The following is a 46,857-nucleotide window of genomic DNA, read 5'->3' on the forward strand; positions in this document are numbered from 1 at the left end:
GAGCTCTGCGAGCGTCCGCTGATCGAGTGTCGGGAATACGGGCCACCGTTCCGTCGGCGGGCCCATCAGTTTCCGGTAGCTCCGCAACGGAGAGATTACAGGATCGGGGAGAGAAGCAGCATCCCACTGCTGCTTTTTGCGATAGACGTCCATACTTCCGTCCTCGAGGTCGATGTCCTCCCATCGCACGCCACGACGGCGCGGGTCGTCGGGATCACGAAGGAGCTCCCCGACACGAACGGCGGTGTACGCGAGGACGACCACGAGCGCCCGGTCGCGGGCCGCTTTCAGCGCCGCGTACCGGGCTCGTTGCTTGTCGAGAGGGTCCACGTCATCGGGAAGGGTGGTGTATGCTTCGATGGCCTCACGCGCCTGTGCGTCAACGTGCCGGGTGAGCGCGTGGCGCTGCTCGGGGGTCCAGGCCTGCTGGTCGCCCGGCTTTCGGCCGTCGTCGTCGGGGAGCGGCGCGGTCGCGCTCGCTCGCTGAGCGTAGTGTGCTTCGAGATATCCCTCGTTGACACACCAGCCACACCACGCCGAGATGTAGGCGTAGTAGGTCTGGACGGTGTTCTGTTTGAGGCCACGGTCGCCAGCGAGATGTCGGGCGTATTCGCGGAAGACTCGCTCGTCGAGGTCCTCGAAGGTCGGATCGTGGTCGGCCTCCTCGGGAGTGATGCCGGTCCAATCGTCGTTGCCGCGCTCGCCGGCGGCCCACTCCACGAACCGCTCGAGCTCCCGGGCGGCGTTCCGGCGGTAGTTCCCGCCCTCGCCGCCGCGACCCTTACCCTTGTCTTGGAGATAGCGGTCAAAGGAACTCCGCAACGGCCGTGCTGCGGGTTCCTGTCCGGTGGTGTCGTCGATCATGCGGAATCAGGAACCTCCGAATAGTCCAAGTAGGAGATCGTGGCCGTCGTAACCTGGTCAGTGAACTCCCCGGTAACCGAGCCCTGTCGGCCGACGACGTGGAGGTCGTCTTTCAGTGTGGCCAGCGTCCAGGGGAGGACGTAGCTCTGCTGACCCGGTTCGCCGCGGACCCACGCCTCGCTCGGCACGGCGAAGCTGCCGGCGTGGTGGGATTGCGTCGTGAACGCGACGGCAATCGACTCCTCGTCGGGATAGGGCATCCGTTCGCCGGAAACGACCAGCCACGGCCGAGGATTCCCACCATCCGTTTTGAACGGGTCGGGAGCCCAAACAACAGTTCCGCGGTCAGCCATATGGAATCACGACTCCTCGCCGTCTTGCTCGGTTGTTGAATCGATAGGGTCGACAGCGGTCTCCATCCAGGCCTCAACGTCGTCGTCAGAGAACCCGCCGTCGATGTCGTCGGCCGTGGCAGCGCCGTGAAGCCCTGCCGACGCGACCGCGTGCTCGACGTCGGCGATCGTCCAGAAGCGGTCGCGGTGTTCGACGAGGCCGTGTTCCTCGAGACGCTTCAGCGTAGGGCCGACGCTCCCCTCGGGCACGTCGACGGCGTCGACGATCTCCCGCTGGCGAAACGCCTGGTCAGCGTGCTCGAGGAGGAACCGGTACACCGCGCCCTGGGTGGTGTCCGGCGCGAGGTCGGGGAGCGAGCGCCCGTCCTCGTCGATCGAGCGGAACTGGTCTTTTGAGATGGGCATCTTGAGTATTGGTTTGTATTAGAAGCCATTAGATCTTATTGGCAGGGTTCCTGATGTGAACAGAGAACTACCGCTGTTCGCGGACTTTTTCTAGCCGTTCAATATCCGGTGTCACGGCCATACACGGTGGTTGAGTTGAGTAAATTTATTCATAACTAACAAATATTTTACAAAAATAATATTATAATATCTGATTAATTTACAGCTGTTTTCTTTCTATGCGAACGTTGTACCTATACTAGCAATATACTGGAAGTTAATAATACATTACTTAAAACACACTAACACCAAAAAATCAATATTCCTATGTTAGAACCTCCGGGCGTCAGATCGAGGTGACGCGGGTGAAGTCGTCGTCGAGCGCCTGGGCGTCCTCGGGCAGCAGCGCGACCACGAGGAAGTCCGCGTAGTCCGCGAAGTACTCCACGAGCGCGGCGATGCGGTCCGAATCGATCGCCTCCAGGGAGTCCAACAGCATGAACGGCACCGTCTCGTGGAGGTCGTGGACGAGATAGCCCGCGAGCGCGAAGATCAGGCCCGTGACCTCGCGTTCGCTCTCCGAGAGGTGGTCGATCGTGTCCTCGTAGGCCGCCCCGTTGTCCGTCGTGCGGACAATGTGGAGCTCGAAGCGGGTCTGGGCCTCCCCCGAACTGCCCTCTTCGATCCGCTCGATCCAGATCCGCTCGATGTTCTCGTAGGCCAGGATGTCCAGGATCGACTCCATATGCTCGTTGAACGACTCGACGGCCTCGGCCTCGATCTGGTCGATCTTCGTCCGCTGATCGGTGAGCTGGTCGACCAGTTCCGCGCGCTTCTCGCGGAGCTCGTCCGCGCGCTCGACGTCGGCCTCGATCTCTTCGATCTCGTCGGTGACCTCCTCGAGGTCTGATTCGAGGCTGTCGATCTCGAACTCCAGCTGATTGGCTTCCTTGTGGAGCGAGAGGATCTCCTCGAAGTCCGCGGACTCGAGGTTCTCGACCTCGGATTCGAGGGCCTCAACCTCGTCAGTCAGTGATTCGCGCTGGTCTTTCAGCGAATCGATCTGCTCGTTCCGCCGGTCGAGCTCGTCCTCGATGTCGTCGATCTTGCGCTCGATTTCGGTGCGGCGGCGCTGCTTCTGGTTCGCCTCGCGCTGTTCTTCCTTCCGGGACTCGAGGTCGCTCTTGACGGTGTTGAGCTGTTCGACCTTCTCGCTCCGGAGGTCCTTGAGCCGCTCGATGGTGGACTCGATCTGCTCGCGGTCGACCGAGGAGCCGCAGGTCCAGCAGACGACGGTCTCGGCGTCCTCGCCGACGAGCTGGTCGGTGACGGATCCCCCGCCGTTCTCGGCGGCGGCGCCGCCGTCCTGCAGGAGTTCGTAATCTTCGGCTTCGAGGCGATCCTCGTTGTACTGGATGAGGCTGCGGAGCTCGTTGATCTCGCTGTTGAGGTCCTGGCGCTGCGAGCGGAGCCGCTCGATCTCGGATTCGAGGTCGCGGTGGTCGTCCATCGGGGTTTCGGGGAGTTCCTCGAGGTCGTCTTCGAGTTCGCTCCGTTCGCGCTTCAGCGAGGAGATGCTGTCCTCCTGGCGCTCGATCTTGCGGCGGACGGACTCCAGGTCCGAGCGGGTCTCGCGGAGCTCCTGGAGTCTCTCTTCGAGCTCGGCCTGTTCCTTGCGCCCCTGTTCGACGTCGCGACTGCTGTCTTCGATCTCGTCTTCGAGGTCGGCGAGCTCCTCGCGCTTGTCTTCGATCTTCTCCCGAAGGTCGTTGCGCTCGCGTTCGAGGTCGGGGAGTTCCCGTTTCTCGGATTCGATGCGGGCGAGTTCGTCGTTGATCTCGCCCTTCTCGTCTTCGAGGCGGCGGATCTCCGCGCGGATGGCCTCGACGTCGACGGGGCGCATGATGACGTCCCGCAGTTGGGCGTCGCGGGCGGCCGCTTGACGGGCGTCGTTGGTCTCGAGCAGGAAGGCGAAGAGGTCGGCGACCTCGGGGTCGTCGAGGTAGGCGTCGCCCTCGAACTGGACGCCGTCGCCGACGCGTTTGACGGTTCGCTCGTAGGTGGTGTCGCCGAGGGTGAGTTCGACGCGACCCTGGTCGGCGTCGCCTTTGAGCGCGACGCGGTCGCTGCCCATCACGCACATAATCGAGCGGAGAAACGACGTACGATTGGTGGCGTTCTTGCCGGTCAGCACGGTCACGCCGGGCGGAATATCGACTTCAGTCCGATCGATCCCACCGATGTTCTCGACCGAGAAGTGGGCGGCGTCGGTTATTTGCTTGAATGTCGCCATTGGTGCCAGTTTGTGCTGTTAAACTAAATGATTGGTGGTGATTCAGCAAATGCTAAATATTGAAATACCAAGTGATATAATGGAGAGGTGTTGCCACAGCGGGATTCTCATGGAGTCACCCTCACAGCGTGATTCGGTTAGATATACGACTGTAGGTGGCTGACTGTTCACAGAGCGAAATCCGAATCTTCTGAAGAAATCGATTGTGTCAAACATATGGTTGAATGCTGGTATGCTGTCGAAACGGACTCGAAGTCGTTTTCAGTTATTTCGTGGTCGAGTTCAAGCAAACGGCTCCGAATTCGATTGAGACGTGGGTTTTCTCCAGAAAGCGACATTGATTTTTTTTCGATCGCGTTAGCGACGGCCACCTCAGCATCGGCCAGGTTCGCTTCTAATCGTGATAGCTTCCCCTCATCGGGATATCCACACATCCGTGCGTATGAGAGATATTTCCGGGCATTTGATGATATTTTGATTGCTTGTTTGCCGTGATGTCGAATCTGTGAACTACTGTTGTAATCCCACTGGATCTCAACCGCTTCCTCGTCAAGCATCTGAATGAGGAACTGGGCCTTCGCGACCGACGCCTCGGAAGCAGACATAGAGGGATCAATATCGGAGCGTGCGTCGATACCGACGAGGACCGTTCTTTCAGCGGGGTTGTATGCACTCGATGGATACGCACCGGCACCGATCACGCCGATCCCCAACAGCAATAGTACGACAGTAGCCACTACCAACAACACTCTCGGGCCCTTCCGAATTGATGGGGTGGAAAACGGGTCCACGGCCGAGGGTTCGAGAGTGATCGAGCAGATGTCTTCGAGTCTCGCCGCCAGTTTTTGCGTTTGTTCGTTCGTACCGGTTACTACGAGCGTCCCGGATTCCGTTACCCGAATATATGATTTGTGAAATCCGGTATGAACGATTTCTACCCCGTCGGTTTCGGAAAACTGGGTCGATCGAACCGCATCGTACGTATCATCGTCCGGCAAACGCTCAATAATCTCGTCTAAAATATTTGCTTCTGAATCGACAGGCGAATTCGAGGTAAAGACACCTCCGTGGCTGGATGTGTTTGTATTCCACCAATATCTGAAACGGAAGTCACCAATAGCGACCCACCGCCGCGCTCGGATATAGAAGAATGGTAACAACGCGGCAGCGACTCCTACCAGGGCTGCCTCGGCAAATGGCCGTATACCTTGAGTGGCGCTATATTCGGTGAATGCCCAGAAGGATACTGTGACGAGACATCCTCCCGACAGCGTTGTAAATAGTCGGAAACGTGTCACCATTTTATCTTAACTCTGGCCAAACGCGCGCTTGATCTTCCCGAGAAGGCCCACGTCCCGGCTGTTTACTTCCCGTTCCAGAACGGGATCGAATATCCGATCGAGATCTTTCCGACTGTCGATCTGGTTCGCATCGACGTTTTCGAGCAACTCCGCGACCGTGATCGAATTCCCATCCTCGTCGATTTCCACATCCGCTAAGGCGTGTTCCCGTTCTAATCGCTGTACTTTGACGGGATACGACCACCCGGAGTCCTCAATGAGTTCGTGGATCGCGTCTGTTCCGTGTTCCATACCTATGTTACGGTGATATCTATTTAAATTAGTTTCCCACGGGGAAATCAGACCGTGTACGACCCGAGGCGTCTCACTCGTGTTCTTCTACGGGAGTAAACTGAGAGAGGTCGACGTCCGGATAAAAAATGGCATCAAGCGTCAACAGCTGCTCTGTGATGGCCCGAGCCGTCTCAATCGCTTGCGAGAAGACACGCCGGGGTTCGATGATGCCTTCCTCCCAAGGGTCGAGCGGAGCACCCGTGTCGAGATCGATTCCCGTTCCACGGCCGTCTTCGGCGGCTGTAAGCGTAGCGACCGTGTCGATGGGATCGAGCCCGGCGTTCCGGGCCAGGATTCGCAGGTAATCCTCGAGTGCATTCGTGTATTCCGTCACGGCGAGCTGCGTTCGATCCGGCACGGACCACCGATCTTGCCGCCAACTCCTGATGACCGAGCTAGCCGGGGCTCCTGCACCGGGAAGGACCTGTTTGTCCATCGCCGCAACGGCACCCACTTCGATCGCCTTCGAGACGATGCGTTCGTGTCGGCGCCCAGTCGAATCGAGACCGACGGGGATAACGAGCGTGAACGCTGTCCCTTCGCACTCCGCGAAGATCGTCCATTTTTCGTCCTCACGGACGATTTCGCGAACGCTACCGGCTGTTCCGAGAACCTCCAAGGAGAGATCGCTCAACGAGGACATGACTGCCCCTCCGGTCGCCTCGGCGAGACGGTGAATGTCCTCTTTCGGATATTTCACCCCGTCGATCGTAGTTACACCAGCATTCGCGAGTGCCTTCTGGATCGGTACGTCGATCCGGTCTTGAGACACGAGGATATCGACCCCCGACTCTGCGAGATTACGCGCTAGTTCCTCGCAGCGCTGTTGGTACACGTTCCGGTCCCGAGTAAGTTGTCCGGGTGACGTGGCTCGGTCCTCAGTTGTCGGCGTCGTCGTCTCTGCGACCGTGATTTCCTGATCTAGAAGTGCGACAGTTACATCGTTTCGAACGCCCTCGATGGACGGTGTCCAATCGAAGTCCGTATGTGACCTCTCGTCTTCCTCAATCGCTATTGGTCGACGTGATGCGATAACGCCCTGATAGAGTTCTTGATCGAGGTCGGTCACCGCCCGTACGTCAATCATCTCTGTATCGAGCCACGCTCCATCTGTCGCGGAAGCAAGCGCACCCACGGTCTCGGCGGCGTATCGTGCGTAATCCGACCTGACATCATCTGAAAGAGTGTCCGTCATCGCAGTTCGCGCGACGTGCTCAAGGATCTCCTGATCCGTTGGCGCACACTCGCGGGCGAGGTCATCAAGTATATCTCCCGTATGTGATGCGGCGATCGCATAGCCGGAAACCACGGTGTTTGGGTGGATTCCCGAATCGATGAGGTCGAGCCCCCGATCCACTAAGGCCTCAGCGAGTATAACTGAGGTAGCCGTACCGTCACCAAGAGATCGCTGCATCGCATCGACCGAATCGATAAACAACGCGGCGACTGGATCGTTGAACCCGTCTCCCCGGTGTATTGCATCGATAATCTGATCCGCGTCTGCAGTAATGACCGTTTCCGGGCGATCTTGATAATCTCGGGTGCGGATCATCTTCTCCAAGGACTCCGGCCCGAGAGACGACCGAACGATCGATCCGACCCCGTGTGTACTCTCTCGAACGTACTCTCGAACCTCCTTGTCCTGGATTATCCACTCTTGATCCTCTGGCGGGCCGAGATCGCGCTTGTCGGCTCGTGCATCCATATCTCGCTATATACGTCAGGGATACATAATAGTTGACAGCGACTCCCCGACCTCCCGTTCATCCGGTCTGCCTCAGTTACAGTTAATTATATATACTAAGAGAACGGTTCTCGAAAACACGTAGCTAATAATGTCAGACCTCGAGTTCGACGAAGTCACGAAAGTATTCGACGATTCGGAGGGAACGATCGTCGCTGTAGAGGAACTTGATTTACACATCGACGACGGGGAGTTCGTCGCCTTCGTCGGTCCATCCGGCTGTGGCAAATCGACAACGCTCCGGATGGTCGCCGGTCTTGAAACCATCACCGACGGAGAAATACGACTCGGCGATAAGGTCATCAACGACGTCTCACCGAAGGACCGCGACATCGCGATGGTCTTCCAAGACTACGCACTGTACCCCCACAAAACCGTTCGAGAGAATATGGGATATGGCCTGCGTATCGGGACTGATCTCGGCGATGAAGAGATCAACCGTCGAATTGAGGAAGCTGCTGAGATGATGGGTATCGAATCCCTGTTGAATAAGAAACCCGGATCGCTCTCCGGGGGACAACAGCAGCGGGTTGCAACCGGCCGTGCGATCGTTCAGGAGCCATCGGTGTTTCTGTTCGACGAACCGCTGTCGAATCTCGATGCAAAGCTCCGGAAGCATATGCGCACCGAGCTCTCTCGGCTCCATTCCGAACTCGAAATCACGACGATCTACGTCACCCACGACCAGGAAGAGGCGATGACGATGGCGGACAAGATCGTGATCCTGGATCAGGGGAAACTTCAGCAGATGGGTCCTCCGAAGAAGGTCTACTACGAGCCGGCAAACAGGTTCGTCGCGGATTTCATCGGGTCACCGAGTATGAATTTCTTCGATACGAGATTCCGTCGTGACGGAGACGGATCGGGTATATTCGAGTGCGAGGGAGGGTTCGAATATCGAGTCTCCGAACAGATGGCAGACGATCTTGAGACGGCGGATTCGACGGAATTCGAGATCGGTATCCGACCGGAGAATATGCGGATCGATTCGAACGCACCTTCGGAAAAATCGGTCGAGACAACAGTTGATGTTGTCGAAGTGGTTGGATCGAATAACTTTATTTACCTAGATCTGGTTGACGAGGAGACCTGCGTTCGGACCCCGTCGGAGATCGAACCGGAGGAGGGCGAAACGGTTACCGTGACCTTCGATGAGGAGGATCTCCACGTGTTCGACCGACAATCGGGAAATACGATTCTTCACGGACACGAACAGGGGCTATCCACGACGGACGAATCGAGCCCGGTCCAAGGGCAAATTTAGGGTCCTAGCGGCGTACAGCAGTTTTTTCGTCACTTTAAATCGGAAAATTTCTGGAGTAAGGCCTTCTCGGTGTTGAGATAGCAGCTATTGTGGCCACGTGCTATTTTGTTGTCTAACCATCGACTAAATCATATTACGTACTCAATGAAATTAGTTCGCGTTTAGCTGGTCTGGGAGAACAGAGTCGGAATTATATATTTGGACTCTGAAATGGGGGGTATGGCAGTCTTGGCAGCAACCAATGGAGAGTCAGTACCGGATAAAGCTATTACAATCGCCGCAGATCTCGCGCACCAGTACGGAGAAGAGCTCATAGTGCTTCACGTGATGCCCACTGATGTCTTTGAGGCGCATCAGAAGTCTTCTGGAGATGAACCCTCGAATGTCGCACTTACTTTCGCTCCCGAAGTGTCTTATCAACAGGGGGATGGGCGGAACAGAGCGTCCAGTAGTAGTGGAAAACAATACACGATCGACTATGCGGAACGTGATGCTGCAAGCGTTTCAGAAGACGTGACAAAGCAGTCTGTCGAAAGCCCCGGCGAAACCTCCTATGAGGGACGGGTAGGAAATCCAATTGAGGAGATCCTCGACGTTGCGAGTCGCAAAGACCCGCGATATATCGTTCTGGGAGGACGAAAGCGGTCGCCCGCCGGGAAAGCGATCTTTGGCAGCGTAACTCAATCAGTGTTACTGGAAGCTGAAAGGCCGGTTGTCACCGTATTGAATGAGGAGTAATCAGGTACGATCGGTCAACATAGTCTCAGATGGATTCGATGACCACAGCGGTGTCTCACTAGAGAGGGAGATGCTGTCAACGATCGCGTCCTGACACCCGGTGTCCCGGGGTCGGGGAAGGGGACTCTGTGCGACCGCATCAGCTGAAGTCAATCAGCGAGAGATCATCCATACACCACAAATATTTTGTATAATTAGGAAAGACTCCTCATCGGACGTATGGCAAGTCGTAACGAAGAGCGGAGAATGGAGATACGCCAAAAATATGGCTTAGAAGAAACGACTGTTCTCGATAGGTTACGAGAACACAAAACAGACTACTTATTCATCGCAGTCCCCGTCATCGCATTCGCGATGTTCTTTTATTATCCAATATTCCGGGGGCTCTGGATGACGCTTCACCGTATTCAACTCGGAGGGGAGAATCTCTGGGTAGGACTCCAGAACTACCAGTGGCTTCTCACTAACGACCTGTTCATATTCGCACTGGGCTGGTCATGTGTGTTCGTTGCCTGTTCGACGTTTCTCCAGCTCTCTGTCGGGATGCTGCTCGCGCTGTTGTTGAACGAGCTTCGAGGCTGGCGAGAACGGTGGGCGACAGCATCGCTGATGGCTCCGTACTTTAGTGCTCCACTCGTCGGGGGTATCATTTGGGCTTGGTTCCTGGACCCCAGTTATGGGTTCGTGGCCCAAATATTCCAAATGTTCGGGCTGCAGCCGATTCGGTTCCTCTCGGGAACGTTCTGGCCGTACGTTTCCCTCATTGTCGCACAGACGTGGCACGACTACGCGTACGCCGGAATCATCTACGCTGCTGCTCTCAAGTCGATACCGGCGTCGCAGTATGAGGCGGCAGCGCTCAATGGGGCCGGACGGATCCGGCGGTTTTTCGGTGTGACGTTACCTCATCTCAAGATTCCCACGATTATTATTCTGGCAATCAGAACCGCGTGGAACTTTGCCGAGTTCGCGCAACCATTCGTCCTCACTGGCGGTGGGCCCGGCACTCGAACGATGCTATTGAGTATTCTTATTTATCGAGTAGCGTTCCTGCAAACGTTCTTCGGACGGGCCTACGCGATTGGGATCGTTATGCTGCTTATTTCGATCACCTCCGCTGTCCTGTACATTACGCTGATTAGCGAAGAAGAAGATATGTACCTCTGAGAAACAATGATTGACGCAAACAAACGAAATCGATCTGTACTGTACGCTGGATTACTGGCATTTGCACTCGTGGGATTCCTTCCCTATCTATGGATCATCCGGACGTCGCTGCTAACGAATATCGCAGCGATCAATCCTGACCTGCCGATACTTATCCTCCCGTGGAAGGACTACTTCACTTTCAGTAGCTACGTTGACGTGTGGAACAGTTACAATATGCTCAGATATTTCGGAAACAGTATCTTTATCTCCATTTCGGCGACTATTATCGCCCTTCTCATCTCCATTCCCGGAGCGTACGCGTTCGCTCGTCGGGATTTCCCGGGGCGGAAAGTCATTTTCTACACGGCTGTGTTCACAGTGATGTTCCCCTCAATCGTGCTGTTCATCCCGGTCTATGAGCTGTTCTACTGGCTCGAACTCGTGAATACCTACTTTGGGCTGATTCTGGGAATGGGTGTCTTCGTGATGCCGCTGGCAATCTGGCTCCTTCAGGGGTTCTTCAGGCAGGGGATCCCACCGAATATTGAAGAGGCGGCGAAGCTTGATGGGCTTACCGACCTCACGGCATTCCTCAGGATCGTCTTACCCCTCAGTGCACCCGCAGTGGCTGTCACTGCTCTGTTCTCGTTCCTCAATGCGTGGAACAACTTCCTTTGGGTGTACCTGCTCACTAGCGATGCCGAAAAACGTACCGCGACAGTGGCATTATACTACCTTACTGCGGGGGATACGCTTCGACAGTGGAACCAGATTATGGCCGCCGTTGTGATGCTCGTCCTCCCGGCCGTCCTGTTCTATGGGTTGGTCCAAGGCCGCGTCGGGGAGGGTATGGGAGCAGCGTAGTTAACACTCCGCGGTATTCTCTGGCGCAGTTTTTTGATTCTGTCCCCCGAACCTCCCAATTCAAGCGTGACCATCCGTGTTCGGTTAACACTCCTAGTAATATCCTGTGTGGTTCGAGATTGTCCGAGTCGGGCGTACGCGGCGGAATCGACCGATGCTCACCCCCCGTAGAACCGTCGTTTCGAGCGTAACCGAACACCAATGAAGCGTGACAGTAGAGACGATTTCCTCGCCGGTGCTGACGACGGACAACCGTGGTGTTTCAGAGACGAGGTGTCGCTCGTCACTCAGAGCGTCCAATTCTATTGTTTCCACTATCTTCGGGTTGGTCTCTCCACAGCGGCTTTTCGACGATCACCGTACTGAACGGGAGCAAGATCCCAAACTCTTATTATAGATGATTTTACTCATTCACTTATGGCCGAGTCAGTACAAGCAAGCCGTGAGAAAGCAGCTTCGGACAGAATCCGAGTCGGATTCCGAACGCAGGAGTTCACAGATCAACGACTCCGTTTCATCAAGCAATTAGGAGTCAGTGATATTTTCCTTGACCATTCGGAGGTCGAGGAGGAACCGGACGAGTTCATTGACAACTCGAGCGCGGGGAGGACTGACCGACTCACGCTGGCGGGGAGCACAATCCCTTCAGTCGAAGATCTGATCCAGGCACGGACGAAGATCGAAGATGCGGGCCTCCGGTTGTCAGGCATTCATTCACTCCCCTATTCCGTGTATGGGGACATAATGTTCGGGCGGGAGGGACAGACAGAGCAGATCGAACTCGTGAAGGACCTAATCAGAAATATGGGCAAAGCGAAGATTCCCATCCTCGGGTATCAGTGGAACCCGAGGGGGCTTGTCCCAATGCGGACCTCGATGACCCGACGGATTCGCGGTGGTGCTCGGGCAACGGGCTTCGATATGGCTGATATAGATCACCCCGAGGAGCCTTTTGGTGAGGACAGCGAGGACTACTCCGAAGAGGAATTTTGGGATAATTACGAACATTTCCTTGAAGAGGTACTCCCCGTCGCGGAGGAACACGGGGTCAGGATGGCTGTCCATCCAGCTGATCCACCAGTTATAGAAAAAATGGGTGGAATACCACGTCTCCTCAGAGATTTCGAGAGTTTCAAACGAGCTATGGAACTCGTGCCAAGCGATAACCATGGACTGAAACTCTGTCTTGGATGCTTCTCCCAGATGGGCGAAGACGTCGAAGAGGTGATTCGGTACTTCGGGAAGCGCGATCAGATCGTCTTCGTTCACTTCCGTGACGTTTCCGGGACGATGCCGTCGTTCACCGAGACGTTCATCGACAAGGGGAACTACGACGAGTACGACGTCCTGCGCACGCTCGACGAGGTCGGCTTCACCGGAGCCCTCCTGCCCGATCACGTCCCGAGGATGGAAGGCGATTCTCAGTGGGGTCACCGAGCAAATTCGTTTACTGCAGGGTACATACGTGGGATGATTAAGGCGATGTACAGCGAAAAATAGCGAACGGACCCGGTTCCGAGACACCGCATCACTCGGATGTTTCGGTCGATGAACCGACTAGACCTCCCCAAATCGACCTATTGTTTGTCTATTAAGAGAAATATTTTTATGGTAGGACATTATCACGATAGTCGTATATGCCCCTCACTGACCAGAAAGTGAAGTCGAGACTCAAAAGTGTGTCTGCCGGCCTGCTGACGCCTTTTGACGCGGAAGGTAAGATTCGTCACGACGACCTCCGATCGAACATTCGTTCGCTGTACCAGCAGGGAATCAGGTCGTTTCTCGCTGTTGCGAACATCAGTGAGTATCACTCACTATCTCAGGAGGAACGGATTGCGTTAGCGGAAACGAGCGTTGAAGAGATCCCATCGGACGCCGCAGTCTTGGCGGGTGTTGGTGGAAGTACCGGGGACGCGACTGAACTCATCCGCGCGTACGACCGCATTGGCGTCGACGCGATGATGATTATGCCCCCGGATCACAGCTATATCCACGAACGAGGACTGCTTCAGTACTACTCCGAGCTCTCTAAAGCCACAGACAGGCCGCTCGTTCCCTACGTCAAGGGATTCGACCCTTCGGTCGAGTATCTCGCTGATCTGACGAGGGTGGACGGCGTGATCGGCATCAAATATGCCATCGCGAACCCATCGAAGCTCGGCTCCGCCGCTGAGAGAGGAGCCGACGATGTCGTGTGGGTCGACGGACTCGCCGAACCGTTCGCCGTTGCCGCCTGGGCGGAAGGCGCTGAAGGGTTTTCAGCGGGCGTCAGCAACTTCCGTCCGGAAGTCGGACTTGCTCTATACGATGCACTCAAAAACGGCAACTGGGAACGAGCACGACGACTGCGGAATATCTGTTTGCCCTTCCAGCGGTTGCGGGAGCGTACCGGGGCGAATAACACGATCTCTGCTGCGGCGAGTATTCCCACAGTCAAGAAGGGTCTCGAACTCTCCGGCCTGCACGGTGGCCACGTCCGGGAGCCTCTCGAATCGCTTTCTGAGACAGATGAACGTCGAGTTGAGGAAGTATACCAGCAGCTGGATGAGGATATCGAGCGTCTCGTTGAACAACCAACCACCCACTGACCACCATTCCCAATCGAGCGAGAACACCGTACGCTGGCTCAAAGCCGGCATCCATTCGATCGACCGACGGTCCGGTGACCTCTCTCGAACGAACGTGAATTCTCTTTTCTTGAGGTCATATCGTAACTCACGCGACGATACCCTGCGGCTTGTCGCTAGTGGGTGATTGCGAACCGCAGAGCGTCCCAACTGGTCAGTGATAGCCGAGTCCGGCGCGCTTTTCTGTTCCTCGAACTTCCGTACAAATCTCGTATAACGCAGAGGGAAAGGCGACCCTGGACTCTTCCGAGATACTCTTGCCGAGGGGATCGATAAACCCAAACACACGCGCAGGTCTGTCATTGTCCCCGTGCGTTCCCCTGTAAGGAACAACTCAACATATCCTTTACAGTGCGTCTGATTGGGGTTCTGTCCGCTTCACTATCACAGATAGAATATATTCTCCGGAGTTCGTTCGCAAAAGCCATCGAAAACGGAGTTTTGGATTACAAATATAGGTTTGTAACATTCCATTACAAACTTAGATTTGTAATGGTACGGCAAGAGAGAATACACGAAACAGGCAGCGGAGAACCCTTTGACAACCGAGCCTGCGGCGACACAGATCGTCTCGAAGTCTGGTGGAGAAGACAGCGGTTCCTCCGATACCAAACGTGGTCAACTCGGCTATGCAAACTTCGTGTTGAGTTCGATCACGTTCGCTGCTCGTTGGACCTGCTCGGACAGGTCGTTGTGGATCTTCTCGACAGTGAACCGGCGTGACGGCCCCGACAGGCTCACCGCGCCGAGAACGGTCTCCTCGTTCTTCACCGGGGCTGCTACACACCGAAGGCCCTCAATATTTTCCTCGTCATCGATCCCGTATCCCTGGTCGCGAATGGTTTCGAGATCCTCGTACAATTCGGCACGCGAGGTGATTGTCTTCGGCGTGATCTCCTCGAATTCAACATTAGCGACGATTTCGGAGGTTCGTTCCGAGGGGAGGTATGCCAGAATTGTTTTACCGAGCGCTGTCGAGTGGATCGGTTGCTGAGTACCGACTCGAGATGCGGTTTCGACGGCACGGTCTCCTCGCCGTTTGTGTAAGTACGAGACCTTTCCGTGTTCCTCTATCCCGAACTGCGCGATCTCACCAGTTTCCTCGGCAAGCGTATTGACCTCATCTCTGATCACGTCGTAATTCCCCACCTGTTCCCGTACGCACGTTGCGATCTCGAGGATGCGGAGACTCAGACGGTATCCGCTATCCCCTCTTACAACCATCTGGCGGTCCTCCAGTGTCCGTAAATGATTGTGAATCGTACTCTTCGAGTGGTTGAGTTCGTTCGCCAACTCCGTCAGGCTCGTCGGTCCGCTTTCCTGGAGTATGTCGATGATATTGAACGCTATTCCTACAGATCTGATCTTCCGCCCGGACTGTTCTTCGTCGGTTTTCCTCATATCGCGGTCTATTATCCAGAGATAGATAAGCGTTCGGCCTTGCCGAACTATACTGAGAAAATTAGAGCCATCTGACAGAACGATACCGCGATTAGCCTCAAAGCTTTGCTGATTCGATTTGATGTACTCGCTGTTCTTCGACAGATCAGAGCGTCTCTGAAGTTACGGATTGACGAATTCACAACACCGTCAGGTAGGCGGTGGGTCATCTGATGAACTCCTACTTCCTTCTTTATTGGTTGCTGTCACCAAGCTTGATTCACCACGATCAATAATTTCATAGAAATGTTTATATAGTATTATGATACACATACTGAACGTGGATAGCTATGTCAGGTTGTGACACAGACCCTGGTACGGATGAGAGGCGCGGAGACGAACAGGACAGTGGAGCAGACCATCGAGCCGAAAGCGAAGTCAGTAAACGAAATCTGCTTCAGACTGCCGGTGCCGTTGCTGCAACTGGCGCTCTCGGAGCACTAGCCGGTTGTTCCTCCAATAACAACGAAGGCGATAGTTCGAACGGTGGCGGAGGAGGTGACACAGACACCGATACTGGAGACTCCACCGACGGCGGTCAGCAGGAAAGTGTGACCGTTTCGTACTGGTCTGGCAAGGCCGCTGAGAACTCCAGTCTGCAACAGTATTTCAAAGAGGGGATGCAGACGTTCGAGGATCAACACAGCAATATCAACGTCGATCTGAATATTCTCGCGTGGGGCCAGCTGACTCAGAAGTACATCACGACGATGCAGTCCGGCACGAGTCCGCCAGCGCTCGCCTCGGCTGGTACCTACGGTTTGGAGATGTTCCGAAACGGGGCCGTCGAAGATCTCTCGACGTATATGGAGGGCGATCCCGATCTCCCGGAGAAGTGGACGCCGACGATGCAGGAGTCGACGGATTACCGGGGCCAACGATGGGCGGGCGGAATCGGTGCTATCAACACCACGCACCTCGGGCTGAACGTCAGTCTCTTCAAGGAGCACACCGACGTTCAGGCACCGGAGGAAGACCTCAACACCTGGACACAGCTGCGCCGAGCGCTCGATCAAATCCAGGAGGGCACGGGCGACGGCGTCTATCCATACGAGGTAACCGGTACCCAAGCCGACGTCGAGGCCTACTGGGGCGCCGCTCGGACCGCGTACACGGGCGGGACCGATCCTTGGATCGACGTCACTGATCAGGGATCACCCGAAAATCCGGTCGTCAAACCGGGGCAGACCGAACGGACGGACGGGATGATCAAGAACAATATCGACCTCGGAGAACAGTACTCTTCCGGAGGATACCCATCGCGGGGTGACGAGGGCGTCCTTCCGATGCTCGTAAACGACAAGGTTGCGGCCTACAACTACGGCGTGAGCGTCCAAGGTATTCGTGGGCTAACCCCCAACGCGACCTTCGGCTGGGATGGCGACTATATGGCGATTTCGACGCCGAAACTCGATCCGAACTACGGCGAAGAGTTCAATCTCCCCGAACTTGCCGGGAAGGAGGGACAACACGGAGGCCACACGTGGTCACTCGAGGGCCAGCTCTGTGTCTCAAAGTCTAAATCTTCTGCAGTGAAGGAAGCAACCTACCAACTCCTCAAATTCCGTAATACGAGTCCCGAATTCTGCCTCGAGCTCTATGCGTCCCCCGACCTTGCACAGGCGGTGCCGGCGTACACGCCGCTACTGGACGATATCCGCAGCGAAGAGTATGCGGATATGCGCACGCAGGTGCATAACCATATGATCGAAGAACTGGCTAATTACGGGGAGAACTTCAGGACGACAGGAGCTGCGTGGGATACGCCTGGGACGAACACGATCCGGTGGGACCAGATCGGCGGAACGATGGCCGAGGCATACGCGGGTCAGATCAGCCGGGAGAACGCTGCATCAACAATGGGCGACCGGATCCGGTCGACGCTGGCTGAACAATAAACGCTCTCTTCGCGTATTGGGGGTTTTCTTCGAGAACAACTCGTACCTCCTCACGTCGGCATACGGGTCGTCAACCACGTTTCCAGACCTCCTAAACACCTCAGATATTGCGGAACGCGGAGAGAATATCGGACGAAAAGAGTGTTTAATCAAACCCCACTCGCTGAATCTCTCTGCTAAACCTCCTCTTGTTGTTCTGACTGATCTGGTTCCAAATTTGTGGCAACGATCCGGTCGTCGATCCGGATGAGTTTCGTCGAGAGGTCGGTGGCAGCCGTCCACGCGGCCTGTTTCAGTTTGGGAGGATCCACGATCGGGCCTGTCTCCATAACGTTATCAACCACGCCACGTGTCGCATTAATACCAGCCGTGTCACGTCCTTCACTGTGACTGACATATAATCTGGCGAGAGACGAATGCCGATCGAGTCCACTGTTCATCGCCAGCGTCTGAGGGATCGCAGATAACGCGTCTCCGAACGCTTCCACAGCCAGCTGCGCTGGCCCGCTGATAGAGTGTGACCGCTCCTGAATGGACTGCACTGCACTCATTTCGATCGCACCCCCTCCCGGGACGACAGTCCCGGAATCCTTGGCCGATAGCCCTGCGCGAATGCTATGTTCGACGGACTGCTGGAACGTCTCTATTGATCGTGGATCCGGTGCACGGACGAACAGTGTGAACACGGGGTCGCCGCTCTCAGATTCGACGAACGTCATATCACGGCCGGCGTGTCTTTGAATCCGGATCGTCCCGGTTCCAAGCCGGGAGGTGTCGATTTCTTTCAAGCTCGGCACGACCGTTGTCCCGGTTGCGCGAGCGATCCGCGCGATGTCCGCCTCGTCGATCTGTGAAAGTCCGAGAATGCCGTTGTTTGCCAGGAGCTGTGTGACCCGGTCGTTGATCGCGCGCGTGGTAATCATAGCGGAACAACCCGCGTCAATAGCGTGGTTGAGTTGTTGCTTGAAGGAGTCCCGTTCGGCCTCTCCGAGCGCGATTCGATCCTCGACACTGTCGACAGCGATCGTTCGTTCGCCCTCTGTGGACGTCTCGGTGGACAGATGCGGTAGGTCGACTGTGGTCGAAAGGAGCACAATCTGCGCCTCGTCGAGTCGACGGGGCATACTTCGAGTCACGGGATTCGTATCGAGAACTACTCCGCGGACGAGTTCGGTCTCCGAGAGAGCCCCGCCGAGCCGTGGCACCACTTTCACCTGGCGATGGTTGCGAGTAGAACTAGAGCTGTCAGCGACGGTTTGAATGGCTGTCCCGACGCTGTCGGCAACAGTAGCTCGAACGTTTGGATCACGGGTCTCGGTAAGCGCTGTCTTCACGACGGCTTCGACACCGACGTCCTCAAGCGGTCGCTCTCGGAGCGAGATCTCGTTCGCCGCAATCTCCAGTGCCTCCCGATAGCCGTTCTCGATCACCGTGGGGTGGAGGCCCTTTTCGAGGAGTGACGCTGCCTCCGAGAGCAATGCACTAAGGAGAGTAGCGACCGTCGTGGATCCATCACCGTGACGTGATGCAAAATCCGATGTGGTTTGTTCGAGTAACCGAAAAGACGGATCGGTCAGTTCGAGTTCCTCAAGAATCTTGCTTCCAGAAGTAGAGGTCTTCACACCTCCGTCCTCTTTCAGAACCATCTTGTTTGTACCCAGTGGACCTAGACAGGTCCGAACCGTGTCACAGACTGTTGAAATGTTCTCTATGTGAGAGAGAGATTTGTCCGTCATAGACTTATGTTAGTATATATCGACTTATATGTACTGGAGCAGTGTAGGCTACTGGGAAAAGCGTGCAAACAGAGGAGAAAGAATAATATACTAAAAGAAAAAACAACCACTCGATGACGCAGATTAATCAAAATTATATCGGCGGAGATTGGGTCCCGTCCGTTTCGAACGACACCCTTCCCGTTCATAATCCGGCACAGCCGAGCGACGTTGTCGCCGAATATCAAAAATCTACCCGTGAGGACGCACGGGCGGCTATCGAGGGCGCAGTCAGTGCCCGTGACGAATGGGCGAACACGCCAGGTCCCGAACGCGGACGGATCCTCCGCGAAACTGGATCTATTTTGGCCGAGCGCAAAGACGAATTGACTGAGACCCTCATTGCCGAGGAGGGGAAAGCCCGTCCCGAAGCTGCGGGCGAAGTCCAGCGAGCCATCGACATTTTCTATTATTTCGCGACGAAGGCCGCTGATCTCGGGGGCACTTTGAAAGGTGCCAGCAGCCAGAACACGAACCTCTATACGCGCCAGGAGCCTGTCGGCGTCACCGCACTCATCACGCCTTGGAATTACCCGATCGCCATCCCTGCGTGGAAGCTCGCCCCTGCATTGGCTACGGGTAACACGGTCGTCCTCAAGCCTGCTTCCCTAGCGCCCGGTGTCGTCATCGCAATTGCCGAGGCGCTTGACGAGGCGGGTCTCCCCGATGGCGTCTGCAACGTCGTGACCGGTCCTGGGAGCACCGTCGCCCACGAGTTCATCACCCACGAGAGCACCGATGCCGTCTCCTTCACCGGTAGCAGCCAGGTCGGTGAGATGGTGTACGACCAGGCTACGGACGCCGGGAAGCGCGTCCAAACCGAGATGGGGGGCAAAAATCCCACCGTCGTGACAGCGTCTGCAGATCCCGCCGAAGCTGCCGAAATCGTCGCCACAGGTGGCTTCGGGACCACGGGACAGTCCTGTACAGCGTGTTCTCGGGCGATCGTCTACGAGGACGTATACGACGAGTTCGTCACTGAATTAATCGATCGGGCCGAATCTATCGATATCGGTCCCGGTACCGATTACGAGATGGGTCCGCAGGTTAGTGAGAGTGAACTCGATTCGACACTCGAATACATCGATATCGCACAAGACGAAGGTGCGACGCTCGCGACAGGCGGCGGGCAACCCGACGAGTTCGACGACGGGTACTTCGTCGAACCGACCGTCTTCACCGATGTTGAATCGGAGATGACGATTGCCCAAGAGGAGGTTTTCGGACCCGTCGTGGCCGTACTGAAAGTCAGTGATTTCGATGAGGCGCTTACGATCGCCAACGATACCGAGTACGGCCTGTCAGCAAGTATCGTGACGGAAAATCACACCGAGGCCAACCGATTCATTGAGGAATCGGAGTCCGGTGTGGTGAAAGTCAACGAGAAGACGACTGGGCTGGAACTGCACGTCCCCTTCGGAGGATTCAAGGGGTCCTCAAGCGAAACCTGGCGTGAACAGGGCGATGCGGGCTTAGACTTCTATACCCTCGAAAAGACCGTCTACGACAACTTCTGAGAGTACTCCCCGAACAGCACTGTCGAAAAAATAGCCTCGCTCCACGAGTTGTGTTCCTCCCTATTCGAGACCCGTGCGAGATCGCTGTTGGAGCATCGGCTGGGCCAATCGGACGTGTGGTTAAGCCGACGATCGGAACCTCTGTTTTCGGACTTTTTCCGATCAGCGACGCTACGATTACTGTCGTCGGCAGTGCCGCAATTCTCGTTCTAATTGCATTTTCGGCGTTCTTCTCCTCGTCGGAGATCGCGATGTTCTCCCTCGCGAAGCACCGCATCGATTCGCTCGTCGAAGATGGCGTCTCAAGAGCGGAAGTCATCTCCGATCTCAAGTCCGATCCCCATCGCCTTCTGGTTACGATCTTGGTCGGCAACAACATCGTCAACATCGCGATGTCGTCGATCGCGACCGCGATCGTCGGAATGTATTTCGACCCCGGGCCGGCTGTGCTGGTCTCGACGTTCGGGATCACGACGCTCGTGCTCTTGTTCGGCGAGAGCGCGCCAAAGTCATATGCCGTCGAGAACACCGAGTCGTGGGCGCTCCAAGTCGCTCGGCCCCTGAAATATTCCGAGTATGTCCTCCTGCCGCTTGTCGTCGTCTTCGACTACCTGACTCGTGCGATTAATAAAATAACTGGCGGCGGATCGGCGATTGAGACGTCCTACGTCACTCGCGACGAGATCAAAGACCTTATCCAGACGGGCGAGCGCGAGGGCGTCATCGAAGAGGAGGAACGGGAGATGCTCGACCGGATCTTCCGGTTCAATCATACCATCGCCAAGGAGATTATGACGCCGCGCCTCGATATGACTGCCGTCGCGAAGGACGCTACCATTGACGAGGCCATCGAGACGTGCGTCCAGTCCGACCACGAGCGGGTGCCGGTGTATGAGAGCGACTTAGACAACATTATCGGGATCGTCACGATCCGCGATCTCGTGCGCAAGAAGCACTACGGCGCGGGCACTGCGTCGCTGACCGATCTGGTTCAGCCGGCGCTGCACGTCCCCGAGTCGAAGAACGTCGACGAACTGCTCACCGAGATGCAGGACAATCGCCTGCGGATGGTGATCATCATCGACGAGTTCGGGACCACCGAGGGGCTCGTCACCCTCGAAGATATGGTCGAAGAGGTTGTCGGCGATATCCTCGAAGACGACGAGGAGGAGGCCTTCGAATCCGTCGACGACCGCGAGACGCTCGTTCGCGGCGAGGTGAACATCGACGAGGTCAACGAGGAACTAGGGCTCAATCTCCCCGAGGGCGAGGAGTTCGAGACTCTCGCCGGATTCGTCTTCAACCGCGCTGGCCGCCTCGTCGAGGAGGGCGAGGAGATCACCTACGATGGCATCAGCATCCGGATCGAGCAAGTCGAGAACACTCGAATTATGAAAGCCCGGGTTATTGGGCCAAAAATCAGTGATTTCGGAGAGAACGCACCTGTTGCTAACGAGGACTCGGGCACGTTAATTGAGCAATAACTGACTCTCAATCCAATATGACCGTTTCACAGGATCAGTTACAGTTCTCTTCGTTATATCTCACCCGTTTCTCAACCAGTTTCGGTTTTGTCACAGTACTTACGTTATTGCCGGAGTATATCGATGCACTCGGGGCGACTGGTGTGACAATTGGCCTATTTATTGCTATGCTCGAAATTGCTCGCACAATCGGTATAATCCCGCTGGGATGGGCCGGGGACCGATACAGTAAGCGGCGAGTACTTATTCTCGCTCTTATTGTGAGTACAGTGGCGTATGTAGCATTTCCTCGAGTCACAACCATCCCCGAATTTCTCGGCGTACGGTTCCTACAGGGAATCGGCCTGATCGGGACGGGATTATTAAGCTTGGGTCTCTTGGGTGAACTCGCTCCACATAATCGACGGGCTAACTATATCGGGAAGTACAATTCTTTCCGGATGGCTGCTGGCATCGCCGGAACAGTTGGTGCCGGATTCCTCTACACGCTAACCGGGTTTGATATCGTATTCGGTCTGTTGACTGCCCTTTTGATCGTCTCGACGGCGAGTGTCTGGCAGTTCATCGAAGAGGATGGTAGCCAGGTCACAGGCTTTGCGTTCACTGATCTGGCGGTAAACCGCCGGATTATGACTTTAGCCAGTTTTCGGGTACAATATGCGTTCACCATCTCACTCGTTCGGAAATGGGTGGCAATCTTTGTTGGTGTGTCGGCTACACAGGGTGGACTCGGATACAGGAGCGTAATCGTCGGAGCCGTACTCGCAACAGAAAAATTGACCAATATGCTTTTTCAACCAATCGCAGGTCGCCTCTCGGACCAGCACGGGAGAGCATTATTCATTTTCTTCGGTGGTGGGATCTATGGAGTCATTGCTCTCTTATTCCCGTTCGCTCCGCAGTTCGGGGACTTCACTACCGGCTCGATTCCCCTGATCGGTGAGATCACGGGTACCATAGTGATAATACTGGTCTTGAATGGACTTCTCGGCGTTGTTGATGCCTTTCGAGAACCTGCGAGTATGGCGTTGTTCGCAGATGAAGGGAAGGGTAAAGGAATTGCCAGTAGCTTCGGCGTTCGGTCGTTGTTGTGGCGGCCCGGGAGCGTCCTTGCGCCATTAGCTGGAGGATGGCTAATGGACCAGTACGGTATTGAATGGGTGTTTTTTGCTGGAGGTCTGATCGCACTTTCTGGTGTTACGACGTTTCTGGCGATACTCCTGTGGGACTATCACCTACGTGCACTACACCAGTGGTGATTGGGGGTCCCTCGGCACTATGATAAATGAGTGTTCGATCGCAGGTCAACAGTTACAAACTGTGCAGTCGGTGGGATACAATAGCGGAACCAGTGATAAAATGATAAAAAGCGTCTTTCGAGAGATTTTCGTCACAGATTGAGCAAATGGAGACGAAAGTGGACCAGCCACATATATTTCGGATAACTAATATCGAGCGTGTCATAGAACTCTTCATATGCTACAGTCAGTTTGAGTACTATTATAGCGGGTTAATTGCTTAGACGTGCGTGCACTAGGTGCACAACGTTTAGAACCAGTTAGAGAGTACCTTTTCGTTTCCGAATTATGATTTCTCGGACCCGTTCAACATAATTCGTCTCGGATTGAACGAATGCTGTGAGGATGGCTTCGACGATCTCGGAGCGGCTGACTCCGAGATCGTCACACTCAGCGACCAGTTCATCCACTTCTCGCACGATTCCCTCGTCAACAGCGACTCCGAACTTCTCTTTCGCCATACCTATGATCATCTAAGAACAGCGTGCACCAAGTGTACGGCGTTTTCAATTCGTTAGAGCTGATTCAGAAAACTATGTGAACTCTTCTATGACAGGCTCAATATCGCTTATGTGAAGCACGCATTGGTGTTCGGTTAAGCACTGGATCGCCTCCTGAAGGCCTCAGCTACTCGTTCGTTGAGTAAGAGCCGCGATTTCTCTGGTTGGCGGGCGTCACGGAACATCAGTTCCGACAGGTTCGGCGGTGGATGGCCGAACGACTGGGCCAGATCTTCGAGGATGAGCTGGGCGAGAGACCGGAAGGTCTTCGCCCAGCGTTCTCGCGGAAACACTGTCTCTGGGAACAGCTCCTGAAACACCCCGAGCAAGGCTCTGCTGACCGTCGCGTCAGCAGAGCCGCCACCACTAACAGCTCGACGATCGCTGGATCACTCGTCTGGAATTTCTCCAGCCCATACAGCGACTTCAGTTCCCGGAACAGCAACTCCACTTCCCACCGCAACCCGTACAGTGCCCCGACCTGCCTTGGAGTGAACTCATCGGGCAGATTCGTCACGTACAGGTGGTAGTCGTCGGTGTCCTCGTTGCGGACACCGACGACGCGAAACTCCATCGAATCCGTTGACTGCTTCCCAGCGTATGCCCGCCGTTTGAACTCGATCTCCACGGTTACGTCGATGATCTCCCGACTGAGATCTCCCAGAACGTCCCGAAGACGACGCTCTGGCAAGGAAATGGCGCGCAGGTTGCATCGGCAATCAGCACGTCTCGAAACAGCTCGAACTGTGGCGCGATCGTGTGAGGAACCGCGACCTCCTCGAGAGTGCTCGAGGAGGTCGCTCAACAGTGCTGCGAGGGCCGGCGTGAACTGATCGTAGAAGCTGGAGCAGGCAACGGTCTGGTTGGTTGCTGCGGAGTACGCCCGTTGAAATCCGGCGATAGTTCGGGCTTCGCCGTCGACGGCGAAGCCCATAATGAGCGTCCAGACGAGCATCGTGATGTCGATTTTCCGGTCACGCTGGACGACATCGCGCTCGCGCGCGGTGTCTTCGATTAACTCGGTGGGAAACAGGGAAGTCAGCCGCCGTCGTATGAGATCCGGGGAGAGCGTTTTGAACACATTCTCTCCCCACGCGGTCTACAACGATAGCTTCGTCACTAGAGCGCCGTCTGTTGGTTTCTCCGCTTAACCGAACACCAATGCGTGCACAACCTTCTCTCGTGGGGTCGGGACAACGATGACCGAGGCGTCAATGACCTCATAGACGAAATCGACCACCTCTTCGTTCACTCAACCGCCGACTAACGTGCAAAGGTGAGTTAATTAGTTATGGTTCAGTATCCCGTTCACATTCACACCCCCCTCGATCGAATAATTCCCCAATGGAATAACTAGTTCCACACCTCTCACATAGAATCTGAATATCGAGTAATACATTGAACTCCCCAAGCGTGATCTGTTGATTGTCCCGAAGTTGTTCGAGATTGTTTTCTATTACCGCAACAAACCGATTCCGAAGTTTCTGGATAGTACTCTGCGCTTTTTGGGCTCGATTAACTGATGACTTATCTTTGGAGACATTCTTGAATTTGGTCAAATACGTGTGAATAGCCTGATGTGACACGAATTCTTGTTCAAGGCGATTGGGATCGATTCCCTTGTCCTCGAGTGTTGCTTCTGCTTCGACGCGAGCTCCAGCGGTTACGTCATCTGATGATAGCAGTCGGTAAAGATTAGCTACCTCTCCATCCAGTGGTGTCATACCGTTCTGTTCTAATTTTGTCCGGAGCAATCGTTGATTGAACCAATCGGCGATGCTTCGTAGACTCTGACTCTCATATCCGTTGCCGAGCCATCGATCTTCCAACTCCTGGTCGATAACTTCCAAGTCATATTTTTCTATTAGGCGGCCCACCTTCGACCGAGTTGGATCAAGGGAATCGGACATAATGGGGATAGTACTCTGTTATTTAAATCAGTACCGCGCTACTTTTTAATATCACATAGCTGTTCTCGGAATCGCATCGCACAATACCGGGACGTGATGGCATTTACTACCATACAGACCTCGTAATAGTTCTAATTACACTTGTTTCGTGTTACGATCAATGTAACTGTGTCATAGATAGTTCTCATACCGGTTCTTCGTTCTCTGTTCACCACCTATAGAGAACGAACAGATCGGGTAGAGAATTCTCGGGGCACCGTTTTTTTACTTCCCGGACGGAGACTGTAAGTATGAGTAGCGATTCGGAGAAGACTAATATTGCCCTTGAGGAACCAGATTGGCTCGCAAAGGTACGTCCACGGATCGTCGGTTCGCGCTGTTGGAATCAGCTGCGTTTGGAAGCCGAAACCCACGGTATGTTCTTGAGTTCTCTCAGTTATCTGCCCGCAATACTCATCACAACTATTGGTATCGTGATTTCTCTTCTGCTGTATGCCATTGGATATGCTCTCACACGTCCTGAGGCTATGATGAGTGGAGATTAACGACACGACTGGGGGTGGGACATCCGTCTTTAGCTAATACTCACAGTAATGGCGGTGGTGCAGAAGCCTTCACAGGGTCTCTACTGCTAGATCTCTATTTGTGGCCTCCCCCAACTTGGCTTTCGAAACTCGAAAAGAATCTTGGCCAACCAGCGGTTCACTGATGAGACAGAGCCATACTGAAATCGGCCGATTTAGGCCTTGAGACCTATTCTGCACCACCGCCTCACAGTAATACCAAATCGGCGTGATTTACGACCAATTTCCGTCCGAACAGCACCTCAAGGAACCGAAATCCCTCATTTCCAGTGCTCCTCATCGCCTGATTTCATACAGTACGGCACCTCGATGGACTGAATCAGCTCACCGAATACTTTTGGTTATTTTTAGGAAACGAATTATTACCACCAATCTTAGCTAAAGACGAATGCCCACACCCACTAAGCGAATCTCATTCTTTTAATAATAAGACTAACCATCTTGTGAACTCTTATACAGTCCTGAAACGAAAATGATCGCGGTGAATTAGAGAATGAGGCGTTCAAGTTCTGAGTGTCTCTGGTAGAGTCCGAACGCCTCAGATTCGATCCGAAGATCCAAACGGTCATATCCCTGAATCAATCTCTAGTATACCGATGCACGCTACTATCATCGGTGGTGCCGGAGCTGTCGGTGTTACAGTCGCGTACACACTTGCGACGACGGTTCCAGACATCGAAATCCACCTCGTTGATATCACTGAAGAAGAAGTGGCTGGACATGCCACAGATATCGAACACGCGATGAACCACGAAGCCCACGCAGTTGGCCAAGCTATTGCTTCGGATGTCCAGAGTGGGTCACCGCCGGTGAGGACGTCGCCGCCCGCCCCCGATGTCGTTGAGGATACTGACTGCATCATCGTTGTCTACAACGTGGACCGCCCTGAGGAGGCGGTCGGACGGGGCGGTCGAGAGGCATATTATCAGCAGAACCGGCCGATTGCGGACGAACTCGGTGGGTGGATGCAAGAGAGAAGCCCCTGTCCGGTCGTCGTCGTCACAAACCCGATGGATCGCATCACGTACCGTCTCTGGGACGTCTCCGAGTGGCCACGTGAATCGTTCGTCGGTTATTCGCTTTCTGAGACAGCCCGAGCGGCGGCAGAGATCGGTAGGCTCCGTGATGTATCTCCAAAGCAGGTTTACTGTCCGATGATGGGTGAGCACGGTGAGAACGTTGTGCCGGTTTTCTCGAAAACAACCATCGATGGGCAGACGGTGGAGTTCAGCCAGAAGGAGCGACAGCAGGTACTCGATTATGTCCGTGAAGTCCCCTACGAAGTTATGCGACAGCGCGGAGCAGACAAATCCTCTCGCTGGGTGTCTGGACGCGGAACAGCTGCGCTAGCTCACGCGATCTTAGATGGTGGGACAGATGAACCAGTGTGCGCGTCCGTCCCATTGGATGGCGAGTACGGTTATGCGGATGTTTGTCTTAGCGTCCCGGTTACCCTGTCTTCGAGTGGGTGGGACGAAATAATCAGCTGGGACCTCACTGAGTGGGAGCGAGACCGCCTTAACTCGGCGTACCGTCACCTGCAGAAACAATAAGAACCTGCTGGACGTCATCAGGTGCGAGAATCTGCGACCGCAATTACCTCGTCAAAGTGCTGCAACCGATCATTGCTATTCACGACGGAGATCACAGAGTGCGTCGAGATTCGGGATCGAACACGAAGCCCACTACGACTGGGTTGCGTTCGTCCCGCAGCGCGACAGCGCCTGTCGCGCTGACGAAGTACTTCGGGAAGATCGCCGGCGACGACGACTTCAAGATCCAGTTCAGAGGCAATCGAAGTCCGGCTTGCTGCAATATCAGCAGTCAGGTCGGGGGGAAGAAGATTAGTTGCGGAAAACCCTTCAAGAGGTTCTCTTTTGAGACTCACTAAGCCCTGCTTTTGAGGTACTGAAAAATGCCTACATCCCTATTCGTTCGATATTCCTTCGACAAGACGAATGAACCGATCGAGCATCTTCTCAGAGAAACTCAGCGTAATCGTGTTTAGAGAAATTTACGGAACCACTGTCCGTGACAATGTGGTTTTCGTTTGATACGAGTGAAACATATAATCTCGAATACCGCCGTCTGCGGGAGGAGGGGGGATACGAGGCGCAGTTGAACTGATGGAGATGGAGCCGGTTCCCAGTCTCGTCGCGCCCAAACGAAGCACGCTTCCCGGCCGCGAGATTGGGAGGGGTTCGTCCGACGATGCAACGTTCCTTGCGACAGTCGTTAGGGAAAACATTCGATTCAGCGAGGGCGACCGCCGTATCTAATCGTCTCTCCCCGGACACCCTATAATCACGTCGTGCTCCCGCGTATGACGCTTCGAACGCGTATCGAGAGGTATCAAGGGCTGCTTCAAGCATCGCTCAACGCGAAACTCAGCTGTTACTACGGCACATCAGTTCCTCCCATCGAATCAGGGATACGATTACGGTCAACATCCAGACACCGCCGCAACTCGCTCGACACGACGGATACGAGACGGACTTCATCGATATGTCCAAAGTCGAGTTCGTAGTGTGAACAGTGAATTGCAAAATATGAATCAGTTCTCCATCGTTCTCCGACAGCGGTAACCAGCACAGATATCCCTCTTCAACCGCGACGGATACGCCAGTCACGCATCCTACCCGCCGGATTCAGCATATAGCGGTGAGACGATATTTCTCGGTTCACACCGTCTTATCTGTGCGATATCGGGCAGTACGGGCATATCTTGTGGTTTATATGGGTCTCCCGGCAGGATATAGGCGCACACCGAGCAGATAGATGACTGAATCACGCTACACAACAGCACTCGAATGAATCGGAAGATACTCGGCGCACTCGCCACCGCAGCGCTCCTGACGCTCCCGTGGGTAGGGAGCTACGTGTCCGGCACCACACACGGGCTCTCGACGTTCGTGACAGTCGCCGTGAGCGGTATCGCCGTCCTTGGCTCCTCCTTTCTCCTGACGTGGGGCGCCGAGACGGCCGAGAAAGATGTGCCCCGAGCGTTCGCTATCGCGGTGCTCGCCATCCTCGCCGTCGCGCCGGAGTACGCCGTCGACGCCCTCTACGCCTGGAACGCTGGGCAGTTCGCGGGGTCCCCCCGCGGCATCGAGGCCGGTAACCTCGCTGTCGCCAATATGACGGGCGCGAACCGCATTCTCATCGGTCTCGGATGGGCCGGCATCGCGCTGTTCACGATCTTCCGCCGTGGGTCAGCATCCGACCCGGCCGTCAAGAAGCGCACGGGCTTTCTCGCCGATGCCGTCACCCTCGAACGGGACATCGGACTCGAAATCGTCTTCCTGTTGGTTGCGACGCTGTGGGCGTTTCTCGTCCCCTTTGGGGGCGGTATCGGCGTCCTCGATACGGTCTTCCTCGTATCGCTGTACGTCGCCTACATTCTCATCGTGTTGCGGGACGAGGACGAGACCGAAGAGGAAGAACACGTCGGCGTACCGGCGTATCTCCAGTCGTTCGCGAAACCGTATCGAATCGCGAGTGTCCTGCTCCTGTTCGCCTTCTCGGGAGTAGTGATCTTCACGGCAGTCGAGCCCTTCGCCCACGGGCTCGAACAGCTCGGCAAGCAGATTGGGGTGCCGTCCTTCTTCATGATCCAGTGGATCGCACCGCTGGCGAGCGAGAGCCCCGAACTCATCGTCGTCGTCGTCCTCGTCAGCAAGGCGCGCTCGACGGCCGGCTTCAACGCACTCGTCTCCTCAAAGCTGAACCAGTGGACGCTCCTCATCGGGACGCTCGCCGTCGTCTACAGCATCGCGCTCGGACACGTCGGCACGCTCCCCTTCGACCAGAAGCAGATGGGCGAGATCTGGATCACCGCAGCGCAGTCCTTCTTCGCGCTCTCGCTCATCGTGAACTTCGAGCTATCCGGGCGTGAAGCCGTCGGGCTGTTCGTCCTGTTCATCTCGCAGGTCCTCGTCGAGTTCGCACTCATTCGAGGGGTCATCGAGATACCCCTCTCGAAGTACCAGCTGCTGTTGGCGTTCACCGGCGTGTATCTCGTTCTCGGGGGCGCGATCTTCGTTGCCCGTCGACGGGCGCTCGCCGACATCGTCGGCCGAACGACTGATGTGGTGGCTCGCACATTATCGAACGACGCAGAGCCGAGCGGAGCTGATTGACTATGTTCGAACACATCCTCATTCCGGTCGACGGAAGCAACCCCGCGAGGCGGGCCACGAAGTACGGCCTCGAACTCGCGGTGAAGTACGACGCTACCGTCGAGATCCTCCACGCGTGGAGTGAGGGACGCTCCAGCGGCGAGACGGACCCAGAAGTGCGAGGACGGGATCTCGTCTCCGAGGCGACTGCAGTCGAGGTCGACGGCGACCTGACCGTCGAAACCGCCGTCGTCCAGGGGAAACCCCACCGGGTAATCGGCGACCGGGTCGCCGAGCGCAACGCCGACCTCGTGGTGATGGGCCGGCGCGGACGCAGCGGTATCGGGGAACACCTCCTCGGGAGCGTTCCCGAGCGCGTCCTCCGCACAGTCGAGGTACCCGTCCTGACCGTGCCAGGAACGGAAGTCGCCCCGGAGACGGGGCGGTCGTACTCTGACCTCCTCCTCACGACGGACGGGAGCGAGGTGTCAAAGCGGGCCGCACCCATCGGCGCCGACCTTGCGCGCCGGCTCACTGCGACTCTCCACGTGTTCACGGCAGTCGACGTGCAGGCCGAAGCGGGCGTCTTCGACGCCGGCGGCATCACGGGAACCTACGTCGAACGCCTGAAAGACCAGAGGCGGGAGGCGCTCGATAGTCTGGTCGACGAACTCGACACGGCGGACCTCGATATCCAACGGGAGGTGGCTGACGGGAACGTCCACGAGGCACTCGACGACTACGCCACCGAACACGGGGTCGACCTCGTCGTCATAGCCTCCGAGGGCGAGACGAACATCTTGGGCCAACATCTCGGGAGTACAGCCCGTCGGGTCCTCCAAACCGTTCAGCGGCCCGTCTTGGTCGTTCCGGTCACGGAGTGATGTAGCCTTCTTCCCCCAACCTATATTTTTCCCACTGTCCGATAGGTGATGTATGCCGACGAATCCTTCCTTCGAAGTGTACCAGGACAACGCCGACGAGTGGCGATGGCGCCTCGTGGTATCGAACGGGAACATCATCGCCGATAGCGGCGAGGGCTACGCGTCGAAACAGGGAGTCAAGCGCGGCATCGAAAGTGTCAGGAACGCCGTTCCAAAGGCGACTGTGGAACTGCAGTCCTGACTGTAACCTAAGAGCGCGCTTGGGGACGAAAATTTTCCAAGGATAGTTCGGAATAAGCAGGGTAGAGCGTGTCATAGAACTCTTCATATGCTACAGTCAGTTTGAGCACTATTATAGCGGGTTAATTGCTTAGACGTGCGTACACTAGATGCACAACGTTTAGAACCAGTTAGAGAGTACCTTTTCGTTTCCGAATTATGATTTCTCGGACCCGTTCAACGTGATTCGTCTCGGATTGAACGAATGCTGTGAGGATGGCTTCGACGATCTCGGAGCGGCTGACTCCGAGATCGTCACACTCAGCGACCAGTTCATCCACTTCTCGCACGATTCCCTCGTCAACAGCGACTCCGAACTTCTCTCTCGCCATACCTATGATCATCTAAGAACAGCGTGCACCAAGTGTACGGCGTTTTCAATTTGTTAGAGCTGATTCAGAAAACTATGTGAACTCTTCTATGACAGGCTCATATAGCGGTAATAGGTTTGTACCGTGTTCTGCTTGAGTCCCCGATCTCCACCGAGATGCCGGGCATACTCCCGGAACACGCGTTCGTCGAGATAGTCGAAGTTCGGCTCCCGGTCGACGTCGTCAGGGACGATCCCGGTCCAGTCGTCGGCGCCACGGTCGCCGGCGGCCCACTCAGCGAACCGCTCGAGCTCGCGGGCAGCGTTACGTCGATAATTCCCGCCGTCGCCGCCGCGGCCTTTCCCCTTGTCCAGGAGGTAGCGCTCGAACGACTCGGAAAGTGAGGTCCTTGGGGCCCGTTCAGTCGGTGTATTCCGGTCCATACTCTCTTGAAATGTTGAAACGTAGTCTGTCACACAGACAGACGCCGCCTTCCCGGATCTGGCTCACTGCGAACTGATGGACAGCACTGGCGAGATCAGTCATTGCTTCCGCCTGTTCTTGGGTTGGACGCCCGCCGCCGTAATAACTCTCTGTCCGGTTCTCGCTGTAGAGGTCCTTCATCGCCTCTGCAGTCTCCTGCTCAAACAGCCCGATCTGGTGGGCACGCTCGTAGCTGAACTGGTGGTCCTGAAAGTCCTGGAGCGTATCGTTCGTCATCGCGAGCGCGTACGCCTCGATCGACCGTTCAATTGCACCGAAACAGACCTCGATGACGGCCGTGTAGTACCCATCCTGTGACTGAAGCGTGTCAACAACCTCGAGGAGGCGACACGCTTTCGTCAGCTGTGTCTTCCAGTCTTCGTCGGCACTAATCCCGTCCTCGAAAGCTGTTCGACCGCGTCCGACCATCTCGAAGGCATCCTGTGCACGGTCGAGTGCTGTGAGCACAGCGGTCGGGTCCGAGCCGTTACTCATCAGTAGCTCCTTCCTCCAAGAGGAGGTTCTCGACGGTTTCGAAGTCATTCGTCTTATAGACCGGAATCCCTGAAACGACGATCTCTCGGATGTCTTCGGTGTACGCCGGGATCGCCTGGACGGCCTCGACATCGATATCGTAGGCGTATCGGTCACCATCGAACTCCGTATCTTCGAGGTCACGGGCAATTGCGTTCGCTTCTCGTTGGCTTTCGGCCCGCCCAGACCGGGTTAGCACCCAGAGATCGATATCGCTCCGTCGGTCAGCCTCGCCCCGAGCCACACTCCCATAGAGGATGATGCCGACGACTTCGTTGATGTTCTCACGAAGCTCCGTAACCGCAGCTTTGACGGGTTGATGATACTCTGGTTGGGGGATCCGAAGGATCGGATCGTCTGGAATCGACAGGCGCTGTCTGTTGATCTGGACGAGTCGCTGGTTGCTTTCGGCCGATTCGACGACCAAGTCGTTCGCGCTGAGAACGTTTACTGCTCGTCGGACGGACTGGTGTGAGTGACCGATCTGTGTCGCGAGTTCTCGCAGTGAGAAGTCACTGAATCGGTGGTTTGTTAAAAAGAGAAGGACGTCGCTCGTCGCCTTATGTTTGAATAAAGTCGGATCTGAAGGGGGTATTGAAAGAGAAATAGCTGCCCCAGACGAATTCGTACTATCCGTCTCGCGGTTCATGTACCGTATCACGGACCACTACTATATAAACATTATACGTGAGTCGGAATCAGCCTAAATATTCATCTGCCAGCAATGGACGTGCGGAGAACGAGGTCCGTCACCTCCGGGCCCCACCACGTTCGGTCGCTGGGGCTAGAAAGTCCCACTCTCGGATGGCAAAACCCACAATTTCGATTCGCCGTTGGAGCTGTTCCCACTCGCGCGCGATCTCTCGGCGACGATCCTCATCGGTGACGTCGAGTACCTGGCCAGCGATCGTCCCGCGAAGTTGGTTCGGTGACTCGACATCAAACTCGTCCTTCCATCCTCGGATCTGAGCGTTCATCTCGGTGAGCCGTTCGGTGAGGTCTTCGACGGTGTGGTCGCTGTCCCGTAGGCGTATGGCCTCCGTGAGTGCTTGACGACGATAATCGGGGAAGTATGTCGTGTGGCCCCCGGTGTCGTCACGGTGGAGGATGCCGTCGTCGACGAGATGTTCGAGGACGCGCTTGGTCGGCCCGTGTGACCAGTCTGCTTCGGAGGCGATCCAGTTTGCTGTCCGCGGCTCTGAAACCTGTCAGGCGACCATCCGCACCCGGTCTTCACCCGTGTGTTGGCGTTCCATCGGGCCCTCGGAAATCGATTCACCTCCAGTCATAGAACACCGTTCGTGCTGTGTCATATAATAGGTCACAGGCATCTGGTCTATTACGAAAACGGACCTCGCCATCTCCACGGACTCGGCTGAGGCGACCCAGAGAAATCTCGAACCCTGTTCTTGGCGGCTCTACCCCGAGGGAAGCGTCTTTCTGAGCCGATTGCAGCATTCGTGCTTCACCGACGGCGGCGGGGTACTTCAAAGTGGTCGTGATTACTATTCTAATCACGACCAAATAGAATATTCCTAATACCGCCAAATTCGACAGATTTGAGGGCTGTAGATCGTATATCGGCAGATGTAAATTATATACCGCTATATCATTTTTCTGGCGTTTCCAAGTTGAGACTACACCGAATTTAGCGAGGCTGTGATGCGTGAATTTGGCCGATTCAGTAAGGCAAATCACCTCATATCACTCCCTAAGCGGTCATTCCTGTCATACTTTCAATTGTATGGGCGAATTTTCGTGACTTCCAACAGTGTAGCCACTCAGACGGCGCGCTAACCTAGACAGAGTGTCTCTCTACCCAATTCCAGTCTCCTTCTTCAGCAGCGTCAGCGTATTGTCGGCTGTTACGATCGGCGAGTGCTCGTACTCACCAGTCAACTCAACCTGTACGAGCAGATCGACAGCTCGCCAGATCGAGTACAGGAGACACGCGAATGCGAAGTAGAAGAACCGTAGCCCGAAATCCTTCGACGTTGTCGCAGCCATGAACCGTTTGATCGATTTGTAGCCGCTCTCGATCTCCCAGCGATAGCCGTACTCTGTGAGGTGCCCGCTCCCGCAATTCGACATGAACACCGAATACTGCCGGTGATCGTCGTGCTCGGAGTCCTCGTTCCGGCGGTAGGTCAGCGTCGTCTCGTGCCACTCATTCTTTCCGAGATGGAGCTTCCGGTCGGTCTCGTAGCGGTCTTTGTCGCGCTGGAGCAATCGCTTGGCCTGGGCTTTCTCGCTGGTCTGCATTCGTTTCGGCACGACGTATGAAAGCCCACGTTGGCTGAGCATCTCCAGGACGTGCTGGCTATCGAACTCTCGGTCCATCAGCACGTTATCGACGTGAACCATCTCCTCGGCAGAATCCAAGAGGCCCTCGACAATTTCTAAGCGGGGCTCACCCTTCCGAACTGGCTGCGCGTCTAGAACGATCGGAACGGCATTCCCGACTAACTGGACTGTCGCCCACTGGTAGGCGTATTCGTCGTTCTTCTCCTTCGTTCCGATGATCTCATCCTCGTAGCCAGTTCTATCGCCTGTGAAGGGGTCAGCTTCGGTAATGTCGATCGCGACGATCCCCGCTCGAAAGAACTGCTCTGTCTCCGCAACTTCGTTCAGGAGCCGAGTGATGGCCTGCCGGTACATCTCTCGCACTTGGTCAATCGAGAGGTCGCGGATGTGCTCGCGATGGGCGTGGCCCAGCGGTGTCCGATCCCGAGTCGATTCGTAGACAAAACTGCGAGCCCCTTCGTTCGCAGCCAGCCGCTCGCGAAGCCCCAGATACGTCTGTAAGTCCCAGTAGGCGTTCTCGTGTATCTCACAGCCCTCGCCACGGTCCAGCGAGAATGCCGGGAAGACGACGCGGCTGACGTGGTCGGTGACCATCTCTGCCTCCTCCAACGAAGTTTGATCGTCCGCGTCTGACTCATCAGACTCGTTCCCGTGGTATCGGAGCTTTCGTGTCGGTTCACGTGGAACCTCAACACCCGAATTCTGGGCTTTGATGAGAATCGTTCGAGCCACCGTCTCGACAGTCTCTCGGAGGTCAGGGGTGAACCGCTCGTGCCAGCTTCGCCACAGTGTCGATTGGTACGGGATCGTCTCGAACCCCAGTTTATCGCGGAGTTCAGGGTGGTTTCTGAGGTAGCCAACGAGTGCGGTTTCGTGCTCCCACCCGTGGCATTCTTGCAGGACGAACACCCGGAAGAGAGTGGCCATCTGGTAGCGTGTCGACCCCGCATACTGATTATGGGCGCTAAATCGAAAGTAGGCTAGCGGGAGTGCACAGACGAACTCCTCGATAGAGTCGTGACTATCGTGGTCGAACCACGTCTCTGAGACTGTCCGGATATCAGATTCCAGTCCAGCGAGCGACGTTCGATCGTACAGTAGTGTCGAATTGTACGCCGGCCACTCACTATATTGTCGTTGGGCGATCCGTCGAAACACAGTCCGACAGGACTGACTGGTGTAGGGCATCAGTCTATAGAAAGTAGAACGAACTCAAAACGCGTGTTATATTTAATTAAACGGGGTGGGGGGTGGGGTGGGTGTGCCTCTGACGCTTCGCTGGATACCAGTTTGAGAGGTATCCGGTTCGATTATTATTGAGGAAGAACATAATTCTGAACCCAATAGATATACCTGATCAATATTGTCAACGTCTAAGTATTGGCCTTACTAGCCCATATTCCGCACCCCACAATCTCAGTCCAATCAATTTTCCCTCTGGCGATTAGTCGATTTATTATAAGAAATAAAACAATATAGGTACCGATGTGGCGGGCGAAACTTTAGAACTCACCAAAACAGCCACAGAAAGCAACAAAACGCGCTCTTGCCCCGTCTTAGATAGACCGAACGAGACAACGAGTGTGGCCGGAGCACCTGCTGAACCGGGTATACGCGATATGACAATCAAATGACTGATCTGCAAAACCACAAGAGGGGAAAATGACGCAATCGGAATCAAGGGGTGCGGAATATGGGATGAACGGGGCTATGTATAGTGTAACTCGTGGATTGTCTCTGCTAATAGGTGCCAATACTCTATCCAGTTTTAATCCGTGAATTGCTGCAGGGTTAAGCCATCCTCCTATACCGTTTATAAAATGAGGCTTTGGAGCTTCATTGCAGAAATTAAAGCAGAGAAAGCAGCATAGCAAATGATATAATTAACACAATTGAAATATATAATAATAAACAGACAGACTCGATCAATCTCATATCCAAATGAGTACCATATTATGAAGCGACACAGCGCTCCATACGACCAAAGCTGAAAGGTATGCTACATTGCTCCACAGATCGATATTATGTCCCGATTGTGCGACCCAGGGAAGCAGGTATTCACCAAGAAAGAGTAATAACACTAGTGACACCGACGAGAGAAAGAATAGGCCGGGGATGATTCCGAGAGTCTCAACAATAAGTACGACAATCGGATTGGCGTCTCGCAGTCCGATGCTTAGCCCATAGTACGTGAGACTCGCATCTATAGCTCGTACGAAGACCAATCCGATAAGCAGCGGATATTTATTTTCTGCGAGTACTTCGATACTGCTGCTGGTAGCACAATTGGTGGATGCCACGGCTCCTCGCCGCATATCAGAACTGCTCTACAGGTTGGGATCCGATACGCTGGTCTCTGACCAGCATATCGATCTGATAATCTGTTTCGAGACGCTGAAGTGCCGTATCAGCTTCCTCTTCCAACTCTCGTATTCTCTGGATGAGGGCGCCATATCGCTCGTCCTGTTCCAGCTCTGTTTTGTCGAGGTTCGCTTCTAACGTGGCTTTCCTCGCGGTGAGTGAGAGAAGCTCTGTGAGTGAATCTTCGTATGTTAGAACCAGCTCCGCAGCTTCCACAGCTCGAAGAAGCTTCGTCCGGTCAACTGGTTTGAGAAGATAGTCATCCACATCGATGGATGCTAGGTCTTCCGTTGGCTGAACAGCTGTTACCATAATCACCTGCTGAGCATCACCGTTTTCACGAATTGAGTGTAGCACTTCTGTGCCAGACAGGCCCGGCATTCGACGATCTAAAAGGACAATGTCAATCGGTTCCTCAGCGAAGATTTCCAGTGCATCTTCCCCAGAATAGGCCACATAAACCTCGAACTGCTCCTGTAGCCAAATACCGAACAAGTCAGCGATCTTCTCTTCGTCTTCGACGATCAGAACGGTACTGGAATGGGTCATCTGTTCTCACTCACGCATCTCGTTCGACGATGACACGCACTGTTGATCCATACAGAACCGTCACAAGTGCGTGCTGAAAGAGAAACTCCACAGAGGGCATATGACTGGTCTCCTCGACTGCACGCGTTTTGAACAAGCCATCTAACTTGCCTGCGTCCACGAATTCGGATACCGGAGGAGATCTGCTGAGGTCCGGCCAGTCTTCGACAGCTTCGATAAGTGTCTCAATGACCGCCTCCGAGACACAAACGGGCCTGTCAAATTCCCGTATAATGAGCGAATCCGTACTCCATCCTTTGGGTCTGGACTCTCGGTGCGGAGAGCTATCGGCCATACAGAATACATTTATTCTACAATAAAACGTCTTCTACCCTCTAATATCGGGTTGCCAAATTTAATGCCTATATGGAAAGGCCCACTATTTGGAACCAGTTCTCCGAATGTCGACAAGCAGGACAGCCCGAGTACTGCAGAACGGGATACTGAGGCAGGTCACGGCTCGGTTGAATCCTGATAGAGAGTCGTCAGCAGATTAGACTCAGCAGCTCGAAGATGCTGGTTGAACGTTGACTGTGCGATATCGAGAGTCTTGGCAATCGACGTCGAATCTACATCCCGCGGCCAATTAAAATACCCTGCGTAGAGCGCCGTCTGCAGGACTTCTTCTTGTCGGGCAGTAAGAGCTCCATCAAGCCGTGCTGAGAGAGAGGTATTGGTTTCTCCTCGCTCACTATCCAGTTTGGATAACAGGGTGAGATCGCTGTAGTCCTCCCGGAGTGAACTCAGATATTCCCCGACGTCGACGGTGAATGGCACGGTTACTGAAACCACGACCTCGTTGGATTCGGAAGCGTTTGTGATTTGATTTATCGCAACTCCTTGGTCGGTCAGTTTCTCGCAAAAGCTGCTGTTCCGAACCGGGATTTTACAGTAGATACCATTTCGAGAGTCGCTCAAAATGACCGTCTCTGGATCGAAACCAGCAGCTTCGAACGCCTCGGGAGTAACGTTTTCACCGGTCACTCGCGCGAACAGGAGGTGATGTGGACTCTCAGTCACTACATTCAACACTTCGAGATCAGTCTCCATATCCGAAACAAGGGTTGTGAGGCCAGTATCGTCCTCAAACTGGATCTCGAGGAGTGTGCCCCCACCGGATAGGAGCGCCGCTTTTTGCCGGAGTGCTGATATCCCGTGACCTATTATATAACCGAGTTCTGTGAGGGCTGTCACCTCTTTTTCAGCGAAGGCGTTTGGCAGTTTGGAGTGGACTTCTAATACGCCAAGGATTGAAGCCTCGCTCTGTAGTGGTACAGCCACAATCGAGTTGGTGCCATTCTTTAGTGCGTCTTGTTCCCACTCCGTTTCGGAGCGAGCGGTCATTAAGTCGTTCTCCACGACCGAATCTTCAATCTTGTATGCCCGTTCAGCAGGTGGCAATGTAGAGTGATTCCGTTGGGTATTGTCATCTGCTGGACCGTCGTCCGCTCCCACGTTTTGATATGTGAGCGACTCCGTTTTGGCTCTGACCTCGATCGTATTCGTATTAATATCTTTTTTACCGATCCAAGCCCCACTAACCAGATCCAAGTGAGCTAGAGCATTACAGACCTCTTGCTCCAGTTCTTCTCGTGTATTTGCACTGATAACCGTGGCACTTATCGACCGTATCAGTGTGTTGATGCGATCCAGTCGTGTCAGCCGTTCGTTTTGCTCGTTTAACCGCTGGTCACGTTCCCGAAGGGCCGCCTCTTGAGCTGTTCGTTCGAATGCGCTTGCTGCGTTCGCTGCTAACGTCTTTGCCAATTTGTTCTTTCTCGAGGGAATCTCTGGCGTCGTGGTCATACCCACCAACAGAACCCCCTCTGATTCTAGTGAGTAGAGTCGCCACGACGAGAACTCCTCTGTCAACCACTGGCTTGACTGGGTATCTGTAACGTCTTCGTCTTCGGGACTCAACTGTTCTGTTCGAGTCACGTAGGCTGTCCAGACTGGTGTGTCTCCTTCAGAGATAGTGGGAAGGTCAATTTCAGTACCATCTTCTGTGGATGCGTGTGCTAGTGGGACCAAGCGTCCCGTGTGCTCTTCTCGTGTATATATCGCGGCAAACTCGAATCCGAGTTCCCCGACTGCGGCAGTTGTCACGGTCTCGCCGATGCTACGTTCCGAGTCCGCTGTCATTAGATCGCGAGAAACGGCATGCAGATCCTCAAGCTGTTGTTCATACGCGTACCTCTCTGTAATATTGTGGTAGTGTTCAATCCGCCCGCCTGCATAAAGACCAGTTTGGATCGGTCCGCTCCAGTACTCCAACCACTGCTGCTCTTTCGAAGCCGTTTCAGGGATACGGACGACGGCTTCGACTTCGGAATTCATATTCTCTAGAGAATGAGTTACGAGGTCAGACAGTGTTTGCTCACCTGAGAGATATTCCTGGTACGATTCAGAAGCAATTCGACTGTAGTCAGACCCTTGGATATCGTCTCTATCAACTCCGAGTAATTTTTCCGTAGTTTCGTTTGCCCACACTACCTGTCCGTCGCGATCTACTACAACGATCCCTTCCTCTGATGTGTCCAGGACGTCTTCAGTGAGGGACTGGTACTGCTGCTGTTCCCTGCGCTCTGCTGCTGTTCGTTGCAGGCGCTCAATAGCCACTCGAAAATCCCTGTCTGGCAGGTTCTGGAGGTACCGTTCGACTTTATTCTCGAGTTCTGTGATTTGGTCCGTGAGTGCCTGGTATTTCGGGCTCGTTTCGAGGGTATCTGGGTCCATAACCGCTTCCAAGGTCGATTGGCGTTCTATCAGCGAGAACAGCTCTTGCAGATCTTCGTTGTACTCGGCTCGAGTAAGCATCTGGGAGATAACGTCTTCGAGGTCGTCAGCTTCAACGGGCTTTTCGAGATACGCATCGAATCCCATTTTGACGATATCGAAGTCCGGTGTCACCGCAGAGACCATAACCACCTGGCAGTTCGACTCATATTGTCTGAGTCGCGTAAGAACCTCTCCGCCGGATAACCCAGGCATCATCCGATCCAGAAGGACGATATCGACAGTCGCATCAAACGCTTCTAAGGCTTCTTCGCCAGAGTACGCGGTTTCGACAATATAACGGTCTGCGAGCCACTCTGCATACAGCTCAGCCAAACTCTGGTCATCCTCGACGACCAGGATTTTTGTGTTTCCGTTTTGGGTCATAGTTTACGACACGATGCCCGGTTTTTCTGAGTCCTCTCGAGCTGGTTGGGTGGGGACTTCCAGTCTGATCTCACTCCCATCGCCCGAGGTGTCGACTGAAATCGATCCCCCAGCACGAGTCACCAGTGCCCGCACCATCCACAATCCGAGCCCCTGACCGTGACTTAGCGGTGTTTCTTCGCCAGTTTCGAGGAGATTTTTCTCCATATCCGGGAGTCCAGGCCCAGTATCGGACACACAAACCTCTACCCACCGTTCATCGGGTTGCGAGACACTGATCTGTACGGATGGATGCTCAGTATCGTTCGCTGTGATGGCGTTCTCAACGAGCTCAGAAATCGCCTTCTCAAGGTCACTCGGTATTTGTGATTCTATATCGTGGTCGGCTGTGATAGTGATATTCGCATTAGCATGCTCGTCTTCTTTTTTGGCTTGAATATCCTCAGCTATTTGCTGAGCACTCTGGTGGGAAGCGAGAGCGCTCTCGCTCGTGAGTATATTCTGGAGCTCTTGGGTCTTGTTTGCCATTCTTTCCCACTTGTCGAGAATGTCTCGGATCGTCGCAGCGCGCTGTTCACGAGTGTCTGTCTCTGTGTCCGATGCAAGCAGATCGACATACCCTCTCAGTTTCGTCAGATCATTTCGGATATTGTGCCGCATAATCCGGTGTAAGACCTGGACGTGTCGCCGACGCTGCTCCTGAGCTGTAACATCTCGTGCCTCGAATACCAGGAAGCTAAGCTCCCCGCGCTGGCTTGAGATCGGCTTGACCGAGAAGTCGAAGCTGGCGAGTCCATCAACGCCTTCTGCTTCCACGTTGAACCGAACGAATGAACCCGAAGATGCTTCAGTAACTGCTTGTCTGATTTGAGTTTGCACTTCAGACGAATGCGCGAACAGAGGACACTCCCAGAGTGGTGTGCCTCTGCTCTCTTCGACACCTGTGCCGCCGAACTCCGTGAGGGGGTCGTTTAGCTCGAGGATTTCACCACTCTGGGTCAGCAGTCCCGTCAATTGGAACGTTTGATTGAATACGGATTCGAATTTTTTCGTCTGTTCTCTTATATTACTGATGTCACGTATATATAACAGAAACCCACCAATTGCTTCATCGTCAAAGAGATTCCGTCCACGTGCCTCTACAGTAATCCACTCCTCATCCGCATCCATTGCTTGGAACTCTAGCTGAACGCTTGAATCGGAATCCTCCACGGCGGCGAAAAACGCTTCCATTACACGTTCCCGATCCTCAGGATGGATAATATCAAAGACACTCTCTTGATTTAGCTGAGTTGGATCATATCCAAGAACCCGTTCAGCAGAGCCACTAAGATAGGTGAAACACCCGTCGCGATCTAAGATAGACACGACGTCGACTGATTCCTCAACGAACCGCTCTGTTCTACGCCGCTGTTGACGCTGGTTAGTAAGATCTCTGATGACCATCCCGTATCCCAGGAACACTCCATCTTCAGTTTGAAGCGGGACGTATGTGACTTCTGCAGGAAACGACGATCCATCCTGACGGACTCGCTGTCCTTCGTGAGTACTTTCTCCTGCGAGTGATGCCTGTTTTAGTAACCGATCAGCAATCCCACGTTTTTGATCCTGTTCAGGGTGTAACTCTGCTGCTGGCATACCAATTGCAGCTTCTTCGTCATATCCAAAGATGTCGGCTGCTCCATCGTTCCAGCTGTCGATCTGTCCATCGTCATCGAGAAGTACAAAGGCGTATTCCTCGAGACTTTCCGAGAGGATCTCAAATCGCTTCCGCTCCTGTTGAATCTGCCGAATCCGTCGTTTTTGATCCGTTATGTCCGTGGCAATCGCGACAAGTCTCTCTCCAGTTTCGTCATCGGGTATCAGAACAGCATCTGTGTGTATCCATCGCGTTTGTTCGTTGGCATCAATAACTCTGAAATCCGCAGACAAGTCGTCGATATCGCCGACTCGTTCTAGTGACTCACGAACACGGTCCCGATCTTCCGGCGCGACGATCTGTACGAACTCTTCATAGTTGTCCGGATCATGGCCAAGTAAATCGACAAGCGTGTTGTCGAACGATATCTGATCCGTCTCAAGACTCCACTCTGCAATACCAGTGTCCGTTCCAGAAAGAACCAATTCGAGTTTCCGGTTCTGTTCTGCCAGGCTCCGAGTCCGTTGCCTCCGACCTGTTACGTCCTGCTGTATGCCAATAAACTTCGAAAGCGTCCCATCTACATCAGTGACTGGCGTGACGGACAATCGATTCCAGTATTCACTCCCGTCTTTTCGGTAGTTTTTCAATTCTACTGTCACCGGTTCACCGGCCGCAATCGCCTCTCGGAGCTTCGATATTTCGTCGGGGTCTGTCTCGGGTCCCTGGAGGAAACGTGGATTACGACCCAACGCGTCGTCCTCTTCGTAGCCAGTAATGTCGGTAAATCTTTTATTTACGTACTCGATTGGGTTGCCTTCTCGCTGTGGGTCGGTGATCATAACCCCAACATTCGAGGAGTCAATCGCTTGCTCCTTGAGTTCGAGTTCACGTTCCCGTTGCTGTTTTTCAGTTTCATCGCGCACAGTACACACGAGGGGACCATCATCGATGATAGTTAGAGAGATCTCTGCCGGGAACGTCGTTCCGTCTGGTTGGGATCCGGTTACTTTGCCCCGCCAGTGCCCCTCCGACTCAAGAACAGGGAAGGCTTCCGACTCAAGGCGCTCTACCTCATCTTCGTCATAAAGCATCCGCCAGGAGTTCCCGATGAGTTGGTCAGTATCATCGAATCCATACATATCCACGTGTGTCTTGTCGATGTAGGTGTATTCTCCATCTTCGAGGATGGCGAAGCCGTCTTTCGCATCTTCGACAGCCTGTTGGAACGTCTCCAATTCGCGATGGCGCTGCTCGCGGGGCGTGATATCCCGACTGGAAATAACGAGTGATTCGACGCCTGATTCCCCTGTAACCGGACGGATTGTGCCCGTAACGAACCGCATATTACCGTCCCGGTCCGGATGTTCCGCCTGGAAACTGACGTACTTGCCAGCAGCCGCTCGTTCGATCCAGCCTTTAAGATCTTCTTGTAGGTCCGAGGAATGCGACCACCAGTCTCCTTCCCAGAACGGTTCCCCCAAGATATCGGATTTGTCGTTCGAAACGTAGTCTAGCGCTGTTTCATTGACCTCAATCGTCTCACCATCAGTTTCTAATAACGCCACCAGCATCTCAGGATCTTCGAACACCGACTCGAAACGCCGCTCATTCTCCCGAAGTTCCGCTTGACGCCGATATTTTTCAGACACGTCACGGACAACACAGACGATTCGATCGTCTTCCAAGCGTGTCAGCGATAGTTCGGTCGGGAATTCTCCCTTGCCTTCTGGAGATGCAGTTACAGTGCCTCTCCACTCTCCATCGGACCGGAGCGCTGAAAACGCCTCATCCTCTATGCGCTCGATTTCAACGGCATCAGTATACAAATCACGCCAGGTCTGGCCGAGTAACTCGCTTTTGTCCTCGAACCCGTACATGTCGGCATGCGTTGGGTCGACGTACGTGTACTCCTCGTCGTCTAAGATGGCAATCCCATCACTCGCGTTCTCGATAGCTGATTGAAATGACTCCAGACGACGTCGGCGTTCCCGCTGTTCCGTCACATCTCTCGCCACGGTATGCATATAGGCCGCCCCATCGCGCTCGATCCGACGGTTCGAGAACTCGACATCGATTTTACTGTCGTCGCTCCGAAGCAGTTTCGCTTCAGTGGTTGCCGGTTCGCCAGCTAAAATTTGGTCGTGGTAATCCTGATAGGCATGTAAGTCAACCTCGTCGTGAAGATCGGGAATACGCATCGAGAGGAGTTCCTCTCGCTCATAGCCAGTTAACTCGCAAGCAGCCTGATTCACTTGGACGAAATTCGCATCTGAATCACTAATAAAAATGGCATCGTTGGAGCCTTCAAACAACGTGTGTGTCCAATCACGTTCAGCCTGTAGCTCCTCGTGTCGTCGGATTCGTGAGATTGTAGCTTCAAGATTCGAAGCAACGAGTTTTGCCAGTTCTGCGTCTTTTTCGGTAAACGCATCTACTTCAGTAGCTCCGACACTCAAGACGCCGAAATCTGAAATTGGCACAAGAATTTCGCTCCGAATCGGGGTGTCTGAATTATACGTGCCATCGGCCTCGTGGACATCGTCGAACGCTTCCGGACGATTCTGTCTGTACACACGCCCGGCGAGAGAATCAAGTGGAAGGATAGGTGCATCGCCAATCACCTCTTGTGCCTCAGTTGATTCGGCGATTGGGCGGAGTTCGTTTCCCTCTTCATCGTACTCCCAGATCGCCGAAAGAGGCGCATCAAAATTGAGATCCAACATTCGGACCGCAACGACAGAGACGTCCTCGATAGAACCAGCTTGATTCAGTTCCGAAGACAACTCGAGAAGTCCTGCGGGGGTATGTTCCGTGTACGCGTCTCCATCGCTCATACATCCGATGTTGTTGTTCCGCTGTATTATGTTTTCGCTTATAGAACCATTTCATATCGGCCCCAATAGAATTGGTTCGATAAATATAGGGTACAGCTACTCAGCCTTGAGAATCAATTGTGGTAACAAGATGTCGACGGAAGCAGTTGCGGTACTCGGGCGGAAATACAGCGTAGATATACTGCGGGCGGCAAGGGAACCGCGATCAGTCAGCTGGCTGAGTCAAGAGCTAGATATCCCGATTGCCACCTGTTATAGACGTGTGAAGGAACTTTCTGAGAATATGTATTTAGAAGAGGTCACTGCGGACTAGAGCAGGGACAGAAAACAGTACTGTCGAACGGCGGATAGTATTGAACTCAACCTTGCATCTGACGTATTACTTAGCGGCTCTCGATCTTGGGAAACTCGAGAAGTACCAAGAGATACAATACCGTTAGATTCCGTTACGCTTGATGAGTTCTCCCAAACGATTGATACTGTCGAAGACTACTTCGGGAGTTTGATCTGCTCTATTGAAAACGGCAGACAGCGTCGAGATCGTTCCGTAACGGTTTGAGAAGATGAGGTCGAGGAGTCGATTATGGCAGTCGCGCTCCTCGACCTCGTTGAGAAAGCACTACGCGTAGCAAAACAAGCTTTGGGAAACTACGCGGGGAAGCCCGAGTCAGGCGGGCTTCCCCGCGAGGCTCACATCGTCGCACACTGTATTCGCAAGGAAGAAGGTCACACCTTCACGGAACTCGTTGATCGGCTCGGACTGATGCCGGAGGTGTGCGATCGTCTCGGCATCCACCCCGAGGCATTGCCCGATCCAACCACGTTCTATCATTCACTGGATCGCTACGCGATGTACGTCTGGCGGGCGTTGCTGCGCGTCTCCGCGCAGCAACTCCGCCAATCGGGACACGTCGCCCTCGACAGCACGTTCTTCGAACGTAAACAAGCCTCACAATACCATCCGTCTTTAGCTAAGAGAATAACCGCGTGACAGCAGCGGCTTATCGAGGAACGTTTTTGTGAGGAATGAGGAG

General features: G+C 54.5%; 35 protein-coding genes and 5 pseudogenes (1 of these 40 cut by a window edge). 17 read left to right on the forward strand and 23 right to left on the reverse strand.

The genetic code is table 11. The features are described 5' to 3' along the window. The 7 genes from ACQUQ0_RS12870 to ACQUQ0_RS12900 form a co-directional block, all read right to left on the reverse strand. Positions 1 to 864 carry the 5' portion of a phage integrase SAM-like domain-containing protein gene (locus ACQUQ0_RS12870; protein WP_435185592.1) on the reverse strand. It extends 387 nt beyond the left edge of the window, so only the first 864 of its 1,251 coding nucleotides appear in the window; the start codon lies at positions 862 to 864; its stop codon lies beyond the left edge, outside the window. Continuing rightward, positions 861 to 1,217 carry a hypothetical protein gene (locus ACQUQ0_RS12875; RefSeq protein ID WP_435185594.1) on the reverse strand — a complete coding sequence of 119 codons (357 nt, stop codon included), beginning with the start codon at positions 1,215 to 1,217 and terminating at the stop codon, positions 861 to 863. The genes ACQUQ0_RS12870 and ACQUQ0_RS12875 overlap by 4 nt, the downstream gene beginning before the upstream one ends. 6 nt (positions 1,218 to 1,223) lie before the next feature. Then, positions 1,224 to 1,622, reverse strand: a complete 399-nt coding sequence (locus tag ACQUQ0_RS12880; protein ID WP_435185596.1) for a helix-turn-helix transcriptional regulator — start codon at positions 1,620 to 1,622, stop codon at positions 1,224 to 1,226. Between the two features lie 325 nt (positions 1,623 to 1,947). Continuing rightward, positions 1,948 to 3,894, reverse strand: coding sequence for an archaea-specific SMC-related protein (locus ACQUQ0_RS12885; protein WP_435185598.1), 1,947 nt, complete (start codon positions 3,892 to 3,894; stop codon positions 1,948 to 1,950). A 167-nt stretch (positions 3,895 to 4,061) separates the two neighbouring features. Beyond that, positions 4,062 to 5,195 carry a hypothetical protein gene (locus ACQUQ0_RS12890; RefSeq protein WP_435185600.1) on the reverse strand — a complete coding sequence of 378 codons (1,134 nt, stop codon included), beginning with the start codon at positions 5,193 to 5,195 and terminating at the stop codon, positions 4,062 to 4,064. A 6-nt stretch (positions 5,196 to 5,201) separates the two neighbouring features. Further along, the gene (locus ACQUQ0_RS12895; protein WP_435185602.1) at positions 5,202 to 5,486 is read right to left on the reverse strand and encodes a hypothetical protein; all 285 of its coding nucleotides are present in this window, start codon (positions 5,484 to 5,486) and stop codon (positions 5,202 to 5,204) included. 73 nt (positions 5,487 to 5,559) lie between these two features. Continuing rightward, positions 5,560 to 7,233 carry a TCP-1/cpn60 chaperonin family protein gene (locus ACQUQ0_RS12900; protein WP_435185603.1) on the reverse strand — a complete coding sequence of 558 codons (1,674 nt, stop codon included), beginning with the start codon at positions 7,231 to 7,233 and terminating at the stop codon, positions 5,560 to 5,562. A gap of 130 nt (positions 7,234 to 7,363) precedes the next feature. Here ACQUQ0_RS12900 and ACQUQ0_RS12905 point away from each other — a divergent pair, with 130 nt between their 5' ends. The 6 genes from ACQUQ0_RS12905 to ACQUQ0_RS12930 all read left to right on the forward strand — a co-directional run bounded on the left by ACQUQ0_RS12905 (position 7,364) and on the right by ACQUQ0_RS12930 (position 13,878). Then, positions 7,364 to 8,536: an ABC transporter ATP-binding protein gene (locus ACQUQ0_RS12905; protein WP_435185604.1), complete on the forward strand. Its 1,173-nt coding sequence runs from the start codon at positions 7,364 to 7,366 to the stop codon at positions 8,534 to 8,536. Positions 8,537 to 8,755: 219 nt separating this feature from the next. Continuing rightward, a complete protein-coding gene (locus ACQUQ0_RS12910; protein WP_435185606.1) occupies positions 8,756 to 9,274 on the forward strand; it encodes a universal stress protein in 519 nt (172 codons plus the stop codon). 219 nt (positions 9,275 to 9,493) lie between these two features. Beyond that, on the forward strand, positions 9,494 to 10,441 hold the full coding sequence (locus ACQUQ0_RS12915; protein ID WP_435185607.1) for a carbohydrate ABC transporter permease: 948 nt from the start codon (positions 9,494 to 9,496) through the stop codon (positions 10,439 to 10,441). A 6-nt stretch (positions 10,442 to 10,447) separates the two neighbouring features. Then, on the forward strand, positions 10,448 to 11,287 hold the full coding sequence (locus tag ACQUQ0_RS12920) for a carbohydrate ABC transporter permease (RefSeq protein WP_435185609.1): 840 nt from the start codon (positions 10,448 to 10,450) through the stop codon (positions 11,285 to 11,287). Between the two features lie 417 nt (positions 11,288 to 11,704). Next, complete coding sequence (locus ACQUQ0_RS12925) at positions 11,705 to 12,787, forward strand: mannonate dehydratase (protein ID WP_435185611.1); 1,083 nt, start codon at positions 11,705 to 11,707, stop codon at positions 12,785 to 12,787. Between the two features lie 137 nt (positions 12,788 to 12,924). Beyond that, positions 12,925 to 13,878: a dihydrodipicolinate synthase family protein gene (locus tag ACQUQ0_RS12930; RefSeq protein WP_435185613.1), complete on the forward strand. Its 954-nt coding sequence runs from the start codon at positions 12,925 to 12,927 to the stop codon at positions 13,876 to 13,878. A gap of 666 nt (positions 13,879 to 14,544) precedes the next feature. Here the strand turns inward: ACQUQ0_RS12930 and ACQUQ0_RS12935 are convergent. Next, positions 14,545 to 15,318: an IclR family transcriptional regulator gene (locus ACQUQ0_RS12935; protein ID WP_435185616.1), complete on the reverse strand. Its 774-nt coding sequence runs from the start codon at positions 15,316 to 15,318 to the stop codon at positions 14,545 to 14,547. 590 nt (positions 15,319 to 15,908) lie between these two features. Here ACQUQ0_RS12935 and ACQUQ0_RS12940 point away from each other — a divergent pair. Beyond that, positions 15,909 to 17,255, forward strand: coding sequence for an ABC transporter substrate-binding protein (locus ACQUQ0_RS12940; protein WP_435185618.1), 1,347 nt, complete (start codon positions 15,909 to 15,911; stop codon positions 17,253 to 17,255). Between the two features lie 176 nt (positions 17,256 to 17,431). Here ACQUQ0_RS12940 and ACQUQ0_RS12945 read toward each other — a convergent pair whose 3' ends face one another. After that, complete coding sequence (locus ACQUQ0_RS12945) at positions 17,432 to 18,991, reverse strand: TCP-1/cpn60 chaperonin family protein (RefSeq protein WP_435185620.1); 1,560 nt, start codon at positions 18,989 to 18,991, stop codon at positions 17,432 to 17,434. A gap of 113 nt (positions 18,992 to 19,104) precedes the next feature. Between ACQUQ0_RS12945 and ACQUQ0_RS12950 the strand changes: the two genes are divergently transcribed. The 3 genes from ACQUQ0_RS12950 to ACQUQ0_RS12960 all read left to right on the forward strand — a co-directional run bounded on the left by ACQUQ0_RS12950 (position 19,105) and on the right by ACQUQ0_RS12960 (position 23,290). Then, positions 19,105 to 20,547: an aldehyde dehydrogenase family protein gene (locus ACQUQ0_RS12950; RefSeq protein ID WP_435185622.1), complete on the forward strand. Its 1,443-nt coding sequence runs from the start codon at positions 19,105 to 19,107 to the stop codon at positions 20,545 to 20,547. A 107-nt stretch (positions 20,548 to 20,654) separates the two neighbouring features. Next, positions 20,655 to 22,031, forward strand: a complete 1,377-nt coding sequence (locus ACQUQ0_RS12955) for a hemolysin family protein (protein ID WP_435185662.1) — start codon at positions 20,655 to 20,657, stop codon at positions 22,029 to 22,031. A gap of 17 nt (positions 22,032 to 22,048) precedes the next feature. Next, complete coding sequence (locus tag ACQUQ0_RS12960; protein ID WP_435185624.1) at positions 22,049 to 23,290, forward strand: MFS transporter; 1,242 nt, start codon at positions 22,049 to 22,051, stop codon at positions 23,288 to 23,290. Between the two features lie 299 nt (positions 23,291 to 23,589). Here ACQUQ0_RS12960 and ACQUQ0_RS12965 read toward each other — a convergent pair whose 3' ends face one another. The 3 genes and pseudogenes from ACQUQ0_RS12965 to rdfA form a co-directional block, all read right to left on the reverse strand. Continuing rightward, positions 23,590 to 23,790, reverse strand: coding sequence for a hypothetical protein (locus ACQUQ0_RS12965; protein ID WP_435185626.1), 201 nt, complete (start codon positions 23,788 to 23,790; stop codon positions 23,590 to 23,592). A 134-nt stretch (positions 23,791 to 23,924) separates the two neighbouring features. Continuing rightward, positions 23,925 to 24,910 (reverse strand): annotated as a pseudogene (locus ACQUQ0_RS12970) (transposase). Positions 24,911 to 25,118: 208 nt separating this feature from the next. Further along, a complete protein-coding gene (gene rdfA, locus ACQUQ0_RS12975; protein WP_435185628.1) occupies positions 25,119 to 25,739 on the reverse strand; it encodes a rod-determining factor RdfA in 621 nt (206 codons plus the stop codon). Between the two features lie 290 nt (positions 25,740 to 26,029). On the opposite strand from rdfA, the gene ACQUQ0_RS12980 reads away from it, so the two are divergent. From ACQUQ0_RS12980 to ACQUQ0_RS13005, 6 genes and pseudogenes are all read left to right on the forward strand, one after another. After that, positions 26,030 to 26,284, forward strand: a complete 255-nt coding sequence (locus tag ACQUQ0_RS12980) for a hypothetical protein (protein ID WP_435185629.1) — start codon at positions 26,030 to 26,032, stop codon at positions 26,282 to 26,284. A 635-nt stretch (positions 26,285 to 26,919) separates the two neighbouring features. Further along, positions 26,920 to 27,876: a malate dehydrogenase gene (locus ACQUQ0_RS12985; protein WP_435185631.1), complete on the forward strand. Its 957-nt coding sequence runs from the start codon at positions 26,920 to 26,922 to the stop codon at positions 27,874 to 27,876. Positions 27,877 to 28,574: 698 nt separating this feature from the next. Further along, positions 28,575 to 28,855, forward strand: a pseudogene (locus ACQUQ0_RS12990) (DUF7350 domain-containing protein). Positions 28,856 to 29,133: 278 nt separating this feature from the next. Further along, positions 29,134 to 30,462 (forward strand): sodium:calcium antiporter, encoded by a 1,329-nt coding sequence (locus ACQUQ0_RS12995; RefSeq protein WP_435185633.1) that lies wholly within the window; start codon positions 29,134 to 29,136, stop codon positions 30,460 to 30,462. A 2-nt stretch (positions 30,463 to 30,464) separates the two neighbouring features. Beyond that, positions 30,465 to 31,325: a universal stress protein gene (locus ACQUQ0_RS13000; RefSeq protein ID WP_435185634.1), complete on the forward strand. Its 861-nt coding sequence runs from the start codon at positions 30,465 to 30,467 to the stop codon at positions 31,323 to 31,325. Between the two features lie 52 nt (positions 31,326 to 31,377). After that, positions 31,378 to 31,566, forward strand: a complete 189-nt coding sequence (locus ACQUQ0_RS13005; RefSeq protein WP_435185636.1) for an HVO_2922 family protein — start codon at positions 31,378 to 31,380, stop codon at positions 31,564 to 31,566. A 169-nt stretch (positions 31,567 to 31,735) separates the two neighbouring features. Here ACQUQ0_RS13005 and ACQUQ0_RS13010 read toward each other — a convergent pair whose 3' ends face one another. From ACQUQ0_RS13010 to ACQUQ0_RS13060, 11 genes and pseudogenes are all read right to left on the reverse strand, one after another. Continuing rightward, on the reverse strand, positions 31,736 to 31,936 hold the full coding sequence (locus ACQUQ0_RS13010) for a hypothetical protein (RefSeq protein ID WP_435185638.1): 201 nt from the start codon (positions 31,934 to 31,936) through the stop codon (positions 31,736 to 31,738). A 95-nt stretch (positions 31,937 to 32,031) separates the two neighbouring features. Continuing rightward, positions 32,032 to 32,358 (reverse strand): annotated as a pseudogene (locus ACQUQ0_RS13015) (site-specific integrase); the annotation flags it as partial. Further along, a complete protein-coding gene (locus tag ACQUQ0_RS13020) occupies positions 32,336 to 32,893 on the reverse strand; it encodes a DNA-binding protein (RefSeq protein WP_435185640.1) in 558 nt (185 codons plus the stop codon). The pseudogene ACQUQ0_RS13015 and the gene ACQUQ0_RS13020, both read right to left, overlap by 23 nt. Continuing rightward, the gene (locus tag ACQUQ0_RS13025; protein WP_435185641.1) at positions 32,886 to 33,581 is read right to left on the reverse strand and encodes a nucleotidyltransferase domain-containing protein; all 696 of its coding nucleotides are present in this window, start codon (positions 33,579 to 33,581) and stop codon (positions 32,886 to 32,888) included. Before ACQUQ0_RS13025 ends, ACQUQ0_RS13020 begins: the two co-directional genes overlap by 8 nt. Positions 33,582 to 33,681: 100 nt before the next feature. After that, positions 33,682 to 34,263: pseudogene (locus tag ACQUQ0_RS13030) on the reverse strand (DUF7342 family protein). Positions 34,264 to 34,747: 484 nt separating this feature from the next. Then, positions 34,748 to 36,424, reverse strand: coding sequence for a transposase (locus ACQUQ0_RS13035; RefSeq protein WP_435185643.1), 1,677 nt, complete (start codon positions 36,422 to 36,424; stop codon positions 34,748 to 34,750). Positions 36,425 to 37,167: 743 nt separating this feature from the next. Beyond that, on the reverse strand, positions 37,168 to 37,551 hold the full coding sequence (locus tag ACQUQ0_RS13040; protein WP_435185645.1) for a DUF5658 family protein: 384 nt from the start codon (positions 37,549 to 37,551) through the stop codon (positions 37,168 to 37,170). 1 nt (position 37,552) lies between these two features. Then, positions 37,553 to 38,146 carry a response regulator transcription factor gene (locus ACQUQ0_RS13045; RefSeq protein ID WP_435185647.1) on the reverse strand — a complete coding sequence of 198 codons (594 nt, stop codon included), beginning with the start codon at positions 38,144 to 38,146 and terminating at the stop codon, positions 37,553 to 37,555. Between the two features lie 10 nt (positions 38,147 to 38,156). Further along, entirely contained in the window at positions 38,157 to 38,480 is a 324-nt protein-coding gene (locus tag ACQUQ0_RS13050; RefSeq protein ID WP_435185649.1) for a hypothetical protein, read from the reverse strand. A gap of 158 nt (positions 38,481 to 38,638) precedes the next feature. After that, positions 38,639 to 41,347: a response regulator gene (locus ACQUQ0_RS13055; protein WP_435185651.1), complete on the reverse strand. Its 2,709-nt coding sequence runs from the start codon at positions 41,345 to 41,347 to the stop codon at positions 38,639 to 38,641. Positions 41,348 to 41,350: 3 nt separating this feature from the next. Next, positions 41,351 to 45,823, reverse strand: coding sequence for a PAS domain S-box protein (locus tag ACQUQ0_RS13060; protein WP_435185653.1), 4,473 nt, complete (start codon positions 45,821 to 45,823; stop codon positions 41,351 to 41,353). Positions 45,824 to 46,406: 583 nt separating this feature from the next. Between ACQUQ0_RS13060 and ACQUQ0_RS13065 the strand changes: the two are divergent. Beyond that, positions 46,407 to 46,784: pseudogene (locus tag ACQUQ0_RS13065) on the forward strand (IS5/IS1182 family transposase); the annotation flags it as partial. Positions 46,785 to 46,857 lie beyond the last annotated feature (73 nt).

Source organism: Halobellus sp. EA9, from assembly GCF_051195055.1.
Taxonomy (GTDB): Archaea; Halobacteriota; Halobacteria; order Halobacteriales; family Haloferacaceae; genus Haloquadratum; species Haloquadratum rubicundus.

Bases quoted from the DNA above. Each gene is read 5' to 3' on its own strand.
- ACQUQ0_RS13020 (WP_435185640.1), bottom strand. From the start codon at position 32,893: ATGAGTAACGGCTCGGACCCGACCGCTGTGCTCACAGCACTCGACCGT.
- ACQUQ0_RS12980 (WP_435185629.1), top strand. From the start codon at position 26,030: ATGAGTAGCGATTCGGAGAAGACTAATATTGCCCTTGAGGAACCAGAT.
- ACQUQ0_RS12950 (WP_435185622.1), top strand. From the start codon at position 19,105: ATGACGCAGATTAATCAAAATTATATCGGCGGAGATTGGGTCCCGTCC.
- ACQUQ0_RS12900 (WP_435185603.1), bottom strand. From the start codon at position 7,233: ATGGATGCACGAGCCGACAAGCGCGATCTCGGCCCGCCAGAGGATCAA.
- ACQUQ0_RS12920 (WP_435185609.1), top strand. From the start codon at position 10,448: ATGATTGACGCAAACAAACGAAATCGATCTGTACTGTACGCTGGATTA.
- ACQUQ0_RS13035 (WP_435185643.1), bottom strand. From the start codon at position 36,424: ATGCCCTACACCAGTCAGTCCTGTCGGACTGTGTTTCGACGGATCGCC.
- ACQUQ0_RS13025 (WP_435185641.1), bottom strand. From the start codon at position 33,581: ATGAACCGCGAGACGGATAGTACGAATTCGTCTGGGGCAGCTATTTCT.
- ACQUQ0_RS12965 (WP_435185626.1), bottom strand. From the start codon at position 23,790: ATGGCGAAAGAGAAGTTCGGAGTCGCTGTTGACGAGGGAATCGTGCGA.
- ACQUQ0_RS12890 (WP_435185600.1), bottom strand. From the start codon at position 5,195: ATGGTGACACGTTTCCGACTATTTACAACGCTGTCGGGAGGATGTCTC.
- ACQUQ0_RS12960 (WP_435185624.1), top strand. From the start codon at position 22,049: ATGACCGTTTCACAGGATCAGTTACAGTTCTCTTCGTTATATCTCACC.
- ACQUQ0_RS13055 (WP_435185651.1), bottom strand. From the start codon at position 41,347: ATGACCCAAAACGGAAACACAAAAATCCTGGTCGTCGAGGATGACCAG.
- ACQUQ0_RS13045 (WP_435185647.1), bottom strand. From the start codon at position 38,146: ATGACCCATTCCAGTACCGTTCTGATCGTCGAAGACGAAGAGAAGATC.
- ACQUQ0_RS13040 (WP_435185645.1), bottom strand. From the start codon at position 37,551: ATGCGGCGAGGAGCCGTGGCATCCACCAATTGTGCTACCAGCAGCAGT.
- rdfA (WP_435185628.1), bottom strand. From the start codon at position 25,739: ATGTCCGATTCCCTTGATCCAACTCGGTCGAAGGTGGGCCGCCTAATA.
- ACQUQ0_RS12910 (WP_435185606.1), top strand. From the start codon at position 8,756: ATGGCAGTCTTGGCAGCAACCAATGGAGAGTCAGTACCGGATAAAGCT.
- ACQUQ0_RS13005 (WP_435185636.1), top strand. From the start codon at position 31,378: ATGCCGACGAATCCTTCCTTCGAAGTGTACCAGGACAACGCCGACGAG.
- ACQUQ0_RS12945 (WP_435185620.1), bottom strand. From the start codon at position 18,991: ATGACGGACAAATCTCTCTCTCACATAGAGAACATTTCAACAGTCTGT.
- ACQUQ0_RS13060 (WP_435185653.1), bottom strand. From the start codon at position 45,823: ATGAGCGATGGAGACGCGTACACGGAACATACCCCCGCAGGACTTCTC.
- ACQUQ0_RS12875 (WP_435185594.1), bottom strand. From the start codon at position 1,217: ATGGCTGACCGCGGAACTGTTGTTTGGGCTCCCGACCCGTTCAAAACG.
- ACQUQ0_RS12995 (WP_435185633.1), top strand. From the start codon at position 29,134: ATGAATCGGAAGATACTCGGCGCACTCGCCACCGCAGCGCTCCTGACG.
- ACQUQ0_RS12915 (WP_435185607.1), top strand. From the start codon at position 9,494: ATGGCAAGTCGTAACGAAGAGCGGAGAATGGAGATACGCCAAAAATAT.
- ACQUQ0_RS12880 (WP_435185596.1), bottom strand. From the start codon at position 1,622: ATGCCCATCTCAAAAGACCAGTTCCGCTCGATCGACGAGGACGGGCGC.
- ACQUQ0_RS12895 (WP_435185602.1), bottom strand. From the start codon at position 5,486: ATGGAACACGGAACAGACGCGATCCACGAACTCATTGAGGACTCCGGG.
- ACQUQ0_RS12930 (WP_435185613.1), top strand. From the start codon at position 12,925: ATGCCCCTCACTGACCAGAAAGTGAAGTCGAGACTCAAAAGTGTGTCT.
- ACQUQ0_RS13010 (WP_435185638.1), bottom strand. From the start codon at position 31,936: ATGGCGAGAGAGAAGTTCGGAGTCGCTGTTGACGAGGGAATCGTGCGA.
- ACQUQ0_RS12935 (WP_435185616.1), bottom strand. From the start codon at position 15,318: ATGAGGAAAACCGACGAAGAACAGTCCGGGCGGAAGATCAGATCTGTA.
- ACQUQ0_RS12885 (WP_435185598.1), bottom strand. From the start codon at position 3,894: ATGGCGACATTCAAGCAAATAACCGACGCCGCCCACTTCTCGGTCGAG.
- ACQUQ0_RS13000 (WP_435185634.1), top strand. From the start codon at position 30,465: ATGTTCGAACACATCCTCATTCCGGTCGACGGAAGCAACCCCGCGAGG.
- ACQUQ0_RS12985 (WP_435185631.1), top strand. From the start codon at position 26,920: ATGCACGCTACTATCATCGGTGGTGCCGGAGCTGTCGGTGTTACAGTC.
- ACQUQ0_RS12905 (WP_435185604.1), top strand. From the start codon at position 7,364: ATGTCAGACCTCGAGTTCGACGAAGTCACGAAAGTATTCGACGATTCG.
- ACQUQ0_RS13050 (WP_435185649.1), bottom strand. From the start codon at position 38,480: ATGGCCGATAGCTCTCCGCACCGAGAGTCCAGACCCAAAGGATGGAGT.
- ACQUQ0_RS12925 (WP_435185611.1), top strand. From the start codon at position 11,705: ATGGCCGAGTCAGTACAAGCAAGCCGTGAGAAAGCAGCTTCGGACAGA.